General features: G+C 47.7%; 62 protein-coding genes, 1 tRNA gene and 1 pseudogene (2 of these 64 only partly in view). 34 read left to right on the top strand and 30 right to left on the bottom strand.

The genetic code is table 11. The annotated features are described in order from the left end of the window. Both ACFPK9_RS13790 and ACFPK9_RS13785 read right to left on the bottom strand, forming a co-directional pair. On the bottom strand, window positions 1–686 hold the 5' portion of the coding sequence (locus tag ACFPK9_RS13790) for a putative 4-mercaptohistidine N1-methyltransferase (protein WP_377095565.1). 37 nt of this gene lie to the left of the window's left edge; 686 of the gene's 723 nt are visible here — the first part of the coding sequence; its start codon is at window positions 684–686; the stop codon falls past the left edge of the window. Between the two features lie 98 nt (window positions 687–784). After that, window positions 785–1,975: a M29 family metallopeptidase gene (locus ACFPK9_RS13785; protein ID WP_377095563.1), complete on the bottom strand. Its 1,191-nt coding sequence runs from the start codon at window positions 1,973–1,975 to the stop codon at window positions 785–787. A gap of 175 nt (window positions 1,976–2,150) precedes the next feature. Between ACFPK9_RS13785 and ACFPK9_RS13780 the strand changes: the two genes are divergently transcribed. The 5 genes from ACFPK9_RS13780 to ACFPK9_RS13760 all read left to right on the top strand — a co-directional run bounded on the left by ACFPK9_RS13780 (window position 2,151) and on the right by ACFPK9_RS13760 (window position 6,206). Beyond that, a complete protein-coding gene (locus ACFPK9_RS13780; RefSeq protein ID WP_377095561.1) occupies window positions 2,151–2,795 on the top strand; it encodes a hypothetical protein in 645 nt (214 codons plus the stop codon). Between the two features lie 2 nt (window positions 2,796–2,797). Next, complete coding sequence (locus ACFPK9_RS13775; protein ID WP_377095559.1) at window positions 2,798–3,133, top strand: hypothetical protein; 336 nt, start codon at window positions 2,798–2,800, stop codon at window positions 3,131–3,133. A 133-nt stretch (window positions 3,134–3,266) separates the two neighbouring features. Continuing rightward, complete coding sequence (gene carA / locus ACFPK9_RS13770; protein ID WP_377095557.1) at window positions 3,267–4,421, top strand: glutamine-hydrolyzing carbamoyl-phosphate synthase small subunit; 1,155 nt, start codon at window positions 3,267–3,269, stop codon at window positions 4,419–4,421. A gap of 3 nt (window positions 4,422–4,424) precedes the next feature. After that, the gene (locus ACFPK9_RS13765) at window positions 4,425–4,922 is read left to right on the top strand and encodes a hypothetical protein (RefSeq protein ID WP_377095555.1); all 498 of its coding nucleotides are present in this window, start codon (window positions 4,425–4,427) and stop codon (window positions 4,920–4,922) included. 15 nt (window positions 4,923–4,937) lie between these two features. Then, entirely contained in the window at window positions 4,938–6,206 is a 1,269-nt protein-coding gene (locus ACFPK9_RS13760) for an adenylosuccinate synthase (RefSeq protein ID WP_377095553.1), read from the top strand. 68 nt (window positions 6,207–6,274) lie between these two features. Here ACFPK9_RS13760 and ACFPK9_RS13755 read toward each other — a convergent pair whose 3' ends face one another. From ACFPK9_RS13755 to ACFPK9_RS13740, 4 genes are all read right to left on the bottom strand, one after another. Beyond that, the gene (locus tag ACFPK9_RS13755; protein ID WP_377095551.1) at window positions 6,275–7,285 is read right to left on the bottom strand and encodes a S1C family serine protease; all 1,011 of its coding nucleotides are present in this window, start codon (window positions 7,283–7,285) and stop codon (window positions 6,275–6,277) included. An 18-nt stretch (window positions 7,286–7,303) separates the two neighbouring features. Then, window positions 7,304–8,221, bottom strand: coding sequence for a S1C family serine protease (locus ACFPK9_RS13750; protein ID WP_377095549.1), 918 nt, complete (start codon window positions 8,219–8,221; stop codon window positions 7,304–7,306). Window positions 8,222–8,858: 637 nt separating this feature from the next. Continuing rightward, entirely contained in the window at window positions 8,859–9,848 is a 990-nt protein-coding gene (locus tag ACFPK9_RS13745; RefSeq protein ID WP_377095547.1) for a hypothetical protein, read from the bottom strand. A gap of 38 nt (window positions 9,849–9,886) precedes the next feature. Further along, window positions 9,887–10,405, bottom strand: coding sequence for a TPM domain-containing protein (locus tag ACFPK9_RS13740; RefSeq protein WP_377095545.1), 519 nt, complete (start codon window positions 10,403–10,405; stop codon window positions 9,887–9,889). Window positions 10,406–10,517: 112 nt separating this feature from the next. Here ACFPK9_RS13740 and ACFPK9_RS13735 point away from each other — a divergent pair, with 112 nt between their 5' ends. The 9 genes from ACFPK9_RS13735 (at window position 10,518) to ACFPK9_RS13695 (ending at window position 16,723) form a co-directional block, all read left to right on the top strand. Continuing rightward, the gene (locus ACFPK9_RS13735) at window positions 10,518–10,997 is read left to right on the top strand and encodes an AP2 domain-containing protein (protein ID WP_377095543.1); all 480 of its coding nucleotides are present in this window, start codon (window positions 10,518–10,520) and stop codon (window positions 10,995–10,997) included. A 65-nt stretch (window positions 10,998–11,062) separates the two neighbouring features. Beyond that, entirely contained in the window at window positions 11,063–11,746 is a 684-nt protein-coding gene (locus ACFPK9_RS13730; protein WP_377095541.1) for a hypothetical protein, read from the top strand. 24 nt (window positions 11,747–11,770) lie between these two features. Next, complete coding sequence (gene bioB, locus ACFPK9_RS13725) at window positions 11,771–12,766, top strand: biotin synthase BioB (RefSeq protein ID WP_377095539.1); 996 nt, start codon at window positions 11,771–11,773, stop codon at window positions 12,764–12,766. Between the two features lie 51 nt (window positions 12,767–12,817). Beyond that, the gene (locus ACFPK9_RS13720; protein ID WP_377095537.1) at window positions 12,818–13,999 is read left to right on the top strand and encodes a beta-ketoacyl synthase N-terminal-like domain-containing protein; all 1,182 of its coding nucleotides are present in this window, start codon (window positions 12,818–12,820) and stop codon (window positions 13,997–13,999) included. After that, window positions 13,984–14,436, top strand: a complete 453-nt coding sequence (locus ACFPK9_RS13715; protein ID WP_377095535.1) for a L,D-transpeptidase family protein — start codon at window positions 13,984–13,986, stop codon at window positions 14,434–14,436. The genes ACFPK9_RS13720 and ACFPK9_RS13715 overlap by 16 nt, the downstream gene beginning before the upstream one ends. Then, entirely contained in the window at window positions 14,436–14,717 is a 282-nt protein-coding gene (locus ACFPK9_RS13710) for a hypothetical protein (RefSeq protein ID WP_377095533.1), read from the top strand. Before ACFPK9_RS13715 ends, ACFPK9_RS13710 begins: the two co-directional genes overlap by 1 nt. A 90-nt stretch (window positions 14,718–14,807) precedes the next feature. Continuing rightward, window positions 14,808–15,440, top strand: a complete 633-nt coding sequence (locus ACFPK9_RS13705; RefSeq protein WP_377095531.1) for an HAD-IB family phosphatase — start codon at window positions 14,808–14,810, stop codon at window positions 15,438–15,440. Further along, window positions 15,440–15,766 carry a hypothetical protein gene (locus tag ACFPK9_RS13700; RefSeq protein WP_377095529.1) on the top strand — a complete coding sequence of 109 codons (327 nt, stop codon included), beginning with the start codon at window positions 15,440–15,442 and terminating at the stop codon, window positions 15,764–15,766. Before ACFPK9_RS13705 ends, ACFPK9_RS13700 begins: the two co-directional genes overlap by 1 nt. 51 nt (window positions 15,767–15,817) lie before the next feature. Beyond that, window positions 15,818–16,723, top strand: coding sequence for a hypothetical protein (locus ACFPK9_RS13695; RefSeq protein ID WP_377095527.1), 906 nt, complete (start codon window positions 15,818–15,820; stop codon window positions 16,721–16,723). Here ACFPK9_RS13695 and ACFPK9_RS13690 read toward each other — a convergent pair. From ACFPK9_RS13690 to ACFPK9_RS13670, 5 genes are all read right to left on the bottom strand, one after another. After that, window positions 16,720–17,337 (bottom strand): lysophospholipid acyltransferase family protein, encoded by a 618-nt coding sequence (locus ACFPK9_RS13690; protein WP_377095525.1) that lies wholly within the window; start codon window positions 17,335–17,337, stop codon window positions 16,720–16,722. The two genes, ACFPK9_RS13695 and ACFPK9_RS13690, sit on opposite strands and share 4 nt — an antisense overlap. An 11-nt stretch (window positions 17,338–17,348) precedes the next feature. Next, complete coding sequence (cmk, locus tag ACFPK9_RS13685; RefSeq protein ID WP_377095523.1) at window positions 17,349–18,020, bottom strand: (d)CMP kinase; 672 nt, start codon at window positions 18,018–18,020, stop codon at window positions 17,349–17,351. 12 nt (window positions 18,021–18,032) lie between these two features. Next, window positions 18,033–19,319, bottom strand: coding sequence for a 3-phosphoshikimate 1-carboxyvinyltransferase (aroA, locus tag ACFPK9_RS13680; protein ID WP_377095521.1), 1,287 nt, complete (start codon window positions 19,317–19,319; stop codon window positions 18,033–18,035). Window positions 19,320–19,330: 11 nt separating this feature from the next. Further along, window positions 19,331–20,173 carry a prephenate dehydrogenase gene (locus tag ACFPK9_RS13675; RefSeq protein WP_377095519.1) on the bottom strand — a complete coding sequence of 281 codons (843 nt, stop codon included), beginning with the start codon at window positions 20,171–20,173 and terminating at the stop codon, window positions 19,331–19,333. 72 nt (window positions 20,174–20,245) lie between these two features. Then, on the bottom strand, window positions 20,246–20,680 hold the full coding sequence (locus tag ACFPK9_RS13670) for a hypothetical protein (RefSeq protein WP_377095517.1): 435 nt from the start codon (window positions 20,678–20,680) through the stop codon (window positions 20,246–20,248). 191 nt (window positions 20,681–20,871) lie between these two features. On the opposite strand from ACFPK9_RS13670, the gene ACFPK9_RS13665 reads away from it, so the two are divergent. The 4 genes from ACFPK9_RS13665 to selB are packed head-to-tail and all read left to right on the top strand — an operon-like array spanning window position 20,872 to window position 25,189. After that, window positions 20,872–21,918: a LuxE/PaaK family acyltransferase gene (locus ACFPK9_RS13665; protein WP_377095515.1), complete on the top strand. Its 1,047-nt coding sequence runs from the start codon at window positions 20,872–20,874 to the stop codon at window positions 21,916–21,918. Between the two features lie 7 nt (window positions 21,919–21,925). Then, the gene (locus ACFPK9_RS13660; protein ID WP_377095513.1) at window positions 21,926–23,014 is read left to right on the top strand and encodes an acyl-CoA reductase; all 1,089 of its coding nucleotides are present in this window, start codon (window positions 21,926–21,928) and stop codon (window positions 23,012–23,014) included. A gap of 24 nt (window positions 23,015–23,038) precedes the next feature. Further along, a complete protein-coding gene (gene infA / locus ACFPK9_RS13655) occupies window positions 23,039–23,269 on the top strand; it encodes a translation initiation factor IF-1 (RefSeq protein ID WP_377095511.1) in 231 nt (76 codons plus the stop codon). A gap of 15 nt (window positions 23,270–23,284) precedes the next feature. After that, window positions 23,285–25,189 carry a selenocysteine-specific translation elongation factor gene (selB, locus tag ACFPK9_RS13650; RefSeq protein WP_377095509.1) on the top strand — a complete coding sequence of 635 codons (1,905 nt, stop codon included), beginning with the start codon at window positions 23,285–23,287 and terminating at the stop codon, window positions 25,187–25,189. Window positions 25,190–25,195: 6 nt separating this feature from the next. On the opposite strand, the gene ACFPK9_RS13645 is transcribed toward selB, so the two are convergent. The 4 genes from ACFPK9_RS13645 to ACFPK9_RS13630 form a co-directional block, all read right to left on the bottom strand. Beyond that, window positions 25,196–25,492 carry a DUF971 domain-containing protein gene (locus ACFPK9_RS13645; protein ID WP_377095508.1) on the bottom strand — a complete coding sequence of 99 codons (297 nt, stop codon included), beginning with the start codon at window positions 25,490–25,492 and terminating at the stop codon, window positions 25,196–25,198. A gap of 393 nt (window positions 25,493–25,885) precedes the next feature. Beyond that, entirely contained in the window at window positions 25,886–26,152 is a 267-nt protein-coding gene (locus ACFPK9_RS13640; protein WP_377095506.1) for an RNA recognition motif domain-containing protein, read from the bottom strand. Between the two features lie 261 nt (window positions 26,153–26,413). Further along, window positions 26,414–27,487: an alanine/ornithine racemase family PLP-dependent enzyme gene (locus tag ACFPK9_RS13635; RefSeq protein ID WP_377096652.1), complete on the bottom strand. Its 1,074-nt coding sequence runs from the start codon at window positions 27,485–27,487 to the stop codon at window positions 26,414–26,416. Window position 27,488: 1 nt separating this feature from the next. Next, window positions 27,489–28,592 carry an N-acetyltransferase DgcN family protein gene (locus ACFPK9_RS13630; protein ID WP_377096650.1) on the bottom strand — a complete coding sequence of 368 codons (1,104 nt, stop codon included), beginning with the start codon at window positions 28,590–28,592 and terminating at the stop codon, window positions 27,489–27,491. Window positions 28,593–28,832: 240 nt separating this feature from the next. Here ACFPK9_RS13630 and ACFPK9_RS13625 point away from each other — a divergent pair. After that, window positions 28,833–29,252: pseudogene (locus tag ACFPK9_RS13625) on the top strand (ISL3 family transposase). 117 nt (window positions 29,253–29,369) lie between these two features. On the opposite strand, the gene ACFPK9_RS13620 reads toward ACFPK9_RS13625, so the two are convergent. After that, window positions 29,370–29,459: transfer RNA gene (locus tag ACFPK9_RS13620), tRNA-Ser, on the bottom strand. Between the two features lie 133 nt (window positions 29,460–29,592). Here ACFPK9_RS13620 and ACFPK9_RS13615 point away from each other — a divergent pair. Further along, window positions 29,593–29,985, top strand: coding sequence for a hypothetical protein (locus ACFPK9_RS13615; RefSeq protein WP_377095504.1), 393 nt, complete (start codon window positions 29,593–29,595; stop codon window positions 29,983–29,985). Between the two features lie 165 nt (window positions 29,986–30,150). After that, on the top strand, window positions 30,151–30,597 hold the full coding sequence (locus ACFPK9_RS13610; protein WP_377095502.1) for a MarR family winged helix-turn-helix transcriptional regulator: 447 nt from the start codon (window positions 30,151–30,153) through the stop codon (window positions 30,595–30,597). A 256-nt stretch (window positions 30,598–30,853) separates the two neighbouring features. Here the strand turns inward: ACFPK9_RS13610 and ACFPK9_RS13605 are convergent, their stop codons facing one another. Together ACFPK9_RS13605 and ACFPK9_RS13600 are read right to left on the bottom strand one after the other, a co-directional pair. Beyond that, window positions 30,854–31,831, bottom strand: coding sequence for a hypothetical protein (locus ACFPK9_RS13605; RefSeq protein ID WP_377095501.1), 978 nt, complete (start codon window positions 31,829–31,831; stop codon window positions 30,854–30,856). Continuing rightward, window positions 31,824–32,354 carry an RNA polymerase sigma factor gene (locus tag ACFPK9_RS13600; RefSeq protein ID WP_377095499.1) on the bottom strand — a complete coding sequence of 177 codons (531 nt, stop codon included), beginning with the start codon at window positions 32,352–32,354 and terminating at the stop codon, window positions 31,824–31,826. Before ACFPK9_RS13600 ends, ACFPK9_RS13605 begins: the two co-directional genes overlap by 8 nt. 263 nt (window positions 32,355–32,617) lie before the next feature. Here ACFPK9_RS13600 and aroB point away from each other — a divergent pair, with 263 nt between their 5' ends. Beyond that, window positions 32,618–33,697, top strand: coding sequence for a 3-dehydroquinate synthase (gene aroB, locus ACFPK9_RS13595; RefSeq protein WP_377095498.1), 1,080 nt, complete (start codon window positions 32,618–32,620; stop codon window positions 33,695–33,697). 88 nt (window positions 33,698–33,785) lie between these two features. On the opposite strand, the gene ACFPK9_RS13590 is transcribed toward aroB, so the two are convergent. From ACFPK9_RS13590 to ACFPK9_RS13560, 7 genes are all read right to left on the bottom strand, one after another. Next, a complete protein-coding gene (locus ACFPK9_RS13590) occupies window positions 33,786–35,825 on the bottom strand; it encodes a hypothetical protein (RefSeq protein WP_377095496.1) in 2,040 nt (679 codons plus the stop codon). Continuing rightward, window positions 35,822–36,394 carry a type II secretion system protein gene (locus tag ACFPK9_RS13585; RefSeq protein WP_377095494.1) on the bottom strand — a complete coding sequence of 191 codons (573 nt, stop codon included), beginning with the start codon at window positions 36,392–36,394 and terminating at the stop codon, window positions 35,822–35,824. Before ACFPK9_RS13585 ends, ACFPK9_RS13590 begins: the two co-directional genes overlap by 4 nt. Beyond that, window positions 36,394–36,954: a hypothetical protein gene (locus tag ACFPK9_RS13580; RefSeq protein ID WP_377095492.1), complete on the bottom strand. Its 561-nt coding sequence runs from the start codon at window positions 36,952–36,954 to the stop codon at window positions 36,394–36,396. Before ACFPK9_RS13580 ends, ACFPK9_RS13585 begins: the two co-directional genes overlap by 1 nt. 204 nt (window positions 36,955–37,158) lie before the next feature. Beyond that, complete coding sequence (gene folE2 / locus ACFPK9_RS13575; protein WP_377095491.1) at window positions 37,159–37,953, bottom strand: GTP cyclohydrolase FolE2; 795 nt, start codon at window positions 37,951–37,953, stop codon at window positions 37,159–37,161. 105 nt (window positions 37,954–38,058) lie between these two features. Then, window positions 38,059–38,304 (bottom strand): 30S ribosomal protein S18, encoded by a 246-nt coding sequence (rpsR, locus tag ACFPK9_RS13570; RefSeq protein ID WP_377095489.1) that lies wholly within the window; start codon window positions 38,302–38,304, stop codon window positions 38,059–38,061. Between the two features lie 29 nt (window positions 38,305–38,333). Next, on the bottom strand, window positions 38,334–38,507 hold the full coding sequence (gene rpmG / locus ACFPK9_RS13565) for a 50S ribosomal protein L33 (protein ID WP_377095487.1): 174 nt from the start codon (window positions 38,505–38,507) through the stop codon (window positions 38,334–38,336). A gap of 158 nt (window positions 38,508–38,665) precedes the next feature. Then, a complete protein-coding gene (locus tag ACFPK9_RS13560; protein WP_377095485.1) occupies window positions 38,666–39,505 on the bottom strand; it encodes a TraR/DksA family transcriptional regulator in 840 nt (279 codons plus the stop codon). Between the two features lie 147 nt (window positions 39,506–39,652). Between ACFPK9_RS13560 and ACFPK9_RS13555 the strand changes: the two genes are divergently transcribed. Both ACFPK9_RS13555 and ACFPK9_RS13550 read left to right on the top strand, forming a co-directional pair. Further along, window positions 39,653–40,204 carry a hypothetical protein gene (locus ACFPK9_RS13555; RefSeq protein ID WP_377095483.1) on the top strand — a complete coding sequence of 184 codons (552 nt, stop codon included), beginning with the start codon at window positions 39,653–39,655 and terminating at the stop codon, window positions 40,202–40,204. A gap of 5 nt (window positions 40,205–40,209) precedes the next feature. Beyond that, window positions 40,210–40,827, top strand: coding sequence for a hypothetical protein (locus ACFPK9_RS13550; RefSeq protein WP_377095481.1), 618 nt, complete (start codon window positions 40,210–40,212; stop codon window positions 40,825–40,827). Between the two features lie 79 nt (window positions 40,828–40,906). On the opposite strand, the gene purD is transcribed toward ACFPK9_RS13550, so the two are convergent. After that, complete coding sequence (gene purD / locus ACFPK9_RS13545; protein ID WP_377095480.1) at window positions 40,907–42,157, bottom strand: phosphoribosylamine--glycine ligase; 1,251 nt, start codon at window positions 42,155–42,157, stop codon at window positions 40,907–40,909. Window positions 42,158–42,251: 94 nt separating this feature from the next. On the opposite strand from purD, the gene ACFPK9_RS13540 reads away from it, so the two are divergent. The 4 genes from ACFPK9_RS13540 (at window position 42,252) to rlmN (ending at window position 45,140) form a co-directional block, all read left to right on the top strand. After that, a complete protein-coding gene (locus ACFPK9_RS13540) occupies window positions 42,252–42,992 on the top strand; it encodes a SecDF P1 head subdomain-containing protein (RefSeq protein ID WP_377095478.1) in 741 nt (246 codons plus the stop codon). A gap of 24 nt (window positions 42,993–43,016) precedes the next feature. Beyond that, a complete protein-coding gene (locus ACFPK9_RS13535) occupies window positions 43,017–43,532 on the top strand; it encodes a hypothetical protein (RefSeq protein ID WP_377095476.1) in 516 nt (171 codons plus the stop codon). A gap of 141 nt (window positions 43,533–43,673) precedes the next feature. After that, window positions 43,674–43,985: a hypothetical protein gene (locus ACFPK9_RS13530; protein WP_377095474.1), complete on the top strand. Its 312-nt coding sequence runs from the start codon at window positions 43,674–43,676 to the stop codon at window positions 43,983–43,985. 63 nt (window positions 43,986–44,048) lie between these two features. Continuing rightward, on the top strand, window positions 44,049–45,140 hold the full coding sequence (gene rlmN, locus ACFPK9_RS13525) for a dual-specificity RNA methyltransferase RlmN (protein ID WP_377095473.1): 1,092 nt from the start codon (window positions 44,049–44,051) through the stop codon (window positions 45,138–45,140). 67 nt (window positions 45,141–45,207) lie between these two features. Here rlmN and ACFPK9_RS13520 read toward each other — a convergent pair whose 3' ends face one another. From ACFPK9_RS13520 to ACFPK9_RS13510, 3 genes are all read right to left on the bottom strand, one after another. Beyond that, entirely contained in the window at window positions 45,208–46,188 is a 981-nt protein-coding gene (locus tag ACFPK9_RS13520) for a DUF3137 domain-containing protein (RefSeq protein ID WP_377095472.1), read from the bottom strand. Then, window positions 46,181–46,741, bottom strand: a complete 561-nt coding sequence (locus ACFPK9_RS13515) for a LemA family protein (protein WP_377095470.1) — start codon at window positions 46,739–46,741, stop codon at window positions 46,181–46,183. Before ACFPK9_RS13515 ends, ACFPK9_RS13520 begins: the two co-directional genes overlap by 8 nt. A 63-nt stretch (window positions 46,742–46,804) precedes the next feature. After that, window positions 46,805–48,115 carry an apolipoprotein N-acyltransferase gene (locus ACFPK9_RS13510; protein WP_377096647.1) on the bottom strand — a complete coding sequence of 437 codons (1,311 nt, stop codon included), beginning with the start codon at window positions 48,113–48,115 and terminating at the stop codon, window positions 46,805–46,807. A 463-nt stretch (window positions 48,116–48,578) separates the two neighbouring features. Here ACFPK9_RS13510 and ACFPK9_RS13505 point away from each other — a divergent pair, with 463 nt between their 5' ends. Continuing rightward, complete coding sequence (locus ACFPK9_RS13505; protein ID WP_377095468.1) at window positions 48,579–51,731, top strand: carbohydrate-binding protein; 3,153 nt, start codon at window positions 48,579–48,581, stop codon at window positions 51,729–51,731. A gap of 108 nt (window positions 51,732–51,839) precedes the next feature. Here the strand turns inward: ACFPK9_RS13505 and ACFPK9_RS13500 are convergent, their stop codons facing one another. After that, window positions 51,840–52,211, bottom strand: coding sequence for a glutaredoxin family protein (locus ACFPK9_RS13500; RefSeq protein ID WP_377095467.1), 372 nt, complete (start codon window positions 52,209–52,211; stop codon window positions 51,840–51,842). 117 nt (window positions 52,212–52,328) lie between these two features. Here ACFPK9_RS13500 and ACFPK9_RS13495 point away from each other — a divergent pair, with 117 nt between their 5' ends. The 5 genes from ACFPK9_RS13495 to ychF all read left to right on the top strand — a co-directional run. Continuing rightward, a complete protein-coding gene (locus tag ACFPK9_RS13495) occupies window positions 52,329–53,675 on the top strand; it encodes a sulfatase-like hydrolase/transferase (RefSeq protein WP_377095465.1) in 1,347 nt (448 codons plus the stop codon). Window positions 53,676–53,684: 9 nt separating this feature from the next. Next, on the top strand, window positions 53,685–54,620 hold the full coding sequence (locus ACFPK9_RS13490) for a YHYH protein (RefSeq protein WP_377095463.1): 936 nt from the start codon (window positions 53,685–53,687) through the stop codon (window positions 54,618–54,620). A gap of 104 nt (window positions 54,621–54,724) precedes the next feature. Further along, entirely contained in the window at window positions 54,725–55,075 is a 351-nt protein-coding gene (gene rplS, locus ACFPK9_RS13485; protein ID WP_377095461.1) for a 50S ribosomal protein L19, read from the top strand. Window positions 55,076–55,228: 153 nt separating this feature from the next. Further along, window positions 55,229–56,197 carry a hypothetical protein gene (locus ACFPK9_RS13480; RefSeq protein WP_377095460.1) on the top strand — a complete coding sequence of 323 codons (969 nt, stop codon included), beginning with the start codon at window positions 55,229–55,231 and terminating at the stop codon, window positions 56,195–56,197. Between the two features lie 67 nt (window positions 56,198–56,264). Further along, a protein-coding gene (gene ychF, locus ACFPK9_RS13475; protein WP_377095458.1) for a redox-regulated ATPase YchF crosses the window boundary here: on the top strand, window positions 56,265–56,356 show its 5' portion. Its footprint extends 1,024 nt past the window's final position; only the first 92 of its 1,116 coding nucleotides appear in the window; it begins with the start codon at window positions 56,265–56,267; its stop codon lies beyond the right edge, outside the window.

Genomic DNA, 56,356 nt, shown 5'->3' with positions numbered 1-56,356 from the left:
CCTAACTGAAATTTTCTCCCGTGTTCTCGAATCAAAAACGGTTCATCAGTTTCATAGCTGAGTGAAAATTGCCTCCCCATCTCACGCTCAAGCCACTCCCAGCTATCACCTTTAGGCCACTTCTCTTTCGCTGTATATTGCTCCATCCACGAAAATGGAGTCGCTAGAACCACTTCACCACCTTCAGCAACTAGCGATGGCAAACGATCTAACAAAACTTGAGGATCAGGCAAGCGGCACAGCAGATTCGACGCATGGACGCGATCAAAGCCCTTAAAACCTTCAGGAAGATCTAGCGCATCACCTTGAGCGAAACTTACTTTCTCAGGTGACACGCCCTCAGGAAGCTCTGCTAGAGCATCGACAAATGCATCACCTTCTTCATGAATGCGATAAGACTTCTTTCCATTCTCTTTCAACTCATTCGCCGCATCGATAAAACTTTGAGAGAAATCAATTCCTATCACCTTCTTAGAAGTCTTCGACAGCAAAAAACTAGTCCTCCCCACCGCACAACCTAAGTCGAGTGAAAGATTAACCAACTTCGGCGTAAAAAACTCCACCGTGCGACTCACAAAGTCTAATGAACCCAGACCTCCAATAGTCCACGGCATGCGCTCCTCGTCTTTCCCATAATGCATCAATAAATACTCATTGAGCAACTTTTCTGATTCGTAATCCTGCATGAATATTTTCAGTTTCTAGTTCTAATACGAAATGCAAAAACATCGAGAAGCCAAATCACCTCTCGATACTCATTCTGCCATTTCGCTATGTGAGATACCTAACGACAAAGAGCATTCATAATATAAGCACTAGGACGGAAGTGCTGAATGATGACCTCACGCTGACTCCCCCTCTGCATTCTCACCTCACTAATATCAAAGTTCGGCGTCTTGTGCGGAGCAAAGAGAATATCATCGTGTGTACTATTCTCATGTTTTTTAAACATCTCTGGAACAATGTCTCCACCGAGATGGTCATCGCGCCCAGTCGCTAAATGGCATGTACCTAACACCTTCTCATCCTGAATGTCTTGCCCTGATACAGGCAACACCTGAGTACCAAAACCTAATTCACCCAGAGTCCCCGTCATAGGATCATCCGCCAGCCTCGCATTGTGCTCATCGATCGTGGCTTGGTTCCCCTCGATTAAGGTAGACTTAATAATATTTCGATCCTCCACCGTAAGCACACCCAAGGTCCCATCTTCATACTTCATCGGAAACTCACCGCGAGCATCATTGGGAACAAAATACACCTCTCCAGCTGGAAGGTTTGCCACATCAGGAGTTTGCCCCTTACACAGTCCGTGAGATTTTTGCGCATCCTGCTGATCCAGTCCAAGCCACGCCGTCAACACACGTCCATCCTCTAGCGCAAAATCAATCTCTATCGAATCCGCATTCGTCATCGCCAAACGCACCTTCTCAGCATCGCGAGACACCTCATCATAATCCACTGCTAGACCAGAATTCAAAATCACATCATTCATCCCGTGCATAGTTGCTCCTCTGAAACCATATTCCTTACATTTTGCAGTGAGCGGTGCAGTCGCACTCCATGTCGAAATACACAGCACAATATCGTACTTTGAATAAATATCCCGATCTAAGGAAAGCTGCTTTCCATCTGTGCCGAAACATTCATCTCGAAGGTCTAAATTCGAACCGTGCGTACAGTAATACGCAAACATTTCCCCGCCACTCATTCCCAGCTCCTCCATCACTCCATTCTTAAACGTCTTGTAAAAATTCTCGTAAGCCTTCCGCTGCACTGAAAACTCCTCATCCTTTAAAAAAGCAAAATCCTTAATCCACTTTTGTGGCTCATCAAAATCTACTAAAATACACACTCGGCAGCCCTCCGTCGGTTCAAACACCGTATGCATTAATTTGCTCACAGAGAATTTAGGAAATTCACGTTTCTCAGGCTGAAGCATAATCTCCTCTTTCAGGTAGGACGGTAATAACATAATAATCTAACTTAAAGAGAGCGCTCCTTCTGGCAAGTGGCGAAAGCTACTTTTTTGACACATCTAACACCAAACCTTAAGTTAGAAAGAATTAGTCAAGAAATATTAAATAAATACCTAGCCAAAACCCACCACTTTTGCTAGTTACTTGCCTAAGTAATCGCTTCTTCTCATTATGTCACGTCTCACTGAAACACGCGCCCAACGACTCAACGTAGCTAACCCTACCCAAATGGAAATGCGTGCCGACACGACGAGTGGCAGCGCCCCAATCTCAGAAGATTTTGAAGGCAAGCTTGTTGCAGCACAACAACAGCTCGAACAACTCAAAGCTCAACAAGAACGCATCGAACAAGAAAAGCTCGAACTCGAAGAACTCAACGAGCGCAAAGAGGAATTCCTTCTTGGCCAAAATGACATCAGCGACCGCCTCGCAACCTCCCTTACAGCGATCGACCGCGAACTCTTCGAGATGCGCCAAGAAATGGAAGATCTCGAGCAAACTCGCCAATGCTTCGCCGATCACCAACAAAAAATTGATGGTATCAATCCACAATCTTGGACCCGCGAAGAGCTCAAAAGCGAACTCAAGCGCGCTATCTCTTTCCTCGATTTAGCTGAAGACGAATACGAAGAAGCAATGGAACACTTCAAAGGTGGCCGCCGATCAGGCGTCTTTGCTCCCGCGAAAAAAACTTCGAAGAAAGCTAGCTCCACGCCGAGTGAATTTACTAGCCACTTCAAACAAGGCTTCGCCTTCAACCTTCCCCTCATCATCGCTGCAGCTATCGCCTACATCATTTACTTTTTCACTAACTAAAAATGCCTATCGGCTCGAAAAAGAAACAAAAAGATTTATCAGAGATCGAGCTCCAAAAGCAGGCGCTCCAAGCTCAAATTGATGAACTCCAGAGCTTCCTTAAAGAAGCTCCTGAAAAGCTTCAGCAAGAAGAACAAGAGCGCTTGCAAACCATGCCCGCGCCCGATGAGCTCACTCAGCGCAGGCGCGAGAACGATTTCGCAAACCGCCTCACCAAAGGCGAACTCAAAAACGAACGTCGTCATCAAGCTAGAAGCGCTTTACTCTTCGTTCTCCTCCTCGCGGCAATCATCAGTGTTTCGCTTTGGGTTTATAGAATAATTATTGAAGCGGCATAGCCCGTGAGCCCACAGTGGCCCCCCTTAGAAAATCCCCCACAATTTTGGGCTTTTCAAAGAATCCAAAAATTCGACATACTTCCCGCTTGCACAGCAGGTACTTGGCCCCTAGGGTGCGCCAGCTACGGCGCCTATGAAAGCTACTAACCAAGCCATACTCGCACTGGAAGACGGCCGAACCTTTGAAGGTGAGGCATTTGGTCACACTGGAACTACCACTGGTGAGATCTGTTTTAATACTTCAATGACCGGTTACCAAGAGATCATTACTGATCCCTCCTACCGCGGTCAAATCGTCACCTTGACCTACCCTCTCATAGGCAACTATGGGATAAACACGGAGGACGCTGAGTCATCTCAGCCACATGTCCGTGGACTTGTCATTGGTGAGCTTTCTCCAGTGGCTTCGAACTTCCGCTCTCAGCAATCTCTCGGTGATTATTTCACTGAACATAAGATTCTAGGCATCGAAGGCGTAGACACCCGCGCGCTCACCAAGCACCTCCGCACCGCAGGCGCTATGCGTTGCTGCATCTCTACCGAACTTACCGCCGAAGAAGCAATTCAGGCAGCGAAAGACTCCGCACCCATGGAAGGCTCAGACTTCGTAAAAGAAGTCTCTACCGAATCTAACTACCACTGGGACGGTGAATCACGCCTATGGAATATTCCAAGCCCATCACAAGACCGTGAAGGACACTATGAAGACCTCGAGCCAGCAAAATATAAGCTCGTCGCTTTCGACTTCGGGATCAAACACAACATTCTCCGCAGCATGCGCCAAGCTGGCTTCGACATCGAAGTCGTTAATTCCCGCACCAGTGCTGAAGAGGTTCTCGCCCTCAATCCTGACGGCATTTTCCTTTCTAACGGCCCAGGTGACCCAGCTGCTCTCGATTACATCCACGCCGAAGTCGAAAAACTTCTCGGTAAAAAGCCAATCTTTGGCATCTGCCTTGGTCATCAAATTCTGACTCACGCATTTGGCGGTAAAACCTATAAACTGAAGTTCGGTCACCGCGGCGGTAACCAGCCAGTTAAAGATCTCCGCACGGGTAAGATTTCTATCACAGCTCAGAACCACGGCTTTGCCACTGACGCTGACACCCTTCCAGACGATGTAGAAATCACTCACATCAACCTCAATGACGACACCGTTGAAGGCTTCCGTCACAAGAAGTTCCCCGCATTTTCTGTCCAGTATCACCCAGAGGCAGCTCCGGGACCAAATGATGCTAAATACTTCTTCGACGAATTTGCGGCCATGATTGAAGAATTCCAAGGCTAATTAATGCTCCGCAACTTCGTCATTTTTTGTTCCGCATACGCGATCCTCTCTGGTCCGCTACTTGCTGAACAAATATACGAAGGGAACGGCTTTCGCTTTACCTATAGTGACTCCGAAAAAGTCACTGTAACAGGCGAACAAATCAAAACACTGCGCATTAAGAACTCTAACGGTAGCGAGTTCCTCATTCAGAATCACGGTGATTCCGTCACCCCTGAAAAGCTGCGGGAAATGATGAACCAGAGCTTACTCAAGCATCTTGAGAATGGCGCTACCGAGCTTACCCACAAGACAGCCCAACGGACAATATTTGGCACCCCTCGCAACGGGCGCTACATCCTATATAGTAAAAATAATATTCCAAGCGAGTCGCTCCTCTTCACCTTTCAGCAAGATGGCGACACATTTTGTGTCATTACACAAATGGCCCTCCAACACAGTCAAGAGGCCGAGCGCATGTTCGCGCAAATTCAGCAGAGCCTCGAACTTATCAAAAATTAAAGAAGAACTTTCCCAATGAATACTATCATCTGCGGCCTCCAATGGGGCGACGAAGGCAAAGGCAAGATTGTTGACTACCTTACAGAATCAGCCGATCTCGTGGCGCGTGGTCAAGGCGGCAACAATGCTGGCCACACAGTCATAGCCAACGGTAAAAAATACATTCTCCATCTCGTACCTTCAGGTATCCTCTGGGGAAACAAAACTTGTGTTATCGGAAACGGCGTCGTCATGGACCCTGTTGGCCTTTGTAAAGAAATCACCACTCTCGAAGAGCAAGGTATTCCTGTGACTCCAGAGCAACTCCTCATTTCGGACCGCGCTCATGTTGTCCTGCCATACCACCGCGAACTTGATGCAGCGCGTGAAGCTGCTCTCGGCGACAATAAAATCGGAACAACTAAGCGCGGCATCGGCCCAACTTACGCTGATAAAGCCAACCGCATCGGACTCCGCCTCGCTGATTTTACAAACGAAGATACAGCCCGTAAGCTCATCGACATCCGCCTAGAAGAAGCTAACGACACGCTCTCCCGTTACGGTCTTCCAACATTCACAACTGACCAAGTTCTCGACGAGGTTCGCCCAGCGATTGCCCGTCTCCTTCCACACGTTACCAATGTGATTCCTACGCTGCACAAGGCATGGAAAGAAAAGAAAACCATCCTCTTCGAAGGAGCTCAAGGCTCACTTCTCGACATCGACTTCGGCACCTATCCATTCCTGACATCTTCTAACACTACTGCTGGCGGTGCGTGCACAGGCTCTGGCCTACCACCAACAGCCATCGACCGAGTCATCGGCGTCTGTAAAGCATACACCACCCGTGTAGGCTCTGGAGCTATGCCGACAGAGAACGAAGAAATTACCAATTACTTCCACTCAAAAGGAATGGAATTTGGTGCCACCACTGGTCGCCCACGCCGCTGTGGTTGGCTCGACACCGTACTTCTCCGCATGGCTGTCATGGTCAACGGCGTTACCGACCTCGCAGTCACCATCCTCGACGGTCTCGATGAAAAAGAAACTCTCAAGATCTGTGTCGCTTACGACATCGAAGGCGAACGCCACGAATTCCCACCCGCAGCACGCGATGGCTGGGACAAGGCCACGCCAATTTACGAAGAACTTCCAGGTTGGCAGACCGATACCACCAAAGCTCGCAGCTGGGACGACCTTCCTGAAAACGCCAAGAACTACCTCAATCGCTTGAGCGAACTCGTTGGAGCACCAGTAAGCTTCATCGGCAACGGCCCCGAGCGCGAACAGACGATCATCGTCTAAACCTGCGTTCTCCCTTAATCAACACACCCTTTCAAAATAGCTTCTGCGTTCTACGTAGAAGCTATTTTTTATTGAACAGGCGGTAACATCTCAGCGAGTTCCTCCCTCAGCTCTTCTACTGGAATCGCAAAACTTTCAGCGCGATTGGCCCGCGCAATATTCATTCCAATACACTCGCCATCTAGATTCAATAATGGCCCACCGATCGTTCTCGCATTAAAAGGAATATCAGTTTGTAAAATTCTCGGAAACGCATCGCGTCGCTTAGAGAAATCCCCACTCATCGCATCGTTGCGCGATTCATGTGTATCAGCATACGCCTCATTTCTGGCCATGAGTTCCACTTCGACATTGAATATCTCCTCGTCACGCTCGAATTCTATCGCTGCAACATCTCCAGGAATCTTGTCGCGAATAAGATCAATCAAGGAGTTACGATCCATCACTGCGACTCCGTCAAACTTCTTAATCGCATCACCTTTTTTCAACCCAGCTAGTTCCGCCCCAGTATCCTTCGTAACTATATCAACAACCAAGGAACTTTCGTCTTCAGTAAACTGAATGCCTAACACCACAGGAGCTAACCCATCTACAGCTCGGCTTTTCGCACTGATGATCCCTACATTGATCCGTCTATTGTAACGGCTCGTCGCACCATTAGCCACGACCCAACTTCCCTGAGGTAACGCGCTCGACTCCGCCCAACGAATCGGCGTTAAATTTGAAGCCTCCACTTTGAGTAAAGCTAAATCCCAACGAGGGTTACGCGCGATCACCTTCACCTCCGTATAATGAATTTCACCGATCCTAACAGAAACACTCTCTCGCTCAGCCAGTTCACTTTCTTTTGCCAAAATATAACCATCTTCAGATACCACAATGCCGTAGTTAAAACTAAACCACCCATCGTAAAGAACTGCACTAGAATCCTGAAGAGCCGTCTGCTGTGGAGCAAATGCTGGCCTCAGCGACTTTCCATTGGTTCGTTCATCTGACGGTAAAGCAGGCCCCGCAAATAACAAAATCTGCGAACAGGATAGACTTGCACATAGGCATAAAATTGTTCCGAAAAATTTCATAATAATCAGCTTCACCGCTTAACGTTTGGCTAAAGTAATTTCCTCCACCACCACTTCCCCGTCACGACTATAGCTCACCTCCACTAAATCTCCAGCGGATCGTTTTGCCATCAGTTCCTTCAAATCTGAACTACTCTGCAATTCCACCCCGTCCAGCTCTAATAATAAATCACCCACTTCTATCCCAGCCACCTGCGCTGGCTGCTTTGGCTCCACTCTACTCACTTCTAATCCTCCCTCCACCTCCTCCACTGCCAAGCCTAAGAACCCAGTTCCCGGCACTGGCTTTTCAGCAAATGGCCCTGAACCGATGAATTCACCAGCGCTTAGGGCACCCCAGTACTTGTGAAAAACTTGAATGGGAACATGCATATTCTGTTCCAGCACACGTCCAACCCGACTATGAATCCCTATCAAAGTACCATTCATATCAAAAAGAGGACCTCCAGAATCGCCTCCTATTAATTTACAATCCGACTGCACCGTGCTCTTCGCCACCCGCACCATTCTCCCCAGTCGAACAACTGAACCTCGTTCTTTATCATACCCACCTGAATGTCCTAACGAAAAAACCCAATCACCCAATTCTGTCTCCGGCTTCAACGAATCTCTCTTTTTTTCAATCTCCACATAAGGCAAATCTTCCTGTCCCTCTATCTGCAGCATTGCCGCATCATTGTCAGCGTTCACCCCCAGCGACTTAGCCTCGTATTCCGTCCCGTCCTCAAGCACCACAGTCAATCTCCTATTCACTCCCCCAGCTACGTGTGCCGCCGTCAGCACCAAGCCGTCAGCTGAAACAATCACCCCAGAACCCGACCCCTGCTTCAACTTAATACACACAGTCGCCTCTCGTGCTTTCTCCAAATGCTCAACCAATGACGACTGTATCGCTATCAGATCCTGTCGCGACTCTGGAAACCGCTTATCATTCACATATAAACGCTCAGCACAAGCCGGTGCACACAAAAGCACTACAGCTAATAAACTATTTCTCAAGAATCGCATCACTCCTAAACTAGCCAAGCTTGCGTTCCAATCAACACCCCATTTCAACAATTCTTAACTACCAGCCACACCTAAAAATAGAAGAGACGATCCGCTAGAATACTCTATAGGAAACCCCCTAACCTAAAAAAGTATTATGACCTATCGGATCGTCTCGGTCTCCTTGCGAAGACGTGACAATAATGTCTCATTTATTTTATTTAGCAACCTTTTTTTGATTATTCCTCAAAATAGTCAATCCGCGCTAACCCTTGATACTACAACACTCACAATTCATGAATATTTCAAATAAACATTTAAAATTACTCTTTGGAAAACATCCGATGAAAACTATTAAAGAGAGCCTTAAAACAAAAAAGACGACCCGCTAGAATGCTCTATAGGAAACCCCCTAACCTATAAGAACAAATTTGACCTATCGGATCGTCTCGTCCCCTTGCGGGAACACAGTCACTATGTCTTCAATACTTAATTGCGCAAATTATTTTAGAACCTAACAGAAAACCCTTGTTTAAAATAAATTTATAACCTACTGAATCATCAATATTGCACCAATTCTAATAAATTAGAGAAAATCTTTCTCGAATTGTTTGCGCTGCATCGAAGGTGGCACTCGAGCGTCCCGATAACGTAACAGCCCTCCACTTTTACCCCCCACAGCTCCCCCCAAACGTTGCGGTGACGGGTTCTCTGGGAAACGATATCGTCGGGTATAAACGATTAAGAAAACTGCTCCCGCAGCCAACAAGCTTATCAGAACATACATTAGTACGTCCATTACGTGCGGAGCTAACATCGAGTCCCACACTTCTTTTAGCTTTTCTGTCTTAGCGTGAGTTTGCGACTCACCTTCTTCAGCTGCCGGCCCTGCTTGCACGAACTGATGCCTTAACTCATTTAAGATTTCTTCCACCCAAAAGAGCCGCATAGACAACTGTCCAACAAATCCATTTAACTGGTCAAATATATCAGACTTTTCCCCTGCCTTATGTGCAGAATTCCACAGTAATTCTCTAACTTGCCACTCAGGCACCTCCTCACTAGCACCACCTGCTAGTAAAAACTCAGAACGACTAGGAGCCCCCATGAAATAATACACAAGTACTACTGGTTCCTCATTTTCAACAAAACTCTTATCATACACCTCTTGCGGCGTGTACCCTTCTGGCAATTGCTGCTTCGCATCGAACAGGTAGACGTACATCGGAATTTCCGAAACCTCCTTATGCTGATCTAGCGCATACTTAAGATCTGCTCGCTCTTGCATACTAAGCAATTGCTGTGGATCAATCAGTGCCCCTTCAGGCCGCTGTCCAAAATACTTTTCCAAATACGCAGCATTAATTACCGCCTCACCTGAAAGTTCCTCCATGCCGGGCAATTGCGGCTTCGCCTGCACCGCTTCGATAATTACCTCCACTGCCGCCGGTTTTTGTTCTGCTTGTTCCTTTTCTAAAGCATCAGTGAGTAAACCAATACCGACCACGATTTCTCCTTTGCGAAGTCGCTCTTTATCTTCAGCACTCCATGTCGGCAACGGCGGGGTTTTCGCCATCACCACAATCGAGCTTAATAATATGCATATCAGAACTCTCATTGCTTCTTCCTCGCAATACTACGCAGCTTTTTCACATAACGTTTCGTACCACCTAACATTACCTCTATAGCGCGCATATAATTTGACTCTATCAAATATGGGTGTCCACCAGTAAGCGCCTCAAATGCCGCTTCTTCTTCCACGCAATAATCTAATAAGTACCCAAAATTGAGACAAACTTCTTTGCGATTCACATCGATCACTAGAAGCACACAACCATCAGCTCGCGCACCTTCAGGAATATCTTCGAACTGACCTCGATTCATCAACCAGAACCCATACGAACGAATGTGTTGTTCATCGCTCAAGGAAGCTGTCGCCACGGCAAAATAAAGCTGCGGATAAGCGCGCTCAGCCTTTGCGATCCACTTTGACACTTGGCGTCTCTGCTGAACTCGCAGAATCCCAGCCGCATCATGTGGCCGCCTCACAACTCGTTCAAAGTTTTGATAAATAACGTCTAAGTCTTCGAGCTGCATACCACAGTGCGGACATTCTTCCGCAGATAAGTGCATGGTATGAAAACATCGAGGACAGCGCATCGCGCGACACCATAAATTCGCCCCAGACTCTAGCCAAGCACAGAGCGCGACTTTCGTGCATTTTTTATCTCAGTCCTTTCCCTCTATGCGAACTCAGCCCTTTGTTGACATTCTTCCCCCGCCCAGTAAATTCGATGATATGCCTACCACCTCACCAAACTACGCCATCGCCAGGATCGACCTTCCTGATGCAGGCACGCATGGATGGCAGGTGAGAATGCAGCGCCGCGGCATCAAGTATGCCAAATTTTTTGCAGATGGTGTGTTAGGGAGCTCAGAGAAAGCTCTTCTCGCAGCACGGAACTGGAGAGACGATCTACTAACAAGACTAGAAAGCGCAGACCGCGCAAGAATTTGCCAGCGCTCCCAACGCAACTCTTCTGGAGTGGTAGGAGTCTCCAAAGTCACCGTCATCACAAATGGCATTCAATATATTTTCTGGCAAGCCACTTGGTCCCCAGAACCCGGTAAACGCCGCTGTGTCAAATTCTCAATCAAACGCTACGGCGAAACCAAAGCCTTCGAACTCGCTGTGAAAGCTCGAACCGAAGCAGTCGGTCATTAATTTTCTTTCCTATTACTCCTCATTTAAACTTAACACCTAAACTATTTCCCTCCATCATCTCAGCCATGCAGCGCATCATTCGTTCTTTCCTCTTCATGATTACCATGCTCACGACAGCATCCGCTTACGAGCACGTGATTCTTTCTGGAGGCCCAGCTCTCACAAGATTCGAAAACTACCGAGTCCCCAATGATCGACACGATCGCTGGTGGGCCAATTTCATTCGCGCAGCCACTCTCCATATGGACATTCTCCGCTCACAATACGGAGAAACCGAAACCATCACTTGGTATGTCTATAAAAATGGCTACGACTTGCGCGGCCGTGAAGACGGCAAACCCTACACCTCTTGGATCGCTGAACAGGCTGCTAAACGCGGAGCCAAACTCGTCTGGATCAGTTCAGGCTCCCAGTTCATTTCCAATATGAATGCCCTCCCCGCCGGTCGCACCAAAACACTCCATTACTTCGGCCACTCTAACAAACATTGCTTCCTGCTCGATTACTCGTCACAAATCCTAGGCGCATCTGCCGCTTGGCTCCACGAAAACGAACTCAGTTCACTCAGCCGCCGCCCCTTCTCTAAGAACGCAATTTGTAAGAGCTGGGGTTGCTATACAGGCGAAAGTATGAGCAAGTACTGGCGTCAGGCAACTGGCCTAAAACTCATTGGAGCGAAAGGCAAAACAGACTACGAAGCACTTAGCTTTGGCAGAATGCCAGACATCAATGGCCGCTGGACCTACTAACATTCTTATCTAACGACATACTTCATGAAATTCGAAGAACTCAAAGCACTCTACGACCTCCCACTATTTGACCTCATCAAAAAGTCCCGCGAGGTTCACGATGCAAATTGGAGCGACAATGAAATCCAGCTCTGCACGCTCCTCTCCATCAAAACTGGCGGCTGCTCAGAAGACTGTTCCTACTGCGCTCAGTCCGCCCGCTACAACTCTGGCGTTCAAGTAGAACGCCTCATGGAAAAAGACGCCGTTATGGAACGCGCACGCGTTGCTGCCGAATCTGGCTCCACCCGCTTCTGTATGGGAGCTGCTTGGAAAGGCGTTCGCCAAGGCACTAAACGCTTCGACCAAGTCGTCGAAATCATTGAAGAAGTCTCCGAACTCGGCATGGAAGTCTGCGTCACCCTCGGGGAACTCGGTCCCGAAGAAGCTGTCCGACTGAAAAAAGCAGGTGTCACAGCATACAACCACAACGTCGACACCTCGCGCGAACACTATCCTAACATCGTCACCACACACACCTACGACGACCGACTCAACACTATCAAAAATGCTCAAGAAGCAGGCATGTCAGTCTGTTGCGGTGGCATCCTCGGTCTCGGTGAAACAGCAGACGACCGCTTGAAAATGATCGAAACGATTTCCGAGCTCAATCCTCAGCCAGAATCCGTACCCATCAATTCTCTCATGCCAATGCCCGGAACTCCACTCGGAGATTCCGACCCTGTCACCATTTTTGACGTCATCCGCATGATCGCCATTGCACGTATTGCTGTGCCAAAAGCAAAAGTACGCCTCTCCGCTGGCCGCACCCAAATCTCTGAAGAAGGTCAAGCCATGTGCTTCTTCGCAGGAGCCAACTCCATTTTCTATGGTGACAAGCTCCTCACTGCGAAAAACCCAAGTGTTCAGAAAGACCTCGAACTTATCAGCAAACTCGGCCTCTCAGCAAAGCAACCTAACCCTAACATGGAAGCACCAGTCGCCACCTGCGATAAAGAGGCCACTCCGTGCTGCGGCTAAATCAACAACCATAGGAGCGCTTACTTCTAAGCGTTCCTCATTTTTTCTCGTTTGAATAAAACGATTTCCATCACTGGTCTCTCGGCTATTTCTGGCATCGGCTCCAATCTCACCGAGCATGCCGCCGCAATGGAAAATGGCCAGACTGGTCTACGCCCACTCAATGAACTCCTAGGTGAACAATCTGATTGCGGTAAATTGTTAGGATCTTGGATCCAAGATCGCTCCATTCTCAACTCTAGGAAATGGGCACCCGCCTCGGCTCTCGCTCTGCACTGCGCGAAACAAGCAATCGCAGACGCCAAGCTCACTGGAGACGCGCTCACAAATGCCGCCGTTATCGCGGGGTCCTCGCGAGGCAATGCCTGGCTACACAACTGGCCAGGCCGTCGACCATTCAAACTCATGGCTGCATCCAACTCGATGCATGGAGAAATCGCTTCCGCTGTCTCAATCGAACTCGGAATCACTGGCCCCTGGCAAACTATCGCCTCCGGCTGTGCAGCCTCTTTAGACGCCCTCGGCATGGCTTGGATGATGCTCCAAACTGGCATCGTCAAACACGCCATCGTCCTCGGCGCCGAACTTCCACTGGTCCCCGAAATTGTTCAAGGCTACATCAACACTGGAGTTCTCAGCACCAACAGAATCAACGATCCCTACCACCCTGAAACCTCAGGTTTTTTTCCAGGAGAAGCTGGCTGTGCTCTAGTGCTCACCACTGAGTCCACTGAGTCCACTGAAAATGCCCCTCTGCTAGATGGTTATTGGTGCAACTCAGATGCAGACTCTCCCATCGGCATGCCTAATAACGGCCGCGGACTCCGCAAATGCTTAGAATCCGCACTCGCAAGTCTTTCTTCCGACACAGAAGTAACCGCCATTTGCCCACACGCCTCTGGCACTCACCTTCATTCCATCGCAGAGGAACAAGCACTCAAGGATGCCCTCAAACCAACATCGCCGATTTCCCTCCATCCACTCAAACCATTCACTGGCCACACCGTTGGAGCCAGCGGCGCTCTCGACACCGCCATCCTCGCTCACTATCTCAGAAATCATAAACTCCCTCCAAATCTCCATCTAACCCAACCCAACCCACCTTTCACACTCCCACAGAAAACAAGTGCAGCTTCAGGTACTATTCTTAAAATAGCCGTTGGCATGGGCGGGCACAACTCCGTCATTGCACTTCGTCCACCCCTCCATAAATCGCTATGCTCTCCCTGTTGATTACCATCCACGACCAATCATTACGCTTACTCGACCACGGCAAAGAAGTCGTCAAGTACACAATTTCATCCGCAAAGAATGGCCCCGGCTCAGAAGAAGGTTCATTCAAAACCCCTCTCGGCAACTTCATTATCAGCGAAAAACACGGCCAAGATGCTCCGCTCAATACTATTTTCAAAGGCAGAAAGCCCATCGGCCAATGGGACCCTTGTGAATGCTGTGACGACGACCTCGTCACCACACGCATCCTCTGGCTCGACGGACTCGACCCCGACAATGCCAATACAAAAAGCCGCTACATCTACATTCACGGAACCAATCACGAAGACAAAATCGGCATCCCCCATTCCTGTGGCTGCATCCGCATGAAAAACACCGATATCGTAGAACTCTTCGATACTGTCACAGAAAACACTCCCGTTAGAATCGAAGCTTAATGGAGTTCTTACTCGTCTTCATCACTATCATCTTCATCATCCTGCCAATCCTCATATGGATTTTAGCTCTCAGACCTTATTGCAGAAAACATCGCCAGGGATACACACCTGGAGCCACGGCCCACATCACTCTGTGGATTGACTGGCAACATGCCCGAGAAATGGCTAAAAAACGCGGAGACAAATGGATCGTCTTTCTAAGTTCAGTATTCTTCGTAAATAGCATACTCATATTTGCTCTCATCGCTATCTCATGGGCTTACGCAATCTTTATATCATAATGTCACACAAAATACTCCCCTCTCAAAAACGCTATACGCTATCAAGCTAGCTCTTCACACTTTTCCTATCTCACTTCTCACTTAAAATTTATGAAACTTATTATTTTTGACTGCGACTCCACCCTTTCTTCCATCGAAGGCATTGACGAACTTGCCCGCGCAAAAGGCCCAGAAGTGTTTGCCGAGGTCGAAGCTCTCACTAATGCTGCAATGAACGGCGAAGTCCCACTCGACCAAGTCTTCGCACGCCGTCTCGACATCATCCGTCCAGACCTCGCCACCTGCACCGCTGTCGAACAACTCTACATCGACACTGTCGAACCGACAGCGGTCGACACCCTCGATAAACTCCGCGAACAAGGCTGGTCTTTCGCCATTCTCTCTGGAGGTTTCAAACGACTCATCGAACCACTCGCGAAGTTCCTAAACATCGACCGAATCGAAGCAGTCCCACTCAACCTTGACGAAAATGGACTCTACGTCTCATTCGATAACACTTACCCGACCACCTACAATGGCGGCAAACCAGAAATCATCCGACAACTCAAAGCCGAGTTCAGCCCTGAGAAAATCATCATGGTAGGTGACGGAGTTTCAGACCTCGAAACCCAATCTGAGGTCGATAATTTTATCGGCTACGGCGGCTACACACCACGCGAAAAAGTCCAAGCTGGAGCTGACCATTTTATTTACAAGCTAGATGAATTGCTAGAAATCGTCTAATGGATCAAATCACTGCGCAGCACAGATATTTATTCAACGGCCATCGGGAACTACTCACACCCGAAGAAGCCGCTGCGTGGCGCAACCTCCAAGTAGAGCGCATGATAGCGCTCTGCGAATTCCCTGCTGTAAAAGAACTCTTCCGCTCACGTTGGATCAACAATGATCCAAATGTTCTTAATTTACTCAGGCATGGTGCTGATACTTTTCTGAAAAAGACTCTCTCACGTCTCGAAGGTCAAACTCAGCATTGCCCAGAATGTCGGGCGCTTTGCCGCACCTCTCGCGCCAAGATTTGCCCAGAATGCAGTCATTCTTGGTTTTAAGATCTCTCCTTGCCTCAGGAAGTTGACCTATGTTAAATTACATCGGTCGAAATGCTTCTGTCGTTTTTCATCTTCATTTCACTCGCTCTTTCTCTTCTTGCAAATCCGCAAGATGAAGCGCTTTCGCATTCCCCCGAGACAACTAAATTTCAAATAAGTTACCCTCCATACCTATCGACATGGAAATCTTCCGAAGGTTCAACTCTAAAAGCGACTCTCGTGGCGGTAAGCCCTACCGAAGTCATCCTGAAAACAGGAACTTCACTCAATAAGATTCCTCTATCAAAGCTATCCTTCACTAGCCAGATTCGAGCCCAATTATGGCACAGCGCCAATGGCAGCCCATTCACTCTTCCTGCCTGCTCACTAGTCTATCAACTTCAGAAAAACGATGATCCTAGTACTAACAATTTGATCAAAGTCCACTATGACGGCTCACATCTATCCTCACTCATTCTCACTCATGTAGAGCGTAGAATCCTCTATAACCATCAAGATTCTACATTCTCAATATTCTCACTCGAGGATCAAAACATAGCTACCGGATCTTCTCTCCCAATTGAGCCAACATTGATTCAAAATGTTCCTTCTTTGGAAGAATGGCATCCAAGAAATGTAAACAAGTTTCCAGGGCGCTTTCTCTGCACCGAAATATTTCCCACTTCGTATCCAGTTCTGGCCAATACTTCTGCACCAGCTGTCACCGCACTATTCTCGATTTTAAATGGTCAACACATCCAATATAGCAGCGGAAAATTCAGCTTCGAATCTCCCGATTTTAAAATCACTGCCTTTAGCACCTACGAAACAAAAGATGCAGAACTCGAAAAGTCTCTACAATTAGCTCATCTCTGGAATATGTTGCCACTTAAGTTACATTGGGTTTCCAAAGTGACGAACGATAAAGGCAAACTCGAACTCATCAGCATTCACCCCCTCGAAGAAGGCGTATTTTAACCCTCAGGAGTCAGCTCACTGATCGCCTGCATGATGCGATCAGAAATCCTCTGATACCCGTCTTTCCCTCGATAATCTTTAAGCTCCTCTTTGGTGAAATGAATGGGATCCCCCACCACGACATCAATCTGGTTACACTTCATCTTTCCTGATCCACGCGGCAAAGCATCGTACGCACCAAAAATACGCATAGGCTGTACCGTTGCCTGCGCTTTAGCGACGATCAGCCCAACACCTGGTAATCCTGGATTCAAACCTCCATGGAGCGTTCTCTCGCCTTCTGGAAACATCACCACCTTTTTACCACTTTTCAACGCTTTGATGATATTTTTTAACCCTGTCATATCAGGATTTTCTTGATCAATAGGGATCGCATCCCACTGCGTGTATAGCCATTTAAAAAATCCTTTGAAGAGTGTTTTACGAGCCAAATAGGTCACATTCATAGGATACGAAATCCCAATCAATGGAGGATCCAAGAAACTCTCATGATTCGCACACATTAATACCCCACCATCTTTTACAAGTTTGTGCTCGTTGATAATTCTACGATTAAAAAACGCCTTTCCCGCGCTCTTAAAAAACGTGTAACCAATCCAGTAAACAGTCTTCATAAAAAAATTTGTTATTTTGCTTTTGCCAATAATTCCGCTGGAGCTCCACGCTCACGCAGAACCTCGAGAGCCGCATCAACGACCTCCTCAATCCCAAGTTCGCTAGAGTCGATCTTCACTGCACCTTCAGCAACTACCAAGGGAGAACTCTTACGCTTACTATCCTCCTTATCTCGAGCAGTAGGGTCATCAATAATTCCCTCAGCTGCACGACGCTTACGGCGCACTTCTTCAGAAGCATCAATGTACATTTTGAATGGGGTGTTAGGAAAAACAACGGAGCCAATGTCCCTGCCTTCCATCACCACACTACCTAACTTCAAATAGTCACGCTGCATCTCGACTAACAAACTGCGCACTTCGGGAATTGCCGCCACTTTGGAAACTCGGCTATTTACCGCGTCTTGTCGCAAAGCATCTCCTGGATCTACGCCATCCACTAACACAGTTGAAAGATTATTGCTCACCCCACAGCTAAATTCAACCTCATCTAACATCGCTACCACTGCAGCGCTATCAGAAGGATCAACGCCATGCTGAATAGTCGCCCAAGCCACCGCTCGGTACATCGCTCCAGTGTTGACCATGATCAAGCCCAAGCGCTTTGCCAAAGTCTTAGCCACAGTGCTCTTCCCCGATGCTGCAGGCCCATCAATCGCCACTGCAATATGTGAATTACTCATAAATAAAATAGCTTAGGATTCACTCACACTAGCGAGTCTATCAAAATAGTCTGGGAACGTTTTCGCAGTACACCCTGGGTCATTAATGGTAACCCCACATTCTGGATCGAGCGCGACTAAGGAAAAACACATCGCAATTCGATGGTCGTCATAGGTGTCGATCGCAGCATGCTGGATTTTCTCAGGTGGTGTAATTTCAATAAAATCTTCACCTTCAACCACCTCAGCACCAACTTTGCGAAGCTCTGTCGCCATCGCGTGAAGTCGGTCAGTTTCCTTAACCCGCCAGTTGTAAATGTTTCTGATTGCTGTCTTTCCTTTAGCGAAAAGCGCAGCCGTTGCAATCGTCATTGCCGCATCAGGGATGTGATTCATATCCTGATCCACAGCATTCAGCTCACTGCCTTCCACCACTAAGTACTCGTCATACCATTCGACTTTTGCACCCATGTCTTCAAGCACTTTGGCAAAAGCCACATCACCTTGGATACTCTTTTTACCAATACCTGTCACTTTGATGCGACCACCTTTGATCGCTCCAGCAGCAAGAAAATAAGACGCTGAAGAAGCATCACCTTCCACCATGAAACGACCAGGAGATTTGTATTTCTGACCAGACTTCACATAGAAGCGTTGATAATTATCATTCTCTACCTGCACCCCAAACTGTTCCATAATGTGGGTGGTAATATCTATGTAAGGTTTAGAAACGAGCTCACCGATGATCTCAATCTCCATATCATTTTCCGCATACGGAGCAGCCATCAACAATGCTGTCAAAAACTGACTGGATATCGTTCCATCCACTTGAACCTTACCACCTTTCAAACCATTCGCTTTGATCAAAAGTGGCGGATAACCCTCATTCTTCAAACAGGTAATGTCACAGCCCATACTACGAAGCGCATCGACAAGAGCATCGATCGGACGTTCTTCCATCCGTGGAATGCCAGTAAGTGTGAATTCCCCTTTGCCCAAGGTCATCGCACCAGCAAGCGAACGCATCGCAGTACCCGCATTACCAAGGAAAAGCTCCAAGCTTTCACCTGTCCCGAGTGGACGGCCTAGCCCGTGTATCACACACTCGGTACCATCTTCAGAAAGTTCATACTTCACACCTAGCTGAGCCAGCGCCTCTAACATGCGTTGCACATCATCGCTGTCTAACAAGTTTGTTATCTCCGTCGTCCCCTCAGCCAGTGCGGCTAGAAGAAGCGCCCTATTGGACAAGCTCTTAGAGCCAGGCATGTTCACCTCGCCATTAATGCGAGAAATTGGTTTTAAGGTAATTGATTCCATAAAAAAATTGCTTAGATCAGCTCTCGACGCTTCTTAGCCTCAGTTAGATAGTCATACATCTGCTCACGGTCCCCTTTTTCAAGGCAGTCCATCAGCTTCACAAGATCTGCAATACTCTCTCGCATTGAACGCTGAAGAGCATCGCTATTCTCCATTAAAATTTCAGTCCAAAGTCCTGGATCACCGCCAGCGACACGTGTGGTATCACGCATTCCTCCTCCGCAAAGCTCGGCAATATCTTCAAATGCCAAACCGACTGAAGCTCCAACCGATGCTAGAATATGTGGAAAATGGCTTACTCGCGCGACGGCATAATCGTGATCCTCAGCAGTCATACGCCGCGTTTTACAGCCAAGATCTCGCCAAAATCGCTCTAGCATTTCAACCTTAGTCTCAGATACCTCCGCCTCATTTGTGACCAAACAGGTAGAACCGTCGAGCAAACTCACAAACGCTGCCTCCATCCCCGTCTTCTCCGAACCAGCCATCGGGTGACTCCCAATAAACTCGAGCGCTGAGCCTTCAATCAGCGCACCAATCTCTTTGTGCGGCAACCGCTTCACACTGCCCACATCAGTCAGCAACATTTCCTTCTCAGGAAAATGCTCAACAATTTGACTCACCAGCGTTTTCATCACACCAACAGGCGTTGCGAGAATCACTAGATCAGCATTTTCTACCGCAACATATAAATCAGTGCTCGTTTGCGACACCCCCATCTCTCGGGCTACCGCGAGCGGTTGCTCACGGCGTCCCCAGAGCACAAGATCTACCTCCGGCATGTGCTTCGTCACAGCCAAAGCTATTGAGCCACCGAGCAATCCTGGTCCAAGTATGGAAACGCGCTTAATCATCCGCACCGATATAAAAAGCGCCGAGCCCTAAATGCAAGGCTCGGCGCAATAAATTCTTATTTAATCAATGACCTAAGGCACACGGAATTTGTGAGTCTTGTCATTGTCGTATGGGTCACGAACGAGGGTTCCTTCTGGAATCCCACGTACATCCACTTGATTCTTGGTGTATGGGTTAAATACGAAACCTGGTTTATTAGGCACCTTTGTGGCGTATGGGTAAGTAGAAGGAGCTGTTGGAGCTACTTCAGAGCTTGGGCCTGGATTCGGCAACTGCGCATTCGGGTTACTATATGGATCAGTCGTCGTTCCATTCTGCTGAGCTTCGAGACGCTCACGAGCTGCTTGGAGCTGCTGAGCACCTGGATCAGTCGCTGTAGTATTGTCGACTGGAGCCGGTGGAACTGGTGGCTGATCTTTCTGCTGAGGGTAGGATGGCGGGTAATAGCACGAGGTCACAAGTGCGCAGAACGCCGCTGAGAGCATGGTGTAGATAGCAACTTTCATAATGACTAACTGATAAGGTGGTAGGTAGTTTTTAAACTGTTAGCTGCATAAGCAGCACTGATACGATTCTTGCCCCAAGCTTAAGCAAAGTCAAGCAGTCGCGCTGAAAAAACACAAAAACTAAGGCTCAGCCATAGGGCTTGATGTCAATCTACGCATGCTCTTTACTAGTTCTTACAGATACCTTGAATATGGAACCTAACGCATCTCGCTATTTGAAACTTCTATCACAAGTCGAATCGTTCATTCATTCGCCTGAAACGAGCGAGGACGATTTTGATTCTTTAGCACAAAAATTGTTCCAACACCAACTCGCAAACAACCCCGCATATCGCAATTTCTGCCAACTTCAGAAGATTGACAGCATTCACCATTGGCAAGAATTTCCAGCACTCACCACCGACACCTTTAAATCAAAATCCCCTCCAACTTGCCTCAATCTAAATGAAAATTTGGTACATTTCCAAACATCTGGAACCACCGGAGACATCAAAGGCACCCATTATTTTCGCCAAACTCAAACCTACGAGCTTTCCATCCTCCAAGCTTGGCAACAACTCGAACTCCCCTCCCTCGATGGCCATGTGTATTTTCTAACGCCATCAGCTAGAGAAGCTCCGCTTTCCTCACTCTCACACATGATGGAAACGCTGCGCCAAAAGTTTTGCCCACAAGCCAGCTACCTCATCAGCGACGACCAATTAAACATCGCCCCCCTACTTGAAGCTACCAAACAACCCCAGCCAATCGCCCTTCTTGGCACCGCGCTAGCGTTCCTCAACTTGTTCGAACAACTCCACTCTCCCCTCACTCTCCCTGCAGGCAGTTGGGCCATGGAAACTGGAGGTTATAAAGGAAGTGGGCGCAGCCTAACTAAACAAGATCTCTACGGACAGTTTTATAAATACCTCGGACTCACTAAGCAGAGTATATGGAATGAATATTCCATGACCGAGCTAAGTTCACAATTCTACACTAAAGGAATCGACGACCCGCATCAAGCCCCACATTGGGCAAAAATTCGCGTCATCGATCCCGAAACGGACAAAGACGTCCAAGCTGGTGAAATCGGCTACCTCGTAATTTACGATCTCGCCAACATTGACTCGATTTGCGCCATTCGCACCCAAGACCTTGCCATCTACCACCACGAACATAGCTTCACCCTCATCGGCCGCGACCCCTCAGCCCTCCCCAGAGGTTGCTCAAGAAGTATCGATTCTTCCCTCAATAATTAAATCAATCATGACCACCGAACAGCGAGCCCTAGAACTAGCAAAAGCGAGTGAAGCATTTTCCAAATTTCTCGGCGAATTCTCGGCTAACGATTTATTAGATTGGGTCAGTCATGAACTTGGCCATCCAGCAGCGCTCGACGACTACCAACAAGTCGGCGACATACTCACAAAAGCTACTCCACCCCGTCACCTACTCCACATCATCAGCGGAAACACCCCCCACGCTGGCCTTCAAAGCCTTCTCCGCGGTCTACTCATTGGAGCTAACAACATTGTGAAACTTCCGTCCCAGCCGACCTCTGCAGACGACACAGCCATACTTCCAGAAATCCGTAAATTCCACCAATCTCTGAGCCCGAGTTTACAATCGCTATCCTCTTTCACCCATGAGCTTGATGACAAGCAGCTTCATTCGGCGGACACCGTCGTTGCCATCGGCTCCGATCAAGCAATCGAAGCCATCCATTCGCGCCTCATCCCCAAGCAGCGCTTCATTCCTCACGGTCACAAAATTAGCTTCGCTCTCATCGATAAACCTTCCTCGAAAAATGCCCAACTCGCTGCCGTCGATGCCTCACTCTTTAACCAACAAGGCTGCCTATCTCCTCACGCTATTTATGTAAAAAATAACGCCAGCGACTTCGCCCCCATGCTTGCCACAGCCATGCAAGATCTCTCTCAAAAAATCCCTCGATCGCCCATCAGCATTTCCGAAAGTGGAGCCATCCGTAACCTCCGAGAAACTCTCCGATTCCAAGCCGCACAAGATCCAGCAAACACCCAACTCTACGAAAGCGACACAGACACTAGCTGGACCGTCATATATGAAAACGATTCGACACTCCGCCCTAGCCCGCAAAATCGAGTCATTTTCGTGCGACCATGGCCGAGCACTCCCGAAGACTTAGGAAATGAGCTGGAATATCTTAGCACCATTGCCCTCTCACCACTTTCTGGCTTGCTCAAGGAAGTAGAATGCCTCAAGCCTCCACGCATCTGCCAACTAGGAAAAGCACAACAACCACACTTATTCTGGCACCACGACGGCTTCGCCCCACTCGCAAGCCTCGTCACCTGGCAAGATATTCATCTCTAATCATACAATTTCTCAAATAGAACCATGGCTACCAAAGACATCCCAATCCGCACCTCTGCCACCATCAAAGAAAAACGCGAAGATGGTAAGACCTTCATTGTAACTCTTCCCAACGGAAAAACGGCTCTCGGTCATTCACAACTAAAACACAAGGAATACCGAGACTCTCTCGAAATTGGTGACCAAGTCACCGTTGAAATGACCCCTTTCGACTTTGAGAAAGCGCGTATCATTCCGACGCCCACCACCGATTAACCGAAACTATTTTCAATGAACATCATTCTGGGCACAGCCGGTCACATTGACCACGGAAAGTCTTCACTCATCAAGGCTCTCACCGGCACTGACCCAGACCGACTCCCCGAGGAAAAATCCCGAGGAGTCACCATCGAACTCGGCTTCGCCCATCTGAAGCTCGAAAACTTCGAAATTGGCCTCATCGACGTCCCAGGGCATGCCGATTTTATCAATAACATGGTCTCAGGCGTCGGCGCTCTCGACATCGCTCTCTTCATTGTCGCCGCCGACGATGGCTGGATGCCGCAATCCGAAGAGCACCTGCAAATCCTACACTACCTAGGAATCACTAACGTCATCATCGCTCTGACTAAATCAGATCTCGCTGACGACCTAGAGTTCACCATCGAACTAGTACGAGAGGAAATTCATGAGACTCCCATTTCCCAAGCCCCCATCATTCCTATTTCCTCAGTCACTGGCGATGGTATTAGCCAACTAAAAGCTGAAATTCTTAATCGTGCTAACAAACTTCAAGCATCCCCCAAACACCATATTCCCAGACTATCCGTAGATCGCGCCTTTTCCCCCAAAGGTACCGGCACAGTAGTAACTGGCACCCTCACTGGACAAAGCTTAAACCGTGGTGATCTCATCGTCAGCCTACCTGAAAATCTCACGGCAAGCATCCGAAACGTCCAAAATCACAATCAAGCACTCGACGCATCCGTCAGCGGCATGCGCACCGCTCTAAATCTCCCAGATCTTCCACTCCACCAACGTGGCAAACCTGGCGTCAAACGTGGCTCTCTCCTCACCCTTCCCGACCATTTAGAAGCTGTCGACACCATCGATGTAGCATTAGAGCGAGCCAGTCGTTCAATAACTGGACAGTCCGCAACTGCACGTGTCCTAAAAAATACAGAAACTGTAATCCTCCATCATGGCACCAGCCGAACACGCGCTCGCGTCATCCTTAATGACCGCACTACTCTCGATTTAGCAGAAAAATGCTTCGCCCAGCTACGACTTGAATCTCCCATTGCAGCCTGCGTCGGTGATCGTTTCGTGATCCGCGATGGTGCCCAACAAGGCACCTTAGCTGGCGGCATAATCCTCGATGCCGGATCCAAGGCCCGCGGCTTCCGCACCAAAAAACGAGCCAACTTTCTAGCCAAACGCTCAGTGGCGCCTGACAATTTACGCGAACTAATCCTCAGCGAACTCCTCCATAAGCCAGCCATACCGAGCTCTCCACCACTTCTCAATCTTCCCTTCACAAAGGCCTACATCCAGCAAACGGTTGAGAAACTTGCCAAAGAGAAAAAAATCACCCTCCGCAAAAACTGGATTCTGGCACCTTCATGGTGGAAAGAGATCATCACAAGCGCAGCGAAACTCGTTGACCAATGGCATAGTAGCCACTCAGATTCACCATCAATGCCGATGGGTGCATGGAAAACTCAACTCATCAGCGAAGGAGCACCAGAAGCATTGCTCGACTCCATCGAAAAACAACTGCTTAGCAACGGCTACATGAAGCAAAAAGACGGGATTGCTAATGAAGAACATTCCCTCGAACTCCCCCAACGCCTCGTCCCACACGCACAGAAAATCCTTAAATCCCTCAAGGACGGCGGCCTCACTCCGCCACCACGTGTCGAACTCGCTCCGGACGAAGCATCTCAGCAAGCTCTCACCTTCCTCATCCGTTCTAACCAAGTCATCGAACTTGACCCCAAGGCATTGCTAGATAGCCAAAACTATCAAAAACTTCACCAGTCGATACGTGACTACCTCACACAAAACCAACGCGCCACAGCATCAGAACTCCGTGAACACAGCGGCACTAGCCGTAAGTACCTCATGCCATTGTTAGAATCGCTTGACGCCGAAGGCATAACTATTCGCGATGGCGACTATCGTAGCCTCGCATAAGCAAGCCTACTCACCCAGCTTGCGAAGATACTCGTAACTATAAATTCCAGTCCCGTGGCCATCGGCCCAATGAAACTGCACAGCGTAACCGCCTATATTTTCGAATCGGACAAGCTGAAAACTCTTCTCATTATAATGTACTGGCGGCTTCACCACTCGACCGAGCGCATCTGGTTCACCCTGGCAATTCGCACACGGACACGCCTTTCTCAATTCCTCATGCTTGATATAATTCTCCAGCCCATCACTCCACGCGATTGCTAATTCGTCTCCAATACTGGCAATGGTCTCAAGGCTCAACATACCTCCCACTTAGTTACCTCCTACGAAAAATCAAGTCTATCCAATCTAGAAGCATGGCCGAGACGACCTTCTTGCCTAAATGACGAAAACCGTGCAACGCAAAGTGAACAACACCTACGAGATCACCAAGCTGTCCGCCCAGACGCTCGGCTCAGTCAGGCCATTTCCTATACCCTCACCAGAGGAAAAAATTCTTCATCTACATGAATCACGCGCAAATCGAAATCGGCAACAGGGTGTCGAACGCTACGTGCGAACAATTGCCATCAGACTAAAGAGCCCACTCTTTGTCGACTGCCCGGAAACAATGAAGCAGCCCATCATGAGCTGCTTCCCGAAATCTGGAGTGAACCCTACAAGTTCGATCACTCCCCAGAATTCTTTAATCAGAATCTAGTAGCGACCGCCTCCGCGTTCTTCGCGAGGTTTAGCTTCGTTTACCTTCAGATTACGACCGTCGAGGTCTTTACCATCAGATCCCTTAATAGCAGCCTCCATGGCTGACTTTGAGTCCATCGTCACAAAGGCAAAACCACGTGGACGACCAGTCTCGCGGTCTTCTGGAAGGTGAACATCCGTCACCGAACCATATTGAGAGAAAAAGGACTCGAGATCCTGCTTTGTCGAATTAAACGACAGATTGCCTACATACATTTTCATAATACTAATTGGCTCATGCTGTAAAAAAAACTCAGCTATTAAAACTGAAGAAAGTATGAGCCGAATTGAGCACTTAACCTGCTATGATTCTAAAAGCTATTGTTTTCTTGAAAAAACAGTAACCCTACAAGTTGTATTTAGCCGCTCGACGTGAATCTTTAGTACTAGTGCGGATAGGACTATTTCTCCGTCATCTCCGCTAACTTGAAGCGCCGAAAAGGTAACGCAATGTGAGCTAGGATGCGTTTTCTATTCAAAGCTTTATTTATGAACTTTAGGAATGAAGGGTGATGTCATGGCGCGAAGTAACGCGCTATAATCGAGCTTAAAGGAAAGCTCAGTCCCGACCTTCATCCTTCCGCGATAGTTGGTTGCGTCCACAATAAGATGATCACTGCTTGCCGCAAGGATTTTGATTCCAGGAGGCGGAACCAGTCCATCCGGATCTATGTCTTGTCTCCCTATTGCCAGAATAGCTTGGGTGATGTGACCTCGTTCACTGGTAGATATCTCTTCTCCGAAAGCATTCTGTGCTAGATTCCCCCAAGGCTTGGAAGGCTTATTTTTTAACTCGATCACTTCCGCCACTAGAGTGATGACGGAAGTGTACAGGCCTTTGATCACTTTCCGGTGAAGAGGCTCACATCCAAGAAGAAGGGCTTCACCTAGGCGGAGATTGTTGATTCGCCCTATGTCAGCTCCGCTGAATACCCATTCTAGATTTGCAGAGTTACCACCTGAAACGATTTTCACAATCGGTCCAAAAATTGCATCTATCGAATCAGCCAAGGCCGAGAGTTCTGTCATATTTTTGCAATCGGGTGACACCCCGCTTCTGCAGGCAAGATTCGTTCCGATCCCCATGAAGAGGATGTTAGAAAAGCCAAGTACTTCACGAACGGTATGTTCGAGCAGGCTCGGCATGATTCCTTCACGGAGATCACCAAGCTCCACCATGAGAACTACCCCGTGGGTACAATTTGCCTTCTTTGCGACAGCTGAAAGTCTGCGTATCACACTGAGTTCCGTATTAAAACTTAGATCTGCCAAGTCTACCACTTGCTCGATCTGGCTCAACATTGGAGAACGAATGAGAGTCATCGACTTTGAGATCTGAGCCGCTCGCATCCTCCCAATATTTTCAACTCGGGAATCTCCTAGACTGCAAACTCCAGCTCGAAGCCATGCTTCGGCGATCTCGGGCGAACCGAGAGTCGCTTTCGTCACACCTGTGACGGTAATACCTAGCTTACAAAGACGAGCCACTAGCGTAAGTGCATTGTGATACACCTTATCTAGATCTACCTCTAAACGCGGAGCCGGCTGATGGGTTATGTTAATACTGTGCCCCGATCTGAGGTAAGGCTGAGAGAACCATCTCGACTAGCCGTGTGGGTGACCGGGCCAGCGCATCTGTCGAAGGGATTTCCAATTCCTCCTCGTAGCAAGTAATTGCCGCCGAAACTTCGTCATCTGTCATACCCTCATGATTGATGGTAAGCCCGATGACTTTCGTTTTAGCAAAAGCTTCAATGAGATCAATCTCGGAACTAGGACTAGGCATCGGCATCCCATCAAAGTCGCATCGATGTTTCCGCTTCGGTGCGTGTTGCAAAATCACCCCTTGAGGACAACTTCCTCGAAGAATAAAGCTAGAAGTTGAGTAGGCTGGATGACTCAACGAGCCTTGACCCTCGATCAGGATGACATCGGGATCTTCGTTTTCGAAAGCTTCCATGATCGTGCTCTCCAACTCTCCTGCGCAAAACTGCGAAGGAACCGCATCAAGAGCCAACCCGTAGCGCGCTCCTTGAATTAGACCCGTCTGGCCGGTACCAATCAAAATCGCATTGATCCCACTTTGCTTGAGAGCACTTGCCAAGATGGTTGCAGTTGTGCGCTTTCCAATAGCACAGTCAGTGCCTAGAACCGCAATGCGCGGGCAGGTGACTTGCATGACTTTACCGCTAAAAACTCTGAGATCTTTTTTATCTCTAGGTCTTCGAACATCACGAATAATTACCCCAGATTCGGAACTTGCGGCTGCAAATTCAGGATCGTCGTTCAGAAACTCATGGAGTCCGTTCACAATGTTCATGCCCTTCGCTATTGCCCTAAGTAGAATTTGTCTCTCGGCGGACGAAAGCATTCCACTTGCCGGTGCGATCCCAAAAATGAAACAATCGGGGACACGCCCAGCGTTCGCCAATGCATCATCAAGATCTCGGCAAATTGAAATACCGTTCGGTTTACCGTCAAGAACTTCTCCGGCATCTTGCCCCACCAGCTCACTATCGATTATCGAGAGAATTTCATATTTTTCAGAATGACGAACTAGCCCGTTGGCGGTCTTTCCATCCACTCCTCCAAAGTTCCCTTCGCAATAAACAATCGCAGTTTCTGAAGGAGGCTTGCTTGACCTAAAATTCGATCTGGTCATTTGAGTGACCGCAGGTGAAATAGTTAATGAGTCAAACATAATTGACGACAACGGTAATTGGTGTGTTTTGGACATAAAGGATCCTCAAGCTAGGCTCAGAAGAGGCAACGGGGTCGTGTCAGCCGGAATTAGCGAACACTCAACGAGAAGTCCCCCCAAGATGAACTAGTAAGAGCGCCTTGTAACACGGATTATTGTGAAAGATAGGACTACTTTCTTGTGCCTAAAAAACCAGAGGATATGAATTGGGGTGGTCGAGCTGCTATGCGCAAATGTCCTGAACGCCTCAGCTCTAAGCAAAAGCGAACCCTACGTGAATTATTCAATACCTATCCAACCCTCAGACTCATCCATAAGCACATGCACCAAATCAGAAGACTCGTGAATCAAAAGGAACGCAATAAACAGCAATGCAGAAAGCTAGCCCGAGTACTTGTCGGCCACATCCGCAAACTCAAGTACTCACAGATTAAACCCATGGAAATCTTAGCAAAGACACTTCAAGAATAGTTGGAAGCTATTGGCTGTATGTGGAGGTTCACCAAGAACAATGGAATCACAGAAGGCTTTCATAGAAAAATGAAGCTCATCCAACGACGAGCATACGGATTTAGAAACTTCGAAAACTACAGATTACGCGTGATCGCTCAATGCGGCTAACCAACACAATAAACTCAAAAACATGCCTCTCCCCAAACTTTGGTGTAGACCCCGAACTGCTTCCTCATCCCTCCTAAAACCACAAAAGCCTCACCAATGAGTGAAGCTTTTGTAAAATGGCGGGCCGGGAGGGATTCGAACCCTCGATACCGTTTCCGGTATACTCCCTTAGCAGGGGAGCGCTTTCGACCACTCAGCCACCGGCCCGGTGATTCGTTCGTCGAAGTGCTGGGACAAAACCATATCTCCCCTACCGCGTCAACCCTGCAGAACTAAAAAAATCACTGTTTCTAGCGCTCTTTCTTGAGTGCTCATACAGAGGCGTTAGAATCTTCGCACAATGTCACACCTACAAGTTTACCTTCCCATTTTAGGCTTAATCATTTGCAGCTGTGCTAGCTCAAAAAACGAGACCGTTGAACCCCAAAAAGAAGTTCAGCAAGACCAACTCGTCGGACGCATTGCTACGATCTATCCAGACGCTGGCTACATGCTTATTCAGCGTTATCGCAATATCCAACCCAGCGAAAATACCATCTACTACAGCAGAAACCAACAAGGGCAAACTCACTCCGTTTCACTCAATGAACAAAAACTTGGACAGTTCTATGTAGCCGACATCAAGGATGGACGCTTTTCAATTAATGACCCCGTCTTCCAACGCACCATCGACTCTCCTCTCCAAATGGATATGAATCAATCAGATACACCAACACTCGAAAATTCTCTGTAATGCTAAAAAAAGTTTAATAAGCACCTACCAACACATTGCAAATAAGGAGATATTTTGAAAAAGTTTATAAAAACATTGCGTCTATTTTAAAAAAAGTGTTAGGCTGAGGCCGGATTCGAGAATGCTCTTAGAATCAGTAAACTACTAACCTATCACAAGGCACTTATGAAAACGCCCTCTACCCTGAACTCCCCCGCAGGCATCGCGGAAGCAGAACGACTCGCTGATTTTGTTCTATTCACTCAGCGTTCATGTATCTTGAACCTCTCATCTGAGCTCAACCGTGGTAACATTTCGTTTCCGCAGTTTTTTCTAATGGCATACCTCTCTAGTGAAGACTACCTCACCATGTCTGATATCGCTAAAAAAATGGGCCACTCCACAGCCGCTGCCACTGGACTTGTAGATCGACTGGAAAAACTTGGCTATGTCGAGCGTGTACACGCCGCAGAAGATCGCCGTAAAATCATGGTGCGTATCACCGGTAAAGGTACCGATCTCGTTGCTCAAATGCGCAAAGAAATTGCTTCAAGCCTCGCCGACACAATGGCTGAGATGGATGAAGAAGAAGCTGACACTATCCGCCATGCGCAGATGATGCTTCACCGCTAAAACTGATCTACACAAATTTAAAAAAGAACGCACCAAGCTAAGGCTGAGTGCGTTTTTTTATGCCTACCACCTTAGGGGGAGACGACAACAAACAGAACCCAGTAACTCTCTATCTACAAAACACTTAAGCCATTCAAATAAATTACCCCCTCACTCATCGCTCCTTCACCCCACCTGCTTCTTTCACCTAAATAAAAAAAATGCACAGCATCATGCTGCGCATTTAAAAAATCGTAAAACTATATCTGAACAGAATTTAGAACAAGTTCACCATATCCTGCTTATTCGCTTTGGTAAGCATCACATACGCAGTCTCGCCTTCTTTCCAATGAACCGTATTGAAGTGCGTCTTGTCACAGCCGAAGCACGACTTCAACGACACACTCTTCATCGAATCGAGAACATCAGGATCTTCAAGGTGCTTAGACTCCACCACCATGATGTGTACCATTCCCATACCTTCCTTCTCAAAGCACAGCAATGATACTGGCTGACCACTTTGTAAAAGCATATCGCGAGCTCCCACCAGTTTAGCATCCTTCAATCCCTGGGGGAGAGTCGAAGGCACTGGACTGTGCTTATCAGTCAAAAAATCCTTAGCCGCATGCTCGCAGCTTAGATTTGTGTTCAAGTCAATGCCTTCAGGATCCACCAGCTTATCTGCCATTTCTTGCACTGCATTATGAACAGAGACAGGGCGAACTGCATTACTATCAATCACTGAACTTGTCGCTGGAGTATTAACGACAATCGCAGGTGCTTGTGTATTCTGCTCGGGCTTATTGATGGTTAAAAAAGTACCAACAGCCACCACTGCCGCAGCACCAGCTACTGAAAGCCAACGCCACATTCCAACGTCAGTCACGTTGCTCTCTTCACTCACGGAACTTTGTTCCATCTCCATTGCTGTAAGAATTTGCTCACGTAAGCCCTCGGGCGGAGAAATCATTGCCATCCCAGCAGCCAGCAAGCTATCAAGTTCCGTATCTACTTCTTCTACTTGTCCATCATATTCCAATACTGCAAGAATCTCATCTCTAAGCCCATCTGGAATAGGGACTTCATTTAAAGCTTTCGCAAAGGCGGCATCGGTAGCTCGCTCTTGAGCTAGCCATTCGCCAACCTCTCTATCCTCAGTCGCTAGACGCAATGCGTCGGCAAACTCAGGCATATGTGCGTCCTCGCCATCGGGACGAAAACTCCGTAGTAAAAATTTAGCCTGTTGTTTATCCATTTTGTCTGACCTTCCCGTCCATTTTAATAATTTTGCTCTCAGCTTCTACCTGCATTTTGGTACGAAGCTGCTCCTTCCCACGTGAAATACGTGACATCACAGTTCCTATTGGAATATCTAAAATCGCTGCAATTTCCTTGTAGCTATGTTGTTGCAAGAAAAAAAGTGAAAGCGGCGCTCGAAAGGTTTCATCCAGCTGCTGTAAAAGCTCCACAGCTCGTTTCCCATCCAGCCCACGGCTGGTATCTGGTTCATGCGTCGTAAGTTGGTAATCCACCGTATCGAGATCCGTTTCAGGAAAACGCGTAGAACGACGCGAATATGCTAAGAACTCGCGGTAGAGCGTCGTAAACAACCACGTCTTTGCCTTGCTTCTATCCTTCAATTGGTCCCCTTTCTGGGCCCAAATGCAGAATGTTTGTTGCACTAAGTCAGCCGCTCTATCGGGATTTTTTGCCAAGGAATAGGCAAATCGATACAGGGCTTGGTAGTGGGCGTCTACTAATTCTTGGAACTCACTCATGCTTTCTAGTACTAAGAGTAAAGAGAGTACAAAACTATTCCATACTTATCCCATTTTTCTCAAGCCAGCTCACCCAATGCTAGTAACTAATAATTAATCACTGGTTCGAGAACTTCTTATCACCATAGATCAAACCCGATCTAGTAGCTTACTAATTATGATAATGAACCCCAGAGCAGCCAACAAACTTCACTTTTGCAGTATTTAACTAAATCCACGACTTCATTGTTTACGAAATCCCTTACATCCCCTAAGCAATCGCTATGGCTAGCGTCCACGTTAATTTAGGTTCCCGATCCTATCAAGTACTCTGTGATTATGGCATTCTTGAAAATGCAGCTAAACACATCCAAGAAGCTGGTCTTCAAGGTAAAGTGGCGATCATCACCGACAGCAATGTCGGTCCTTATTACAGTAAGACTTTAGTCGAAAAACTGAATACTGCCGGCTACCAAGCTACCACTCATAGCGTCCCTGCTGGAGAAGCCTCCAAATCAATGAGCAAGGTCGAACTGCTCTGCCGCGAAATGACGCAAGATGGCCACGACCGCTCCTCCTTCGTTATCGCACTTGGCGGCGGCGTGGTCGGCGACCTCGCTGGCTTTGTCGCATCGGTGTTCTACCGCGGTATCCCTTTCGTACAAATTCCAACTACCATTGTCTCCCTGGTCGATTCCTCCGTTGGCGGAAAAACTGGCGTCAATATTGCCGAAGGCAAGAACCTCGTTGGGGCGTTTCACCAGCCGCAACTCGTACTTGCTGACCCAGCGACTCTCAGCACACTGCCAGGGCGCGAATACCGCGAAGGATATGCCGAAGCCATCAAGCACGCTGCCATCCGAGACGCAGCGATGCTCACCGAACTCGAAGCCCTCTCTCCAGAAGATCAAGCACCAGCAGCTGAACTCATCGCTAGAAATATCTCCATCAAAGCGCGCGTGGTAGAAGAAGATGAACAGGAAATCTCTGGCACCCGAGCGCTTCTCAACTTTGGCCACACGATCGGCCACGGCATCGAAGCCGCTGTCCCATATGGCACCCTACTTCACGGCGAAGCTATTTCTCTAGGCATCCGTGCAGCCCTACTTCTCTCGGAAGAATATTCCACCCTCACTCCCCAAGACTCAGAGCGCGTACTCAAACTTCTCGACACCTTCCAGCTTCCTTTAACTCTCCCAACCAAAATCAAAACAGAAGTCGTTCTTGAGAAAATGAAACGCGACAAGAAATTCAGCGGCGGCACAATCAACTTCGTTCTCCTCGACAAACTTGGTAGCGCCTTCGTCTCGAAAGAAGTTACTTGGAAATCAATCGAACAAACGATCGAGACGCTTCGTAGCTAAACGACCTGAGCCTCCGTGCTCGTATCTCAAAAGTGTAGTCTTGAAAAGACTATGCCTTCTCAGAAGCTTAAAATAACTAAGCCACTGATTAACGTTTCTTCTGAATGACTACCAGCCAGTTCATAACATTTACTGGAGGGAGTTCACTTAGACTTGTGATAGGTCTTAAATCTGCTATGATTTGATTAGCATCAGCTGTAGCTGCGCCCACGGCTATTAAGTCCAATATATCTGTACGAGTAGCTGCATCATTCTCACTCAGACTACCAATACTCCCAGTGAGAGAAACCTGCCGTGCGTTGACACTCTCACCATAGCGTATCGAAGGAGCATAAATGGATAAAGCCGGATAGGTAGCTCCCCCACCGTTCAAACCAGTAGACACAGTGTTAACATTAGTCAAAATATTGAGGGTATAGTTTGTCACAAAAGAAAAACCATGCGTATCAAACAAAGAAAGGTCCTTTACTCCAGCCATCTCTACAGCCATATGAGTACCTCCAAAATTGTCATCTTGTGGGTCCTCGATTCCAGCTATTGTGTGTCGGGCATTCACTACAATCGAATGGTTTTCTTCTAATTGAGTTGCTGTAATTGGTATTGTTGCCGTGTTCTGTAAATAATCCGCTAACTCTCCCACATCCACTACGAGTACCGGTTGTCCACCTGTTATTTTCGTATAAAATGGTAAACCAATAGTTTGGGCTGATGGAAGGTTACTATTATCAACACTAAAAATCTCTTGTGCGGTAGTTCCAACACCGGTCTTATAAGTGAGCTCCACGGCCGTAGGGGTCTGATCCGTTCCAGTACCTGTTCGCGAAGCCACAGTCTCTGTGACATCAAGTTGCATCGCACATTGAAAGCAACCTCGTGTATACTCAGCCCAACTCTCACGACTCAGCCTATTAATATTCTCTGCTGGACTTGAAGTATCTGGATTTCCATGAGCATAGCGGTCAAAAAAATCAGCACCTGTATTAATTGGAATAAACAAACTGCGAGCAAAATCTGAGGCCTGCGAAATTGGAAAAAATTGTCCTACATTATTGACCATTTCAAATTGGTTGCGTGCGGCTCGACTATCTGCATTATATCCTCCTACGGTTCCGCCGGCTAAAACACTACCTTGAGTGGTCGCCAAACCTGCCAAATTGGCTCCTCCTTGAACATTCGCGTCTTTTGCATAAACATTTCCGCTGACAGTGATATTTGCCCCCCAAGCGGTATTGTTAATTTGCCCTAAATTAGTAAATGAAGAAGAACTAATCGCAAGCTGAGCCGGCACTTCATATAATGATAGTATGTATTCATTCTTATTCAATGCGGTCTGTCCTAACCCAGTATTACCTACATCTAATGCTTGAGTATGAAGATAAAGTCGCCACCAGTTCTGACGCGCAATAAAAGCTACCCCTGGAGTGCCATAACCAAAGTGAATATCAGGATAGAGTACCGTGTCTGAAAAATAAGAACGTACATCATCTACATCTGACGCTAGATCGTAAGTTAAGTTAGAAGAGATAAGAGGGGCCAAAACACTCTTATCCGCATCATTCGAACCAACTCGCTCATCTAATTGCGGAGGGTAACCTGTTAGCGCGTTTCCCACTGCATCTGCACGAGTAGTCGCAGCACTCGGTGTGTAACCAGCAGCTAAGCCTGTATCCTCCACTCCAGTATCAGCCACATCTCCAATGAAGTCTGTAACGTTCAATGCTGCAGAAGTATCGCCCGTGTTCCCATTTACTAATGCAGTTCCTACTGCAGCTTCGAGTGCAGCATGAGTCGCAGCTGATCGTGCGGCAGATAAATTCGACCAGTCTCTCGCATTTTCATACATGCGAGAAAACCTTCTAGGCGCTCTTGGATTTCCATTATTAGTCGCAGAGTTTTCAGACATTGTATTGGCCGCATACAGTGGAGTCAAGGTGACAACTGATCTTAAAAATGCCTGCTCGCGCACCTCATAATCAATCGCCAACTGAACTTTTTTCTGACTTTCAAGATTTCGAATCGCCGCACGATACTGAATTGCAGCAAGTGTCAGCATAAAAGCACAGACCACTACTGTACTCACTAAAGTGACTACACCTTTACGTTTTCTAGATACTTTTGAAATTCTCATAATGATGGAGAGGCTGCATATGTAATTTGTCCCCCATAAGGACCAGTTAAGGTAAACTCAATAACCCCCTCATAACCAGCTACGTTGACACCGTTAAGTGTCCCATTACTCACGTCAAATACAGCACCCGCAACCCCGCTTGCCATAGTCCATGTGTCTCCATTAACGATCGAAAGTATACCATTGTTATTAGTTACATTACTATATTCAATACTCCCATTTGCCGCATTATAATTAATGATCCCATACTCCTTCCCTCCATTAGGACTAGAAAAGCCGAGCATCACAGCGGTTCCCCCTGCCAACGTACCACCAGTGCCATTAAGTGCATTTGCTTGAGTATTATGCACACGAAAAGCATCAGCCTGAGAAAACAACCGAACCACCATGTTATTCACCAATGGCGCATCTTCCGCTATGAACTTTTGTGTATTCCACCAGCTCAAAAACTGTACCTGCTGTGACAACATACTTGTCAATGTTCCAGCTATCATAATGACTAAGACCATCACGACTGAAAGCTCAATCAGCGTGTACCCCTTTTTCTTATTTCTCGTAGATACTTTCATTATTCAGAGCGTACAATGGTTCTAGATTTCACAAATGTCCGACCATCAATTTCATAAGTCACATGACTCACCAGCTGATAAGCCCGAATTCCCATTCTATTTAAAGCTAACCTCCCACCTGCATTTGGATCAAAAAGGCCTGCAGCTGCGCGAATATTCCCTTGTAAAGTGATGCGCTCACGGCGAACCTCCCCCCCATAAGCACGCCCAGCACCACCAGAGACAAAACTGGGAAGCTGACCCAGCGTTACAGCTTGCGCATTAGTTAAACCACCATTCCCCCATAGCGATGTACCCGCAGCAATAGAATCAAAATCCATCTTATTAGCTGCAGCAACTTCCTTTGAAAGATAAGCATCAGCTAGGTTCTGCTTCATGACCCATGAACGAGGCTGAAGAATATTCAGAGAGGCGTTCGCCAAAACAATCGCAATCGCGACAAGGATAAACAAAGACACGGAGGCTTCGATCAGGAAGCTTCCCTTGCGTTTTTTGAAGCTGGGGGAAGCATGAGCTGCTTGCGTCAGTAGCAGCTTCGAATCTGACAGAGTGGTTTTCATGAATATCTGAAATCACGGGGAGGTGCCTAATAAAGCATACACAGTTAATCAGACAATCATAAACTTACAGCCATTAAATACGCGCTCCAATCCGATGGTACATCCACCTTGGTATTATAGGAATTGACGATCACTTCTAAACCACAAAAAAGGCCGCGATCTCCCGCAGCCTCCGTCGAAGAATTTAATACAGATTCCCTCAGTTTACACGTGCTTCTCGATCATCGCGTAAGCATTATGGTTGTGGATCGACTCAAAATTTTCAGCCTCCACTTTGTACCAGATAATATTGTCCTGAGCGTTCGCCTTACTGGCAATATTACGAACTAAATCTTCTACAAAAACTGGATTTTCATAAGCCTTCTCAGTCACGTATTTTTCATCAGGTCGCTTGAGCAAACTGTAGAGTTCGCAGCTGGCTGAAGATTCCACAAGATCGATAAGATCTTCGACCCAAATTGGCTGCTTTGCACGCACAGCAAAAGTCACCAGACCGCGCTGATTGTGCGCGCCGTATTCTGAAATTGCCTTAGAACAAGGACAAAGCGTCGCCACCGGGACCATTACTGTACAGATAAAGTCTGAATCACCATTCGAGCATGCTTCGACTTCGAAGCGGACAGTATAATCTAAAACCCCACCCTTCCCCGTAACTGGCGCTGGCTTGGTACGGAAAAATGGAAATTCAAATTCCACATGCGCTTTCGATGCCTCAAGACGCTCCAGCATCTCCTCTGGCACCGCCTTCATCTCGCGCACATCTAAACAATTACCGTGACTGTTCAGCACCTCTACAAAGCGACTCATGTGTGTCCCTTTGAAATGCTCAGGTAGATCTACAGCGAGAGCTGTCGTCGCAACTGTGCGCTGACTTCCCCCTTCTTTTTCACGAACTTCTACAGGAAAGCGAAGCGCCTTCACGCCCACGCGATCAATTGCGATGTTGCGGTCGTCGCGCTCGTTTTGTGTGTCTTTCAATGGCTGAATCTCAGCAGGCATGGAATCAATATAGTAAATTTAATAAACAAAGCGAGCTAGTCCAGAAGATGCCGGACTAGCTCGGGAAAACCATTCATCTGGTATCAACACCCAGAGTCTTCCAGATTATGGAAGAAGGTTGCAGGAACGAGCACGCTTAATTTCGCGAGTGATCTTGCGGTGAAGCTTAGCAGAAACACCAGTCACACGACGTGGAAGGATCTTGCCAGTTTCAGAAGTAAATTTGGAAAGAATATCAGTATTCTTGTAATCGATCTGCTCAGCAGGAAGATCGATACGACGACGAGTCATCGAACGGTTAGCCTTACGGAAAGCGATACGACGCTCAATTGTCTTAGGTTCAGTAGACATAATAGTAAATTTGTTAGTTTAGAATGCGATTAACGAAGTTCACGGTGAAGTGTACGACGGCGAAGCTTTGGATTGTACTTCACTTTTTCGAGACGACCTGGAGTATTCAGGCTCTTCTTGTTTCGTGTAGATGTGTAACGAGAAGGTGATTTACCTTCAGCGCGTGCTTCTGTGCATTCGAGGATGATGATGTCGCGTGGCATGGTTTAAAAAATTAGAATTTGGGAGGCGCAAGCTACCGAAAACAGACGCTTCGTCAAGACAAACCGAGCTTTTTTTCGCACATTTTTAAGCTTAAACCAAAAACACCTGCTGTAGCACGATGACCACAACAGGTATTACTAATCGTTTTTCAAATGAGTTACAGCGTCAAACCACTATATCCCGCCTCATCTTCACGGCGATAGCGATTCTTCCCATGCTTGGCTTCCCACTTTTCCTGACATTGTACCGTAAGTCGGCAAAACGGAATTGCCTCAAGCCGTTCTTTAGGAATTTTCTCACCAGACATTTCACAAATCCCGTAAGTCCCACGCTCCACGCGGCGAATCGCTTCTTCGATTTCGTAAAGCGCATCGTGCTCTTTCCCTAAAATGTTCAGGGCTAGATCGCGGTCGTATGCATCGCTCCCAGCATCTCCCTGATGCATCCCCGAACCATTTGCCTCACTTCCCTCCGGGTGATTCCTCAGAGTATCCTGAGCTTTGTCAAATGTCGTGTCCACCAGCTCATCGCGCAGATCGAGTAGACGCTTGTGTTGCTTTTTGACAAATGCTGTGAGTTTAACCGGCTTGTTCAGGGTTTCCTTCATTTTTTTCTTCTTACTATTTTTTGGTTCTGATGCCTTATTAGGCGGAGAGGATTTTTCCGTGAGTTTCTTCACGGACTTGCTTGGCTTCTTTGCCTTCTTAACCAGCTTAGCCTGAGACGAAGATTTAGTCTTAACTGTTTTCGATATTGGCTTTTTAGAAGGCTTTTTTACGGCTTTCTTCACTACTTGCTTTTTCGCCGACTTCTTAGCTACCTTCTTAGTCGGTGTTTTCTTCGAGGGTTTGGCTGTTTTAACCACCTTTTTCGGTGCCTTTTCAGCTGCTTTTTTGGCAGACTTTTTAGCGACTTTTTTAGAGACCGCATTCTTTTTCGCTGTCTTTTTGACCGCTTTTCTTGCGACCTTGCTAGCCTGTTTCTTATTGACTGCCATATAGTTAGCTGGTTTAATTTAGTTTTGTAATTAGATAGGAAAACTAAAGCATTACGAGATTTAGCACTATCGAGTTAAAGATTTTTGGCACCAAAGCAAGAAAAAACGATATTACAGAATCGTTTCAAAAGCTGGAATTCTGAGGATTTGACACAGCATTACAGAGACGGCACAGTCATTGCCATGACTTGGAATGACCAATTTTTAAAACTCTTCCGCCGTTGTATCGAAGCCTACCGCAGTGGCAATTCCGACTACGACTCCTACTACACTGAGGACGACATCGCTTTCCTCCAATCCATCGGCTATAAGCCGCGCGAACTTTTCGACTTCGTAGAAGACCTCGGCGATGCCGGTGAACCTACAGAATCCACCGCACTACTCATTGCAGCAGTTCGCCGCGATTACTTTACTGTCGTTCAAAATGGCGTCCTCAGCGACCACGAAATCACCTCGAATGAGCTCCCTGGCAAACAGGACGTCTATGATGGACTCCCCTACTTCGAACGCATTTTCACCAAAGCCGAGCACAAGCTCCGTGGCGAACTCGACCCAAACCTTATGTTTTGTTGTGGAGGAGACCGTCGCTTCCTCCGCGAAAATGGCGACATTCACCCAGCGGATTTCCTTCGCCACGTATGGGCTGCCGATGGAGACATTCAACAAGTCGCCGAATTCGTAAAATCTCAAAAAGCCTAACTCATATGGCAAAAGACTACAAAGGCGAACAAGTCCTCGTCATCACTCGTGAGTTACTCGACAGCCTCGGCTCCTTCCAAGGAATCAATATTGATGTCGACAAGTACCTCCCATCTATTCTCGACCCGAAAAATAACTTTTTCATGGACCGCGGAGCGGCGGAGGACGACCCGAGCCACAAGCAAATTATACCCTACGTACTGATCCGACTGAATGGTGAGTTCGTCCATTATTCACGTGGCAAAGCGGGTGGTGAAGCACGTCTACACGCCAAGCGTTCTTTAGGAATTGGTGGTCACATCAACCCCGAAGACACGCGCGAAGACCACCTCGGGCGTGAAACTTACATGGCGGGAGTCGAACGTGAAATCGCTGAAGAAGTAGTTATCGATGGAAGCTACACCCAAAAAATTATCGGATTACTCAACGACGACACCAATGAAGTTGGTCAAGTCCATCTCGGAGTAGTCCACCTCTTCGACATCGAAGGGTCATCTGTAGCATCAAACGAAGACGCCATTGCCGATCTCCAACTCAGCACTACGGAAGTCATCAAGGCCGACTACTACGAGCGACTCGAAACCTGGTCACAGTTCTGCGCCGATATCCTCGACGACCTTTAGGTAAGCACTCAGATTGATAGTTACAAAAAAGGCGAGCACTGCTGAAGTGCTCGCCTTTTTCATTTAAATTTCCCTCAACTTAGAAATTGAAAGTGCCGATATCGGTACGGCTCTGCATGCCCGGGAATGTAACTTTCTCAAGCTGCACATAAGCAGCCTCAACAGCAGATGCACGATCCGCGCCACCCGCTACCACAGCGAGTACACGACCACCATTGGTCTCCCACTCACCTTTATCGTTTTTACGAGTCCCTGCATGATACACACGCGCACCTTTGACAGCGTCAAAACCAGTAATTACATCGCCACTGCGGGAAGTCTCAGGATAGCCAGCTGATGCGCGCACAAGGCATACAGACCAACCTTCACCGAAACTAAGAAGGTCCGAATTAAGTGCACCTTTTGCTCCGTCAAAACAGAATTGAGCAAGATCGCCACCAACAATTGGCATCACCGCTTGACACTCAGGATCACCAAAACGGCAATTGTATTCAATAATCTTAGGACCAGCCTCAGTGATCATCAGCCCAAAATAAATAAATCCACGGTACGGAAGGCCATCTTTGACAAGACCATCGACTGTTGGCTTGACGATTTGTTGCTCAATCTGACCAAGTAATTCTTGGCTCACAAGCTGGCGAGATGCCACAGCACCCATACCTCCTGTATTTGGACCGCGATCACCATCGAGCGCACGCTTGTAGTCACGCGCAGGCGTGAAAATTAGGTACTTATCATCGACCACAGCTGCAAACACAGAAACTTCTGGACCTACCAAACACTCTTCCACTAGAAGACGGCCTTCACCAAAACGGCGCTCAACGAGCACTTCATTTAAAAATTCCTCAGCCGTCGCTTCGTCTGGACAAACAGCCACTCCCTTACCAGCAGCGAGACCATCGAACTTCAGCACTGTTGGGTACACACCATTAATGGCTGCGCGAGCCTCCTCAATATTGGCACAGCCAGTCGCAGCCCCCGTTGGAATGTCGTGACGTAGCATAAACTCCTTCGCAAATTCCTTTGATGCTTCAAGTTGAGCAGATTGAAAATGCGGGCCCCAACAAGGAATCCCTTCCTTTTCACAAAGGTTTGCCAGTCCTTCACCTGTCACGAGATAGCTTTCCTCACCAGCAACACAGAGATCAATCTTATTAGTCAACATCCATTTAATCAATTCCTCGAGACCATCAACGTCAACACGAGTCGCTATCTCTGCAATCGCATCACTTCCCGGGAAACTGTAGAGCTCAGTCTCAGTTGGAGATTCGTTGAATGCTGTCAGAAGCGCATGCTCGCGCCCACCTTTTCCTACAACCAAAATTTTCATATCTGCGCCGATTCATACCCACCCCAGCCAAATCGCCAAGACCGAAGTTTGACTTTTCCTCCCTAACATATTTACTCGGCTCATGTCTTTTGCGATGAAATTTATCCCATTTCTCTTCAGTCTCTTTCTCTTCACTAACCTTTATTCCAGTGAAGTCACCCTTTTCTTACGTTCTGACCTAAGCGACAAAAGCGAAGCCTCAATGAAGCAATATGTATCCATCGTGAATGAGCTACTCGAAGAAAACAATATCAAAGCAAATCCAATCACCTATTCCAAGGACTCCCTCAAGTTTCAATCCTCGTCATTAAGGGCAAACCTCAAGCAACTCGAACGCATTTTCACACCAAACAGCTCTGGGTCACCTATTCAATTAGGTATCCACGCCCGTCATCCAGAATGCGATTCACTCACCCAAGCCATTCTGGCCGGAACCCAAGACGCCCCAACCGGCTACAAGCTCGTTCAAATGCAGAACAAAAGCAGCTCAACAAAGTATCTACTCATTTCAGAACCTCATCTCACAGAAAAAGATATCATCAACGCATTTCCTGATCGCAGCACAAACGCTCAAGTCTACATCACTCTTACTAATGACGGAGCTGAAAAAATGAAAAAATTCACCCGTTCCCTAACTTCAGGCAGTAGCTTCATCGTCACCACCTTCAACGGCAAAGCCGTCAACAATGCGATTCTTAACGCAGAAGTACTCTCAAAAAACTTTGTAATCTCTGGACTAGACGACAGGACAGAATGCGAACAACTAGCAAGTAAACTTCTCTCAGCCAGCGCACCTACCCACTTCATCTCCAAGGTAACCGTTTCCTCGCAATAAGAATCAGCTCTAGTTCAGATCAAAATGCAACGTTCAAGAACCTATCTATACTATTGTAAACTCCTTCTCGTCTCTCTCTATTCGCTCACTTCTTGTAATTCAAAACACGAGAAAACAACGCACCCACAAGACCCCGACACCCCGACCCTTTTCGCCCCCTCCGACCTTTCTGAGGCCGAAAAGAAAAAACGAATAGATCAAGCCGCAGCTGACTTGCGTGCTGCCAATATAGAAGCAGACAGAGAGCTAGAACTCATCAAAGCTCGCAAATTCGAACGCGATAAAGCATACGCAAAACAACTAGCTGAATCACGTAAACTCACAGTTGAACAAGCCCGAAAAGATATCAAAGGGATGGAATTAGACTCACTCGATCTGGAAAACGGAGATTCCTTCTCCAAAGTTAAAGTCCTCAGAGCTGATGATATTGGTCTCACCATTTCTCATCGAGATGGTGCTCGTCGCATCAAATACAACGATCTTCCCAAGTTTATTCAAGATAAGTGCCTCTACTCAGAATCAACAGAACCAAGCCCCTAGGAAAACCCAGCACAAAAACCACCCAACCGGCCCCAAAAACAAAGTCACCTCTCAGTGTCCACAGCCCACTCAAATCAACAAAACGCCTAGCAAAACCCGTTCACCTGAGAAAAATGCACCATCAAAAGAAAGTCAGCCAGCTTGGGGGGGAGTATAGCCGTCACCGTCAAGAAGACATACAGCCGCTACATTAATGGCTATGGCAAGGTACATTCTAAGTACTTAAGGGTTGTGTCCAAAGCTAATACAGATGCCTCTTTGTATGACGACGGCAGACGGCTTGCTCTACTAGAATCTGGTAAATGGCATGAGCATTTTATAGAGTCTGATTCTCACGAAAAATATAAAATTAAGTTAGTTGAGAAAAATGGTGGAATTTTAGATTCAGAAATGAACCAACGAAAATCCGGATTAAGTGGAGCCAGAGGTTTAGGCGGTTCTAGTCTCAACTAAATCACTTCGCATTTCTGACGGGATTTTCTCGACAATTGCGCTAAACTGGCAAAAACACGCAACGTGAGCCTTAAACCACAAGCACTTCCTAGCCTCTTAGGCTACACCGCCGACGACCTGACCAAGCTTCTCAAAGAAGAACATGGCCAGCCAGCCTATCGTGTGAAGCAAGCCCTTGAGTGGATCTACACCCATCGCGCCGATTCTGTAGATGAAATGCTCAACCTCCCAGCCGCTCTACGCGACACGCTCAAGCAAAACTTCCGCATGAGCCCACTCGAGCTCGTTCGCGTTCAAGGTTCCGAAGACACCACGCGTAAATTCCTCTTCAAACTCCACGACGGCCGCTACGTCGAAACCGTTCTCATCCCCGCCTCTCCAGCCCTATACGGCGAAAAGTCTGACCGCCACACCGCTTGCGTCTCATCTCAAGTCGGCTGCGCCTACGGCTGTAAATTCTGTGCCTCAGGCCTCGATGGTTTCACCCGCAATCTCACTGCGGACGAAATCGTCGGCCAACTCATGGCAGTTGAAAAACACGCTGGTCGCAAGATCAACAATATCGTCTTCATGGGCATGGGCGAACCCCTCGCTAATTTCAAAAACCTCAACCAAGCCCTCGATATTATCACCGGTCATTGGGGGCTCAATATCGGCGCGCGCCATATCACGATCTCCACCTCAGGACTCGCTCCGATGATTAAAAAGCTCGCGGATCGGCCTCAGCAAATCCGCCTTGCGATCTCGCTCCACGGCGCCACTAACGACACCCGTGACAAGATCATGCCCGTCAACTCGAAGTGGAAAATCGATGAACTCTTTGAGGCGCTTCACTACTATAAATCAAAGTCGAAAAAACGTATTACCTTCGAGTACATTCTCATCAAAGGAATCAATGATGACCTCGAACAAGCAACCATTCTCGCTAAACGCGCCAAATCCCTTGGAGCCCTCGTCAACTTGATCCCCTACAACACAGTCGAAGGCCTAGAGTGGGTGCGCCCAAGCGAAGAGCATTGCTACAAATTCCGCGACATCGTCCGCAACAACGGTGTCACCACCACTCTGCGAATCGAAAAAGGTCACGACATCGACGCAGCCTGCGGACAACTCCGCCTCAAGCAAGAAACCGCAGACGGCAAGATCACCTCGTAAAAACTGGCATCCACCCTCTTTATCCTCTCTTTAAGGCATCCCCAGACACAAAAGCCTCCGAACTGATTCATTTTGTCCAAATCCGAGTATTCAGATTCATGGTCTCCACGACCTCACAGCAGATCTGCATTTCCATTATAAATTCTTCAATCTGCCGCACTTCGTAACTTGGTTTCTTAAAATCGGGCTCAAACCAATTCCCATACGTCGCGAAGAGCATCACAACCTTGGAGTCCTTGAAAGCGAACATCACAGTATCGCCTAACACCTCTCGCAACTTCAATAAACGCTCCTGCATGTCAGGCGTGAGTACATAGCGCACTCCCACTTGATCGCCACCGCGCACCACGAATGCTTTTTCGAACTCGAGATTCTCTAAGTGAATCACATTCCCACCGAGCTTCTGCAGTTTCTTGCCAAACCACCCAAATGTGCGCTCCGCGAAATCAGGTGTCACGGTCGCCCATGTAGAAAATTCCTTATGGAAATCCGCCATAAAAAACACCCCATCAAATAAGGTTTTCCACTTCGTTTGTGTTCTTCCCTCCGAATCCCTCGAGGTATCTTTTCGTTCAGCCTTCACCTCAGAAAAATAAAGCTCGGTCTCACCAACTTCTCCCAGAAATAAATCCTCAGCATGATAGCGATCAATGCGAGAGCTTATTAATCCAGAGCTCTTGAACAAATCCTCTGAGATCCCCTCATGTGGTCGATAGCGCATACCTGGTTGAATAGCCTTGGTCACAGCCGTCAGCACTTTACCCTTATATGCCAAAAGGTATTCCTTTTTGTGTTTCCCAATAAAAACAGCATGTAAGATAAAAAAAGTGATCGTAAACCCCACCACAACAATAAAGGCAACTAAGAACCCCATCTCACTGGTACTCCCAATAAACGCTACAGTTCCCAACCATACTACTGCGGCAACAACTATCAAAGCATAGCCTTTTTGTTGTTTATTTAGAGCCACTTGCCGTTGATCTTCGAGTTCACTTAGCAAACCTGCTTGTTGCTCAATAATCTCCATTACCTGCTCGCGACTAAACATGTTTCACCCCTTCCTCAGAAGCTTCGATCTGAAACCATTCCCGTTTCTTAAACCCAAACATCCCCGCCACCAGACTCGACGGAAACATATGCACGCCATCATTGTACTCTGTAATCGCCGCATTATAGGCCCGTCGCGCAGCCGAAATCTGACTCTCGATCTCCGTTAGATTGTGTTGCAGGTTTATAAACTGCGCATCCGCCTTCAACTCAGGATAACTCTCAGCCAGAGCTATCAAGTTCGGTAATTCCTGAGAAACCTCCCCCTCGCGTCGAAAACGCTCAGCACCATGTGCAGTCTGCGCCAGCGTCCGAGCCACAGTCACTCTCTCAAACATTTCCTTCTCATGCTTCGCATACCCCTTTGCCGTCTCCACCAAACGAAGAATTAAATCCCAACGCTTCTTCAGCTGCACGTCTATCGAACTAAACGCATAGTCAACTGCATTCCGCCGGCTCACGTGCCCATTGTACATAAAAATTAGAGCCAACACCGGAACCCCTAAAACCACCCCAATAAAAACAATGTTAGAATCTGCCAACAACCAAAACATACGCACTTCCTATCCACTTCAGGCAAGCTCCACCATAATAAGTTTCCAAGAATTTTATACCCATCACTGAGTCTTCGCTTTCAACAACTTGATCAGGCAATAAGCAATTGCGAGAGCAGATGTACTTATCCACACCCATGGGAATGTCCAACCGATGCGAGTATAAAATGTATCACCACTCAGCTTTGGCACAGTTGCATACAAGATTCCTTCCTCCATGATCGGAAGCGATCTCACTCGATTACCGAAAGGGTCAATCAGCTGGGTCATCCCAGATCCTGAGGCAACCACAAACCATCGTCTACTTTCTGCCGCTCGATGGCGAAAGAGTTCCGAATGCATGTAATGTTGCCGCTCACCCCAGTGACTCGCATCGAGACTCGGCACTAGAAAAACCTCAGCTCCCGCCTGCGTCATTCGCCGCACCACACCTTCGTAATCATTATCAAAACAGATAGGTGAAGCAAGCGCCCCAAGTGAGGTCACAACGGGTTCGGCCAACTCGCCCTTTTTCCCATCATTGAAAAAATGCACAGGGTGATTTTTGTGATGCTTCCCGATGATACCATTTTCATTCAGCACTACCGCAGAATTATAATGCTCACCATTTTCTAGATCAGTCCGAGCCCCAATAATCACTATGGCACTCCTCTCCGCAGCAAGCTCCGTCAACCTCAGTCGCATTTTATCCGACTGCTCAGGATCAACTTCCAAAGCGTACTCAGGAAAAAGGATAACATCGATATCCTCCTCGCAACTGTCCACAAGCTCTTGATAACGCAGCATCGTGGCAAACTCGGCCTGAAGAGCTAACACTCGCAATGACGAACCTTCAGGCGCAGAGCGCGGAATAAAGCTAGTCAACAAAAGCACAAGCAAGCCCATTCCTCCAAGCCAAGGCTTCCGCAAACACACCAATAACAATCCTAAGAGAACTATGAGTACGCTCATCCCGTACACTCCCACTACTGATGTCAGAAAATGCGGATCAAATCCCAAGCCCGGACTCATCCATGAAAACTTTAGAACAAAAAGTTCTGAACGAATAAACTCAACCGCTCCCCACCAAAGAGCTCCAAAGCTTGCGAGCTTCCACCCACCTTTCCAGCGAGTTTGAGCCAGCCCATAACCGAGCCCAAAGATCGCCGAGAACATTGCTAACACGAGCACTAACGGATAGACAGACCAACTCATCGATTGGAACACATTGGCCAACCACCCCATCGTGCAGCCAAATAAGCAAACGCCATGCAGCAGCCCCAATCGAGTCGCAGCTTTGATTGAAGCTCCAGTCAGGGCCATCATCATTGGCACCCACGCGACTAATGCCAAAGTACTCCATGAAAATGGTGCAAATACAGACACAGCCAGCATAGCACTCAGCAGCACCAATCCGATTCGCCCCCACAATGGTAAATTCCTAGAAAACTCTAACATTCAATCTAAGGAATAGCAGATTCACTCCTCAAGACAATCTATTCTCACTTGTCAATCAATCTGTATTCGAAGCGAAACCTGCACAAATCATCTCAAATACCAAGCGCTTCAGCATGTACTTTATGCAGCAAGTGTCGAGTCACCCACGTGCATTAACGCCGCTACAAAACCATAAATTCGTCATCCTCCCCCTTCAATCCAACCCTCTCTCCACCCTATAACATCAACTTCGAAACTTACAATTTACGTCATAGCTATTCACATAAAACGATAAACACACATTTCATATAGATCATTCACCTTCACACTGTTACAAGGATCGTTAATGCATTTATTTCATTCAATAGATGCATGCTACGCATACTAAACATCTCGTAGCTCAATCGAACCCTACACAAGCATGAAACCCATAACGAACACGCTCCTGCGTTCTATCACACATCTATCCTTTGTCTGTTCCCTACTATCTTCGGCACTGGCTGACATTAACAAAAATTACAGCTATCTCTACTTTGAAAATGGATACCCAACCCGTCTATCATGGAACGGTAACCAAGCAGGCCGCGACAACCCAGATCTAGTAGTTCAAACTGGCTACTATAGCCTCCGCTTAGACTGTGACACAATGCAACTTAGCGGCTTTGACTCCCTCAACGGGTCCGACTACCTATCAGCGCTCAACCAAGACGTCACCAACTTCACCCCCGCTACACTCAATCTCTACGCCTATGTGGGGAACAAACGTTACAAATGCATCTCAGGCATCGTCCAAGACTCCAATGATGCAATGTATGTACGCTTGATTCAAAGCGGTCAATACGTCCAACGCTTTGACCATGTCGGTCTAGTCTTCGAAGCGTCTGACGGCTCCCAACTCTCTTCCAACGGAAGCCTAGAAGTCACAGCATGGGCTGACCACGTCACCTTCCTTCTCGACATGCAAGACGTCCCCGAGGTCACGCGCACCACCGTGCAACTCATCTCCCCTTCAGGGACTCAACACCTGAAAGACACTGCAAATCCAATCGCAAGGCTCTCACTCACTCCGCATTCCGACAGTGCATACGACTCATACAATGTGTCTTCAGTCATCACCTCAGCCCAACGTGATGACACCGGAGCTGCCCTCACTGCCAGCTATGACGATGACGAAGCCGCGTACAAAATTGAAGTCCCTTCGAACTCCATCTCACACGCCACAGAAAAAGAGCGCATTGATGAATTCACCATCACCCTAAACAATCCAACGAATTCGCCCATCCAAGTTCCGCTGATCTTTGACCAACCGAATGTTCGAGCAGTCACTGGTACTGTCATGCTGCTCGCCAACCCTGACGATAATAGCCCCTTGGGAATTCCCGTCCAAATCTCTAAGAACTGGCACAAATCCTTTGAAACGATTCATATGGGAACTTGGCTCCGAGGGTACACAATGATTCCATTGGCTGTTGGTGAATCAAAAACTATCCGTCTTCGTGTTGTCTTTGGCTACTGGGGAGAAGGCACCTTTGGTACGGCGTCACATTCTCAACTCTGCCTCATCGGTTGGAATGTGAAAGCTCCATGGAAATGGGATGAGTCAGCCCTAGGAGCCTGGGGAGAAGCTCTAACCTATGACCCCACACTCCACGCTGGTCGCGCTCACATGGCCGACATCCGCCCCACTTTCACCTATGGCCATAACACTGGCAATGACCACTCTTGGACCGAAAACGCAGGCGGTGGAGACTTTTTAGTGTATTACGATCAGTCGAATAAGCTCCGCTTCACTAAAAAAATGAAAACTTGTTACCAATGGGCTGGCCCCAACCTCACACAAGTTCACTACAGTGGAGTCACAGATGACGATAAAATCCGTTATACTTACACAGTTCGAGGTTCTGGATCACTAGACTACCATCGAAAGTTCCATAAATTTAAATATGAATTCCAGGAAGCTGTCACCCCCACACGCCTTCTCTACTATCAAATGGCTGCGGATAATTACTCCGGCTCCATTTTCACCCATTATTATAGAGGTCACGCAACGGGACTCATGTCTACTTACACTGCAAACCCTGGTGGGAATACCTACAAGGGCGCCCCAATGTTTTTCAAGGATCGCTGGCTATCCATTGATGACACCACCACGGGCGGAGGTCATACAGCGAGCTACCACCGTGGCATCATCCCTCTATCAACCACTCTGAATGGTTCTTCCTTCACGCCTTACATGCACACATACGGTAGAAATTCATCGACCGATAAATTACTCTTTGATTTGAGCGCGCAAGCTGTCGATCGCTCATACGCCGCTGGTGATACCGTCGAGGGTGAAATCGCCTTCCTCATGCCAGCGAAAGACACCTCTGACTACTGGGGTGGAGATACAGAATTTTCAGGGCGTCTTTCCAGCCACACTCAGCCGTGGGAAGCTGTCTATGATGAATTCCGATACAATCGGAACATGAGCGTGTCCATGCACTCTGGTACTCTCCTGCAGAACTACCCGCTAGAGATTAAGGCGACAGAAGCCGCCATCCTTGCCGACTTCACCCTCAACGGAGGTGGCATCGGCCACATCCCTGTCATTTTAAGTGACGTCCCAGACGGTCTAACAGTGAGCGTGCAACGCTTCACCAATGGAGCTTGGGTTGACTACGAAATTGACACCAATGATAACCACGACTTCTACCAGGGTTACTATAACGTCAATGGGAGCATGGATTATGCCTTTAGTTTCAAAAGGCCCTCCTCAAATCTCTCCGCAAGTTGGCGCATGCGCATCATCGCCAACTCCGTGGATTACCAGTACCAAGCAGAGGACTATAGCGCTATCTCGAATTGTACAACGCAGTCCACGAACTCAGGTTACACGGGCTCCGGCTATGTAGACATGGGAGGAAATGGTAGTTACTTCGAGTGGAATAATATTCTAGGAGGAAGCGGTGGCCCTAAAACTCTGGAATTCAGATACGCCATCGGTGGGAACTCTCAGCGTGATTGCACAGTGAGCATCAACGGCACCACTGTTGGTACAGTCTCATTCCCAAGCACAGGCTCATGGACAACATGGGCAACCGCCTCACTCTCTGTCAATTTACCGAGTGGTAATAACCGAATCAGAATCAGTGCAAGCACTTCTGCTGGCGGTCCTAATATCGATAGCATGGAGGCTTTCGCCGACACATTGAATATCCCCGTTTCACAAGCCGAAAACTACTCAGCTATCTCAGGGAGCTCCGTCAAATCAACCAATGCCAACTTCACGGGTTCAGGCTACGTTGATATGGGCGGCGAAGACAGCTACTTCGAATGGGATAACATCTCTGGAGGCACCTACGGAGGGCTTGCTCATATAGATATTCGCTATGCACTGGCGTCCTCATCCAACCGAAGCTGTGATATCAGTGTGAATGGCGTGATTGTTGGCAGTGTCGCATTCCCATCAACGGGAAGCTGGAGCACATGGGCAACAGATTCTATCCCGATTATACTAGAAAGTGGCAATAACACCGTCCGCATCACAGCGAGCACCTCAGCGGGTGGTCCCAATATCGATAAAATTCAGTGATCCCTCTTTCTCATTGAAATAGGACATCAAAAAGCCGCTCTCAAACGAGGGCGGCTTTTCTATGTTAGTTAGAGATAATCTAACACTTAAAACGTGATGCAGATCAGCTTAATCAATAAACTTAATCTTCTGCGTTGCTCCAGGGACTTCCCCACGTGCCATTGCCTCGTGTTGCTCGTCTGTACAGGCGGAATCGGTCGGCGCATCGGCCTCAGCTTCAGAAGGAGTAAGAAGACCATTCTCGATCATCCAAGCTTCTACCTCGTCACCAGAAACATCGGCGAGCATCGTACCATTCACCTCAACACAAGGACTCAGTGGCTGGCCGCTCTTTTGTTCCATTTCCCAACGAAATGCTGGATTCTTAATGATGTCTTTTTCTTCCCATTGAAGGTCGTACTTACGAAGAATCGCACGCACTCCTTCACTCCAACCGCAATAGGTTTTTAGGTAAGCTACAATTTGAATATCTTGGCTCATAATAATTTTATCGATTTGATTGCCCAAAGCCTACATCCGCTTCCGCCACGTGCAACTCTAGATTCACAGCAAGTCAGAATGCTGCAACTTCGGCTCGATTTCTTGGTTTACTCTCCCATGCGCCATTTCCTACTCCTCTCGATTCTCTGCATCCAGCAAGCACTCGCCAAGCAGCAGCCCAATATTATTTTACTACTCTCAGACGACCAACATTGGGATGCCACATCGGTTCCGATGCATCCAGATTTCCCCTCCTCGAGCAAAAAGCATCAAACTCCAAACCTCGAAAAGCTCGCATTGCAAGGCATGCGTTTCTCCGCAGCATATTCCCCCGCTCCCGTGTGCGCCCCCACTCGAGTCAGCATCTTAACCGGCAAGAGCCCAGCAGCGCTTCATTGGTGCAAGGCATCGCCAGTAGTAAAATCCTCCGAAAACACCAAATACCTCGCCTCACCCTCAGCCAAAAACATCAAGGACCCAACCTTCGCTAGCCAACTCCAAAAAGCAGGTTACAAGACCGCCCATTTCGGCAAATGGCACATCGGCGGTGGCGGCCCAGAAGCGCACGGATTCGATGTCAGCGACGGCGATATAGGAAACGAGCAGTCTAGCAAATTCAAAGACCCGAACCCTGTTGACATCGTAGGCATGACCAACCGAGCGAAGTCATTTATCAACTCCACTGTTGAGAGTCCATTTTACCTTCAAATGTCTTACCTCGCTCTCCATTCCCCAGAAAACGCCTCACAAAAGAATAAGGATAAATTTGCCAAACTCTTGCCCAACGACAAAGAACGTTCAGTCCAGCGCATCGCTCTCACCGCTGACCTAGACTCAGGAGTAGGAACACTCATCGATTTTCTTAAAGAAAAGCAGCTACTCGAAAACACCTACATCATCTACATGGCCGACAATGGAGCCAACAGCCGCACCAGCAACCTCCGCGGCGGAAAAGGTTCTCTTTACGAAGGCGGTATCCGCATCCCCTTCATCATTGTTGGTCCTAACATTCCAGCAAACTCTTGGTCGCACACACCTATTTCAGGAATCGATTTCTTCCCGACGTTTTGCAAACTGGCAGGAGCGGGATCACTTCCCGACAAGCTCGAAGGTTCTGACATCACCCCTCTTTTCAACAAACAACTAATCAAGCGCTCAGCCCCCCTCCTTTTCCATTTTCCCCATTATCAAAAGTCACCACCACAGAGTGCTCTCATTGCCGGGAACTATAAAATCCTCTACGATTACGAGAGTCAACACACCTCACTCTACAATATTCACCTAGACCCAGCAGAATCGAACGACTTAAGCACAAAAAATCCAGAATTCGCACACCAACTCAAACAGCAACTCTTTTCTCAACTCACAAACATCAACGCCGCAATCCCTCAGCCAAATCCAAATTTTGACCCATCTAAACCAACTCCAAACTTCGACCCACGTAAACCTCGCCACTCTAAATAAGCTATGACTATGTATAAACTACTTACCCTTTGCATTGCTCTCCCCATCACTCCACAACTCCACGCCCATGACGGCAATCACACCGGCGGAGATGGCTATCGCCACAAAACACCCTCAAAAGTTGAAATTAACACCAGTGGTAAACAGCGCCACATCAAGGCTAATGGCATCGCCAACCATACCACAGGGAAATTTCCGAACACTCGTAACCCACACGCAATCTCAAGCCAAGACTACAGACACCAAGTTCCAGAAAAAGGAGTTCCAGCTAAGCAACTCACTCCACTAGAGAGACAACCCTTCGGTATCGCGATCAACGGAGTACTCTTCGACCCCGGCACAGCTGAATACTGGAACCAAGATCGCTCATCTGGATGGAACTACGAGGCTCTCTCAGGGAAAATTGACCTCGGTGAAGACCGCCACCACGCACACGTCCAGCCAAATGGCGCCTACCACTACCACGGCTTACCCACTGGCCTCATCGAAATTATTCAACAATCTAAAATAGAAAAAAAGCAAATGACTCTGGTCGGATGGGCGGCCGACGGTTTCCCCATTTATGCTAAATACGGCTATATCGACCCAAATAACCCGTCAAAAGGGATCAAAGAAATGCAACCCAGCTACCAGTTAAAAATAGGAAAACGCCCAGGGAGCATCGATCCACAATCCCTCAAAAGAATTCGCCAAACTACCGATTCACCAGAACCTGGCGGCTCATACGATGGCACCTTCGTCCAAGACTATGATTACAAAGAAGGATCAGGTGACCTCGATCAAGCCAACGGCCGCTTTGGTAAAACACCAGAATTTCCAGAAGGTACTTACCATTATTACATCACCTCTGAGTTCCCATTCATTCCACGTTATTTTAGAGGAACCCCCTCCCCAACATTTAAAAAACGCCATACCAGACCACATCATCACACACGAAATCCATAAAAATGTAAAAAATCAGTTGCATTCGCAAACAGAATCCTATAGCAATCCGCCCCCGCACGCACCACTCCGGTGCACCAAACAATTTTCAAAGAAGGACTAATCCGATGAACATCATTGACAAAATCGAAGCTGAACAGCTCAAGGACGAAGTAGCAGACTTCAACGTAGGTGACACACTTAAAGTACACACTCGCGTTGTTGAAGGTGGTAAAGAGCGTATTCAGATCTTCCAAGGTCTCTGCATCGGCCGTAAAGGTTCCTCAGTAAACGCATCTTTCACAGTGCGTAAAATTTCCTACGGCGAAGGCGTTGAGCGTGTATTCCCAGTACACACACCACGTATTGCTAAGATCGAAGTAGTTTCCCGCGGCAAAGTACGTCGTGCTAAGCTTAACTACCTCCGCGAACGTATCGGTAAGCGCGCTCTCCTCGTGAAGTCCGCTGACAACAAGTAATACGCTTCGTTCATCAAATTTCAAAAACGGTCATTGCATACTCGCAGTGACCGTTTTTTGTGTTAACCCAAAATGCTCAAAACTTTTACGCCACTTGAACACAAAAACGAAATGTTCATACCGCTTACCACGTAACAGCTAACACTCATATTCGTGCGCATCCCTCTCTACATCTGCATCCCACTAGCACTCGCCCTCTTCGGCGGGGTTCTTTGGTATGGCGCACACGATATGGATTTCACTATCGAACCTAGCGATACGGAAATCGCCCAAGCCCTCCATCAATGGCAAGCCAAGCACCCACCTCTTCCACCGCGAGAATTCACTCCTGCTAACACAATTCCCAAACAAGCTCCTCCTGCAGCAAATTCGCACCCCGAGACCCCAACAATCCCCCACGGCGACCTCAGCTCAGTACCGAGCCTTGACAACTATACTGATATTTCTGGATTCTCGAGCGACAGCTTTCAACAACTCGCCATTGAACTCGAAGCGAAAGGAAAGCTCCAACACAGTCTACTCGCCTGGGAACGCTCCATCGATCATTGCAACAACGAGCACCCAAACAAAGCGCACAAGGCCATCTCACAACTCCGCAGCGCCCTCCCCATTTGGAATCCTGACAGCGAACAAGCCTTTCCACTAGCGATCCACATCCACGCACCCGAAGCTCAAGCAGCATCCATCGAAACCCTCCGTGACGCGCTATCACAAACCCTGCTAGAATCCTCCAGCTACATCATCACCCCACAGATCCAACTCACCTCTGTAACTCCGCGCGCTGGTTTTCCAGAGCCACCCATCCGAATCTGGCTCAGCTCTACCGATCCAGAACCGAAACTCACCCCGCAGCTCACCTTCCGTTTCAAACCAGAAGAAGACTTCTTTTCTCTCGAGGAACAACTTTACCTCGCCATATACCGCTCCATCTCTGGACACTTCCTCCAAATCGAAGGTATCAAGCCACCTACAACCATCGCCACCCACGATACTGCAAAATTCGCCCTCGAAACTTATCTCACACGCCGCCACTGGCAACTCCTCAGCGACAGTCTGTTTACCGAAACGGAGCCCCCGCGACCAGCCGTGATCATCATTGGAGAGGAATCCGACCAAGAATAAGCGTCAACTTACTCACCCAAAGCGTATTTAGCTTGAATCTTACAGCCGCCTCATTAGCTTGCGCAACATGCTCCAGGCAGGAATCGTAGGTCTACCAAACGTCGGAAAATCCACTCTATTTAATGCAGTTACCCGCACACGCAAAGCGGAGGCGGCTAA

The sequence above is a fragment of the Rubritalea spongiae genome, from assembly GCF_042652385.1.
GTDB lineage: Bacteria > Verrucomicrobiota > Verrucomicrobiia > Verrucomicrobiales > Akkermansiaceae > Rubritalea > Rubritalea spongiae.
Note: the sequence above shows the minus strand (reverse complement) of the source record. Positions and strands in the feature narration are given on the sequence as shown.

Bases quoted from the DNA above. Each gene is read 5' to 3' on its own strand.
- ACFPK9_RS13700 (WP_377095529.1), top strand. From the start codon at position 15,440: ATGGATCAAATCACTGCGCAGCACAGATATTTATTCAACGGCCATCGG.
- ACFPK9_RS13675 (WP_377095519.1), bottom strand. From the start codon at position 20,173: ATGATTAAGCGCGTTTCCATACTTGGACCAGGATTGCTCGGTGGCTCA.
- ACFPK9_RS13730 (WP_377095541.1), top strand. From the start codon at position 11,063: ATGCAGCGCATCATTCGTTCTTTCCTCTTCATGATTACCATGCTCACG.
- ACFPK9_RS13640 (WP_377095506.1), bottom strand. From the start codon at position 26,152: ATGAAAATGTATGTAGGCAATCTGTCGTTTAATTCGACAAAGCAGGAT.
- rpsR (WP_377095489.1), bottom strand. From the start codon at position 38,304: ATGTCTACTGAACCTAAGACAATTGAGCGTCGTATCGCTTTCCGTAAG.
- carA (WP_377095557.1), top strand. From the start codon at position 3,267: ATGAAAGCTACTAACCAAGCCATACTCGCACTGGAAGACGGCCGAACC.
- ACFPK9_RS13705 (WP_377095531.1), top strand. From the start codon at position 14,808: ATGAAACTTATTATTTTTGACTGCGACTCCACCCTTTCTTCCATCGAA.
- ACFPK9_RS13580 (WP_377095492.1), bottom strand. From the start codon at position 36,954: ATGAAAACCACTCTGTCAGATTCGAAGCTGCTACTGACGCAAGCAGCT.
- ACFPK9_RS13690 (WP_377095525.1), bottom strand. From the start codon at position 17,337: ATGAAGACTGTTTACTGGATTGGTTACACGTTTTTTAAGAGCGCGGGA.
- ACFPK9_RS13490 (WP_377095463.1), top strand. From the start codon at position 53,685: ATGTATAAACTACTTACCCTTTGCATTGCTCTCCCCATCACTCCACAA.
- ACFPK9_RS13785 (WP_377095563.1), bottom strand. From the start codon at position 1,975: ATGTTATTACCGTCCTACCTGAAAGAGGAGATTATGCTTCAGCCTGAG.
- aroA (WP_377095521.1), bottom strand. From the start codon at position 19,319: ATGGAATCAATTACCTTAAAACCAATTTCTCGCATTAATGGCGAGGTG.
- aroB (WP_377095498.1), top strand. From the start codon at position 32,618: ATGGCTAGCGTCCACGTTAATTTAGGTTCCCGATCCTATCAAGTACTC.
- purD (WP_377095480.1), bottom strand. From the start codon at position 42,157: ATGAAAATTTTGGTTGTAGGAAAAGGTGGGCGCGAGCATGCGCTTCTG.
- infA (WP_377095511.1), top strand. From the start codon at position 23,039: ATGGCTACCAAAGACATCCCAATCCGCACCTCTGCCACCATCAAAGAA.
- ACFPK9_RS13780 (WP_377095561.1), top strand. From the start codon at position 2,151: ATGTCACGTCTCACTGAAACACGCGCCCAACGACTCAACGTAGCTAAC.
- folE2 (WP_377095491.1), bottom strand. From the start codon at position 37,953: ATGCCTGCTGAGATTCAGCCATTGAAAGACACACAAAACGAGCGCGAC.
- ACFPK9_RS13775 (WP_377095559.1), top strand. From the start codon at position 2,798: ATGCCTATCGGCTCGAAAAAGAAACAAAAAGATTTATCAGAGATCGAG.
- ACFPK9_RS13505 (WP_377095468.1), top strand. From the start codon at position 48,579: ATGAAACCCATAACGAACACGCTCCTGCGTTCTATCACACATCTATCC.
- ACFPK9_RS13515 (WP_377095470.1), bottom strand. From the start codon at position 46,741: ATGTTTTGGTTGTTGGCAGATTCTAACATTGTTTTTATTGGGGTGGTT.
- ACFPK9_RS13755 (WP_377095551.1), bottom strand. From the start codon at position 7,285: ATGAAATTTTTCGGAACAATTTTATGCCTATGTGCAAGTCTATCCTGT.
- ACFPK9_RS13600 (WP_377095499.1), bottom strand. From the start codon at position 32,354: ATGAGTGAGTTCCAAGAATTAGTAGACGCCCACTACCAAGCCCTGTAT.
- ACFPK9_RS13510 (WP_377096647.1), bottom strand. From the start codon at position 48,115: ATGCTGGCTGTGTCTGTATTTGCACCATTTTCATGGAGTACTTTGGCA.
- selB (WP_377095509.1), top strand. From the start codon at position 23,285: ATGAACATCATTCTGGGCACAGCCGGTCACATTGACCACGGAAAGTCT.
- ACFPK9_RS13715 (WP_377095535.1), top strand. From the start codon at position 13,984: ATGCTCTCCCTGTTGATTACCATCCACGACCAATCATTACGCTTACTC.
- ACFPK9_RS13630 (WP_377096650.1), bottom strand. From the start codon at position 28,592: ATGACCAGATCGAATTTTAGGTCAAGCAAGCCTCCTTCAGAAACTGCG.
- ACFPK9_RS13535 (WP_377095476.1), top strand. From the start codon at position 43,017: ATGCAACGTTCAAGAACCTATCTATACTATTGTAAACTCCTTCTCGTC.
- ACFPK9_RS13735 (WP_377095543.1), top strand. From the start codon at position 10,518: ATGCGAACTCAGCCCTTTGTTGACATTCTTCCCCCGCCCAGTAAATTC.
- rplS (WP_377095461.1), top strand. From the start codon at position 54,725: ATGAACATCATTGACAAAATCGAAGCTGAACAGCTCAAGGACGAAGTA.
- ACFPK9_RS13740 (WP_377095545.1), bottom strand. From the start codon at position 10,405: ATGCACTTATCTGCGGAAGAATGTCCGCACTGTGGTATGCAGCTCGAA.
- ACFPK9_RS13495 (WP_377095465.1), top strand. From the start codon at position 52,329: ATGCGCCATTTCCTACTCCTCTCGATTCTCTGCATCCAGCAAGCACTC.
- ACFPK9_RS13500 (WP_377095467.1), bottom strand. From the start codon at position 52,211: ATGAGCCAAGATATTCAAATTGTAGCTTACCTAAAAACCTATTGCGGT.
- ACFPK9_RS13540 (WP_377095478.1), top strand. From the start codon at position 42,252: ATGAAATTTATCCCATTTCTCTTCAGTCTCTTTCTCTTCACTAACCTT.
- ACFPK9_RS13710 (WP_377095533.1), top strand. From the start codon at position 14,436: ATGGAGTTCTTACTCGTCTTCATCACTATCATCTTCATCATCCTGCCA.
- ACFPK9_RS13745 (WP_377095547.1), bottom strand. From the start codon at position 9,848: ATGGCGAAAACCCCGCCGTTGCCGACATGGAGTGCTGAAGATAAAGAG.
- ACFPK9_RS13610 (WP_377095502.1), top strand. From the start codon at position 30,151: ATGAAAACGCCCTCTACCCTGAACTCCCCCGCAGGCATCGCGGAAGCA.
- ACFPK9_RS13550 (WP_377095481.1), top strand. From the start codon at position 40,210: ATGGCAAAAGACTACAAAGGCGAACAAGTCCTCGTCATCACTCGTGAG.
- rpmG (WP_377095487.1), bottom strand. From the start codon at position 38,507: ATGCCACGCGACATCATCATCCTCGAATGCACAGAAGCACGCGCTGAA.
- ACFPK9_RS13585 (WP_377095494.1), bottom strand. From the start codon at position 36,394: ATGAAAGTATCTACGAGAAATAAGAAAAAGGGGTACACGCTGATTGAG.
- ACFPK9_RS13615 (WP_377095504.1), top strand. From the start codon at position 29,593: ATGTCACACCTACAAGTTTACCTTCCCATTTTAGGCTTAATCATTTGC.
- bioB (WP_377095539.1), top strand. From the start codon at position 11,771: ATGAAATTCGAAGAACTCAAAGCACTCTACGACCTCCCACTATTTGAC.
- ACFPK9_RS13765 (WP_377095555.1), top strand. From the start codon at position 4,425: ATGCTCCGCAACTTCGTCATTTTTTGTTCCGCATACGCGATCCTCTCT.
- ACFPK9_RS13670 (WP_377095517.1), bottom strand. From the start codon at position 20,680: ATGAAAGTTGCTATCTACACCATGCTCTCAGCGGCGTTCTGCGCACTT.
- ACFPK9_RS13605 (WP_377095501.1), bottom strand. From the start codon at position 31,831: ATGGATAAACAACAGGCTAAATTTTTACTACGGAGTTTTCGTCCCGAT.
- cmk (WP_377095523.1), bottom strand. From the start codon at position 18,020: ATGAGTAATTCACATATTGCAGTGGCGATTGATGGGCCTGCAGCATCG.
- ACFPK9_RS13590 (WP_377095496.1), bottom strand. From the start codon at position 35,825: ATGAGAATTTCAAAAGTATCTAGAAAACGTAAAGGTGTAGTCACTTTA.
- ACFPK9_RS13645 (WP_377095508.1), bottom strand. From the start codon at position 25,492: ATGTTGAGCCTTGAGACCATTGCCAGTATTGGAGACGAATTAGCAATC.
- ACFPK9_RS13560 (WP_377095485.1), bottom strand. From the start codon at position 39,505: ATGGCAGTCAATAAGAAACAGGCTAGCAAGGTCGCAAGAAAAGCGGTC.
- ACFPK9_RS13665 (WP_377095515.1), top strand. From the start codon at position 20,872: ATGGAACCTAACGCATCTCGCTATTTGAAACTTCTATCACAAGTCGAA.
- ACFPK9_RS13660 (WP_377095513.1), top strand. From the start codon at position 21,926: ATGACCACCGAACAGCGAGCCCTAGAACTAGCAAAAGCGAGTGAAGCA.
- ACFPK9_RS13520 (WP_377095472.1), bottom strand. From the start codon at position 46,188: ATGTTTAGTCGCGAGCAGGTAATGGAGATTATTGAGCAACAAGCAGGT.
- ACFPK9_RS13695 (WP_377095527.1), top strand. From the start codon at position 15,818: ATGCTTCTGTCGTTTTTCATCTTCATTTCACTCGCTCTTTCTCTTCTT.
- ACFPK9_RS13760 (WP_377095553.1), top strand. From the start codon at position 4,938: ATGAATACTATCATCTGCGGCCTCCAATGGGGCGACGAAGGCAAAGGC.